This is a genomic window from Alkalilimnicola ehrlichii (assembly GCF_003399765.1).
GTDB lineage: Bacteria > Pseudomonadota > Gammaproteobacteria > Nitrococcales > AK92 > AK92.
The window spans coordinates 1-57,671 of sequence record NZ_NFZV01000022.1; the positions used below are offsets into that span (position 1 = coordinate 1).

Sequence of the window (57,671 nt, forward strand, 5' to 3'; positions counted from 1 at the left end):
GGCGCGAGAAAGGCGGATCAGGCCGCTATTTAGCAAAGCGTTTTGCGACGAAGGAAGCCGCTGCTAAAGCGTTGGGAACGGGTATCGCCGACGGTATCGAGCCAGCAAAGCGAGCAGCAAAGCGAGCAGCAAAGCGAGCAGCAAAGCGAGCAGCAAAGCGAGCAGCAAAGCGAGCAGCACGATAGCGACTCCGAAGGAGGCGAGTAGGACATGCGGCAAGCGATTGTTCCAAACCGACAGGGAAGCTCGCAGCGGGCGGGGAGGGGGCTTAGCCCGCTTTTCGGCATGGCCGTGCTGGCGGCGCTGCTGGCGGGCTGTGCCGTGAAACAGCCGGCGGAGACGACGGAGGCTTCGACAGCGGCCGAGACTTACCTCGTGCGCGAGGCGGTCACGCCCGGCGCGGAGCAGCAGCGCGATTTCGCGCGCGCGCTTACCCATCTGCAGGCCGAGGAATACGACAAGGGCATCGAGATCCTGACGGCGTTGGCCGAGCACCCGGAGGCCGGAAAGAGCACCGCGCCGCACATCAACTTGGCGATGGCCTATCGGAATCTGCAAGAGCTGGATAAAGCCGAATCGCATCTTAAAAAGGCGCTCGCGATTAACCCTAAGCATCCGGTGGCGAACAGCGAATACGCCATGGTTTTGCGCCAGGGTGGCCGTTTTCAGGAGGCCAGGGAAGCCTACGAGCGCGTTTTGGAGGCGTATCCGGAGTTTCTGCCGGCGCGGAGGAATCTAGGCATTTTGTGCGACTTATTTATCGGCGATCTCAACTGCGCGTTGGAGCACTACGACATCTACCACGCAGCCGTGCCGGATGACGACGATGTCGCCCTGTGGATAGCCGATCTAAGGATGAGATTGGGAGATTAGGAGGTGCGGATGAGTCTTGTGAGAGCCGTTGTGCTGGCGTCTGTCTTGCTGCCAATGCTTGCGTTGGCGGAGGCCGGGGACGAGGCGAAGACGATTTCCGGTATGTCGATTATCGGCAATAACGAAGCGCCGACGTCGCTGATTATCGTGCCCTGGAAGGCATCGAGCGTCGGTTACGAGCCGGAGTTCGCGTCGAGTCTATTAGACGATTCGCTCGTTCCGGTAGACAGGGAGGTGTTTATGCGCGAGCTGAGATTTTACGAACTGAGCAATCCTTGAAGGTTTGAGAGGGGTTTTTGGTCATGCAACTCATTGATTTATTGGTTGGCTTTATTCGCGACGGCGGTCCGTTCATGTATCCGATTTTGTTTGTCGGTGCGATCGCCTCGGCCGTTGGTGCGGAGCGGCTAATCAAGCTGATGCGGGTCAGGCGCGCCAACCAGAAGATGTGGGACAAGCTGCATCCGGTATTGGTGGATGCCGATTTCGACACCGCACGGGAGATGACGGCCTCCGATTCGTCCACCGTGAGCCAGTTGCTGAGCCTGGGGCTGGAGCGTGAGGGCACGGTGCGGCGCCGGGAAGACATCGAGATCGCGATGGAGGAAGGAATGATGGAGATCATTCCGCAGCTTGAGAAGCGCACCGCTTACATCGCGTTGTTCGCCAACGTCGCCACTCTGCTTGGTCTGCTCGGCACCATTCTCGGGTTGATCGCCGCCTTTAGCGCGGTGGCTAGCGCCAATCCCGCGGAAAAGGCGGATTTGCTCTCCGCGAGTATTTCGGTGGCCATGAATACGACCGCGTTCGGTTTGATGGTAGCTATCCCGTTGTTGATTTTGCACGCCTATTTGGTGGCCCGTACCGGCGAGATCGTCGACAGCCTGGAGATGGCCTCGGTGAAGACGCTGAACGTGATTTCCCGTCACGCGAAACGTCAGCACGAATCCCTTAAGCCGGCCGCCTGAGAGTTGTGATCTACCATGTCCAAGGCACGTCTACGCCGTCATAGGCGCTTGAAAGAAACGCCGGAGCTGGAGGTGACCACCTTTCTCAATTTGATGGTGGTGCTCATTCCGTTCCTGCTGGTCACGGCTATTTTCTCGCGGATAACCATTCAGGAATTGACCATTCCCGAAGGTGCTGCGGGCGGCAATCAGCCCGACCAGCCGGTGGTAACCATAGAAGTGATTATTCGCGACGCCGGCCTTGAGATCGGCGACGGTAGACGCGTCGTCACCTCCTTTCCGAAGCAGAATGGCTCGCACGATCTGGCACGCCTGTCGGAATACTTGCAGGGGATGAAAAGCAGGTACGCGGACAAGGAGGACGCCACCATTCTGGTCGAGCCGGATGTTCCCTACGAAGACCTTATCCACGTGATGGACACCGTGAAGGTGGCCGAAGTGGTGGGGGAAGATGGCGAGGAGCGGGAGATCATATCGCTGTTCCCGCAGCTTTCCTTGGGAGAAGCGCCATGAGCAACGAACGCCGCATGAGGAGAATGGGGCGGGCAAAAAAGTATAAGAGCCCCCTGAATCTGACCGCGCTGATGGACGTGTTCACGATCTTGGTGTTTTTCCTCCTGGTTAACCAGTCGACCACCGAGATTCTGGAGTCGCCCCGGGAAATCGTGCTGCCGGAGTCGATTGTGGAAACCAAGCCTCGGCAGACGGTGGTGATCCTGGTCAGCGGGGAGGAGGTCATGGTGCAGGGCGAGCGCGTGGCCTCGTTGGCAGACATTCTCGAATCCCCGGATAGCGATATCCCGTACATGCAGGAGCGCCTGCAAAGGCTGCAGGAGAGCGTCATCGGGGTTAACACGCAGACGGTCGCTGAGAGCAAGGAAGTCACGATCCTTGCCGACAGGGCGATTCCTTTCAAGGTTCTCAGGAAGCTGATGGAAACATGCACAAACGCCGGTTATACGAGGATATCCCTCGCAGTGACCCAGACGGCACATCAGGGTTGATGATGTCTGAGACGGGAATTCCTGACGATCAGCGGGAAGTCCAGGCGCACATCGCAGACGCTCGTCAGCGGATCGATGCCCTGGAGGCGAGCTGTCGTGAAGTCGACGACGCTCTGACCGAGCGCGAAGCGCGGCGCCGCGAATATTCGTTGCTGAGCGATGTTTGCGCGTCCCTGGATCGGCTCGAGGAGGCCGGCGCAGGCCATCTCTTCTGGGGCGCGCATCCGGATGCCGAGACGACCGCTCGCCTGAGCGCGTTGCGTCGGGACATAGCCGCTTTCGAGCAGGAAACGGCCACGTTGCAGGCAAAGCGGGATGAGCTGCGCACGCGGATCGAACGGGAGCTAGACGGAGTCGCCCTGCTTACCGACGAGCTGCTGGAGTTGCAGGCGGAGGAAGAAGAGCGCCTGGAAGAGTACGTGGTCGAGCGCGATTACGTGCCGCCGCCGTATCGGCCCGTGGTGATGCCTTGGACGAAACGGGGCGAGGACGAGAAACGGCTACGCAAAGCGCTGGCGATCGCCCTCCTGTTTACCTTCAGCCTGACCTCGTTGATGTCTCTATGGACCTTATCTACGCCATCCACTGAGGTGGTGGAGATCCCCGAACGGCTCGCGCGCTTGGTGCAGCAGGAGCCGCCCCCGCCTGTGGAGCGGCCGGAGCAACCTAAGCCCGAACCCACGCCCGAAACCGAGCCCGAGGACACCCCCGTGGCGGAGGAAGCACCGGTTCGGGAAGCGCCGACGGTGGCCGAGAGGCAGACCGCGCGCGAGACGGCGGAGACGGCCGGGCTGCTAGCGTTCCGGGAAACCTTCTCCGAGCTGAGAGAGTCCGCGCCGCAGGCCAATCTGGGAGCCAATGCCCGGGTTGACGACGCCGGGCAACGGGCCTCCGGGCAGCAAGCACAACGCGCCGTGGTGTCGGCCCAAACCCAAGGCGGTAGCCGCGGCATCGCCACCGACAGCATCAGCCGCAACGTGAGTACTGCCGGCGTGCAGGATGTGGACGTGGAGTTCGCGCGGGTCGAGAGTGCGATCGGCGCCAGTGCCGGGGAGACGGATCGCCCGCTTAGCGATGGGCCGCGCCCGTCGCGTACGGACGAGGAGATCCAGATCGTCTTCGACCGGTACAAGGCGGCGCTGTATCGCATCTACAACCGCGAGCTACGTCGCGATCCGACGCTGCGCGGCAAGATGATCCTGCGGATCACGATCGAGCCGGACGGATCGGTGTCGCTGTGTCAGGTCGAGTCCACCGACCTGGATTCGCCGGAGCTGGAAAGGGAGATCGTCGACCGGGTACGTCGGTTCAACTTCGGTCCCAAGGAGGGTGTGCCCAGTGTCACGATCCTCTATCCGATCGATTTCCTTCCGGCTAATTAACGAGCAATCAAGAAAAAAGCGGGCATGCATCGGCATGCCCGCGGATAAAACGAGGGCAAGGGCATGATTTCGAACTGCGGTAAGTGGTGTGGGGACACGCGGGGCGATGGGTTCACGCGGGTTGTTTCGATGTGAGGGGCTGGGCGCCGGGCAGCGTGCCCCCTCGTCGATAATCATAAGTGATTGAGAACAAATATAATTAGCTACGGTATCCGTTGATGCGCATTGCATGGAAGTTTATGGCCCGCGTTGCCAGGGCGGCATCGGCGGTTGGTGTCCTGTTCGTAATGGTCGGTGTGTTGTTGCCGGCCGGCGGTGCCAACGCAGCCGAGTGTCCGATAAGAGGTGGTCAGCAGAACACGCCGTTCATCGTGCATGACTTGAGCGAGAGTTACTGCGAGCTGTGCGGCTACGGCTATGTCACCATTCGGATCAACAATCCCTTCCGCTGGGCAACGATGACCAATATGCGGGTGACGGAACAGCTCTCGGGGTTGGTGTACGAGCCCACGGCGCCGAACCCGATTAGCTATCGCATCAACGGCGGCCCGTCGCAGACCGGCATCACCGTCAGCGGCTCCTCGACGCTGACCTTCGGCAATCTGCCGGAACTGGCGCCTGAGTCGGGCTTTCGCTCGGCGACGCTGGAGATTACCTTTGCCGTGCGCCGGGTCGAGACACCCGAGGCTCTGATTTCGCCGAACAATCGGCGCGCTCGGGCGACGCTTGAGTACGATACCCGCTATACCTCCGGCGGTAACCAATACAGTTGCGGCTCGGGTACGGAGACCACCGGGCTGGATACTATACCGCTGCGCGAACCTGTGCCGGATGTGACCAAAACCGGCTGGAACTATGACGCCGGGCAGCGCCAAGGCAGCGCTAGCAATCCGGTGTACGGCAACAGTAACGACAACGTCGTCTGGCGTGTCCGTATCAGCAACCACGGTTTGGCCGATCTGCAGGATCTTCGTTTCGACGACCTGATGCAGAGCGGCAATATGAACATCGGCTATGCTTGCCCCAGTGCTGCCGCCGCCAATGCGGTGGCGGCCAACAACGGCGTGCGGCCCGGCGGGTCGCCCTGCGTGTCCGCCAGCAACTCGATCAACAATTTCGTTGTCGAGAGCCCGTTCGGGCAGGGCGGCATCCGAACCTATCCTTGGGGCTCGATCTATGAAGTGGATGTAGCCGCCGGCACCTCCGCTTCGGTCTATCTGGTCGGCAAGCTCACCGCCAATGCCTCCTGCGTCACCAGCCGAACCAACACCGTCAGCAACGTGCAGTGGGGTTGCGACGCGCAGCCGCCGGCCGGCGGCATTTCCGCTACCTCCACCGGCATCGTGCCGGGCGATACGGCGCGGTTATTCACGCGTTATATGGACGATCACTCCGCCCTGCGGGTCGAGCGCCAGCTCACCGGCACCAACACCAGTCAGCCGGTGGGTACCAAGGGCACCATGACCGTGCGGATCACCAATGTCAGCGGCGGCAGCGTCCGTTTCAGCGACGCGTTTGCGTACCACCTGCGCGATGTGTTGCCGCCCGAGTACGTGGTGGACCCGACCTTCGAGCCCACTATCTCCATGGCGCCGCGGTTTGGCAGTTACCCCGGCATGGTGGACCGCATTACCTGGCTCAATCCGGTACCGGGCACATTCCCGCTCACCACCACCGACCCGACGGTGCCGCTGGGCAACACCGCCCCGGAGTTCAAGTTCTCCAGTAGCACGGTGCACCCGTTGTATCCCGACCAGCGGGATATGATGCGCCACGGCGACGAGTTGACCGTTACTTTCCGCGTGGTGTTGATCGAGTCCGATTTCTACGACCGCGTGGCCAACCTGGACATAACGCCCGAGGCGCACACCGCCGCCGCGCAGTACACCGATCCGCCGTACCAGGACCGGTTGAGCAACACCTTACACGTGCGCTTCGAAACCTTCTGCTCGGCGCAAGGGGCGCAGAGTTTCACCCTGACCGGCAACGGCAGGGGGAACCCCAACGGCGCGCCGATACCCGCGTTTCCGGAAGATCTGGATATCGCCATCGACGGCCAGACCTTCATCCTTACCAACGACCCGAATCAGCAACTGCGGCTGCCGGTGCGGGTGACTAATAACGGCGGCCACGACGCGCGCGACTTCCGTGTATTCGTGACCTTCGGCGCCACCATGGAGGTGGTAAGCGCACCGTCGGGATGCTCGCGGCGCTCGCTGTCCGGCTCGCCGCCGCAGCCGCTGCCGTGGCGGGTCTGGCTAACCGATGCCGACCCCGCCGCGGCCATCCCGATTCCCGATACGGCCACGGTCTACGAGTGTACGTCCCCCGATGTGATCGCGCCCGGGCAAACGGTGGACTACAACTTCCAGGTCATCAAGACCGACGACCCGGCGCGGCTGTTGCTGGACGACCTGACTTTCCGCGCGACGTGGTGGGCGAGATTACCCTCAGCGACGGCACGCCGTTATGGTTTCCCGCGCCCATCCAGCGCGCCGACGGCGAACTGGACCGCGCCAACAACTACACGTTGGATTCCGTCTGGGCGCGCGTGATCGGCTTTAACCTGGTGAAAAACCAGGAGGGCGTGTGCAGCGAGAACAATCCGCCCATTATCGATACGATCGACGGCCGGCCGGTAGAGCGGGTCGAGATCGGCGAAGAATGTAGCTACCAGATCGAAACCGGCGGCTGGTTCGGTTTCGAGACGCCGGGTTACGCCTACATCGCGGTACAGAACATCCGCGTGGTGGACGAGAACCCCGACGGCCAAGCCTACGTCTCCAGCACCGATCCTTACGTCGCCTCGACCGATCTGATCAGCGGCGTGAGCCTCAACCCTGCGGGCTTGCAGCCCATCGACGAGGGTTGGTTCGACTGGCGTTTCAACACCTCCGAGGCCGAGCGTATCGAACGTGCGGACGAATGGTTCCGCGTCGGCTTCACCACCCGTGTGCTCAACAAGGCGCTCAATGCTAGCGATGCGCCCAACGAGCACGGTGCGATCAGCCGCAATGTTCTTAACTCCACCTTCGACGCCACGTTCTTTAACCGCAACACCGGTCAGGCCGAGCAGTACACGTTGGGGCCGGATACCGTCGGCTATCCTCACGAGCCGATTCGCCGCGTCGACCTGACCATTACCGAACCGCACGTGGAGGTGGTTAAGGAAGTTTGTAACGAGTCCTTGTACGGCGTCGGCCCCGACTGCGCGAACTGGACCACGCACACCGCCGAGGGCGACGCCTACGATTCGTACATTTATCGCATCACGGCGCGCAATCGGGCCGAGGTCAACGGCTTGCAGAGCGCGCCGGCTTACGATCTGATCGTTACCAGCACCCTGGACTCCAGCGACCTCCTGTATGTCATACCGCTGGAGGAGGATGGCCTGGACAACGACGGCGACGGCCTGATCGACGGCGCCGACACCAGCGAGGGCACGATTAGCGACAACGTGGTGCTCAACGGTATTCCCGCCGTGATCACGTTCTCCTACACGCATAGCTCTGCCCTGCGGCGCTTGGATCCGGGCGAAGAGGTCAGACTCTACTACCGGGTCGACCCCGACGAGCGTGCCGCGCCCATGCAGCAGTTGACCAACACGGTTACCGTTAGCTACGACACCCTGGAAGGCGGCGACGAGCGGCCCAGCGGCAACCAGACGGTGGACCCGCGGCCCAACGGCGATATCGGCGGCGCTCGCGTTTACCAGAGCGAGCCGGCTGCCGCGGTGCTGGAAATCCTGCCGTTGCAGACGTTCCCCAAGATGATCACGCGGCTGTCCAACACGCCGTTAGAGGCTACGGAAACGCAGCCGGCGGTGATCGGCGAGGAGATCGAGTATCGCCTGGAGGCCGATTTGCCGGTTGCTCATCTGCGGGATTTCCGCATCGAGGACACACTGCCGGCAGGCTTGAGCTGTACCGAAGCGCCGGTGGTGGACTTAAGCCAGCCACCGTATAACGCGGCCGGTTTCCGGCGACCGGGCGGCGGCGCGGTGCCGCCGGTCACGCCCGAGTGTAACAGCGATGCCGTGCGCTGGGACTTCGGCGATGTGGTGTTAACCGAGCGGCCGGGCGGCGCTAATCTGTTCCGCTTCCCGGTGACGTTCATCGCCCGCGTGGATAACAGCGACGGCAATCGGGTCGGCCACATCCTCAGTAATGGCCACCCCGCTACCGACGCCACGCTGTTCTATATCGACGAGAACAATGTTGCGTACGCCTTAGACTATGGCCAGGTGGATGCTGTGGTGGCCGAGCCTGCGGTCGAGCTGACCAAGACGGTCGCGCCGGCGGGCCATGCCGATGCCGCCGACGTGCTGACGGTGACCGTCACGGCCACCAATACGGGCGACGCCAACGCCTACAACCTGCGCGTCCTGGACGATCTCCAGGACCGCAACATGACCTTCATCGCCGGCAGCGTCAGCGGCAACGCCCCCAACGAAGCGCCGGACATTGTCGATCTGAGTGGCGGTGACAAATACCCGCTGTTCGTCTGGAACAGCGACAACCCGCTACCGCCAGGGGCGACCTACACCTTCAGCTACCAGCTCGAAGTCGATCTCGCCGTGCAGCCCCTGGAGGTTCTGGACAGCGCGCTAGAAGCGGATTGGACCTCATTGCCGGATCAGGCAACCGCGCTTAACAGCGGCGGCCAGATCGGCGCCGACGGCAGCAGCACCGGCATGCGTATCGGCGCGCTGCCCAACGCCGGCGACCCGCTGAACAACTATGAAACCAGCGCCGCCGATGCTTCGGTTTCGGTACCGCCATTAGCACTGGCAAAGACGGACGGCACGCCGGACGTCGTTCCCACTATCGGTGCGCACAAGCGTTTCACGCTAGAAATCCGCCTGCCGGAAGGCACTAACCGCGAGGTGCGGGTGCAGGACGAGCTGAACAGCGGCAGCGTCAGCTACTTCCTTACCCGAAATGCCGATTTCGATGTGAGCTATAGCTTCGAGGGCATCGCGCACATCAACGGCCAAACGCCCTCCGAGGCGGCCTTCCTCGATACCACTGCCGTGCACGACGCCTCGGACACTATTGTCTGGGACATCGGCGAAGTGGTTACCGAGGCCGAGAACGACATACCGACGCCGGGTGCCATCGAGCCGAGGATAGTCATCACCTACTACGCCAGGGTCAATAACGATCTCGACACCGAGCGTGGGGAGAGCGTGCGCAACACGGCCACGCTGACTTACCGCAACGGCGAAACCGCCGAGCTGGAAACGCTCACGGCCGACACGGCGCCCGCAACCGTGGTCGAGCCGCTCTTGGCGGTGACCAAGGAAGCCAGCCTGGACGGCGAGCCGATCGGCGGACCGGTGCACGGCGGCGATGTCATCGAGTACCGCGTCACCATCCCCAATAACGGCGACTCCACCGCCTGGGACGTGAACATCGTCGATTCCCTGCCGCCCGAGCTGGAACTGCTGGGCGAGCCCAGCGCCGTCATCGACGGCGCACCGGTGGCCGACTTCAACCCGACGCCGGCCACCAACGCCGACGGCTACAAAGTGTGGGGGCGCGACAACGGCGACGAGTCGTTGGCGATTCCGGCCGGTGCCACCTTGGTGCTCAGTTATAGCGCGCGGGTCAACGAAGCCAGCGGCAATCTGAGCAACACCGTCTGGGTGGACTGGACTTCGCTGCAGGGCGAGAGCGTTTACGAGCGCCACGGCGAAGGTTGCCCCAACGTCAGCGCGCCGAACGAATACTGCGTTAGCGACTCCGTTGCCCTCAACGTGGTCGATACCACCGGGCTTGAGAAATTCTTCGTCGAGGACAGCTACGCCACCGATGGTAGCAGCGCCGACGACGCCATCCTGCGGGTTGGCGATACAGTGGTTTATCGACTGGCGTTAAACCTGCCGGGCGTGGCCACGCGCGATGTGCGCGTCGAGGACGTGCTGCCGCCAGGCATGGCGTTCGAAGCGGTTGTCAGCATCAACGGCGACACCTCGCCCGATTACACGCCGCCACCGGGTTCGCCGTTCTCGCATGCGCCGATCACCGCCGCGCAAGTGCCCGCCGAGGGCGAGACGGGCACCCTGGTCTGGGATCTCGGCACCATCGCCAGCGACTCCGAGGCGACCTTCGAGATTCTCTACCGCGCCCGGGTGATGGAAGATGCCGGCATTGCTCATGAGCCGTCGCTGGCGCTGGATAACACCGCGTCGCTCCATTACACCCAAGCCGACGGCGAGCCGGCGCCCCCCGAGGAGCGCCTGCGCGATAGCGCCCAAATCACGCTGCTGCAACCGTTGCTCAGTGCCATCAGCAAAACCGAGCGCAGCGGCCTGACCAGTCCCGCCACCGTTAACATCGGCGGCGACCCCATGCTGTTCCGGTTGGAGGCCTGTAACGCCGACGGGCTGGCGCCGGCCTACAGCGTCGCCGTCACCGATGAGTTGCCGCCGGAGCTGGATATCGCGACCCTTAGTGCGCCGGTAGTGGCGTTGGACGGCGTTGCACTGGACGCCGCCGACTACGTCTACACAGCGCCGACAGAGCGGGGCGGCAGCATGGCGTTCCTGCTTGAGGTGCCGGTGCTCCCCGGTCAGTGCCTGACCATCGATTACGACATCGGGTTCCACCTGGACATCCCGGCCAACAGCAGTTGGGCCAATAGCGCGACCCTGGACGAGTACTGGTCGTTGCCGGCCGCTAGCGGCCAGCGTTATGGACCACTGGGCCCGGCGAGCTTCGTCATGCAGAACATGGTCGACGACCCGGGCGCCCCGGCCAAAGCCCGCTTATCGGCCGAGGATGCGACTATAGGCGAGCTGGTCGAGTATGAGATCAGCGTGCCCGGAGCGCCGGTCAACGCCATTCTCCACGACCTGGTCATCAGCGATGTGCTTGACCCGCGCCTGGAACTGGTGTCGGTGACCGAGGTCAGCGGCAACGACATCGACCTGATCGAGCTCGACCCCACCGAGCCGGGCGAGGTTCGACTGGGCGTCGCCCAGCTGCCGGCCCACCAACAAGCGGTGGTGCGCCTTGTCGCCCGTGTCGTCAACGACGAGCAGGTTAACGGCGGCGATTTCATTAACAATACCGCCCACTACCATTTCCGCTACACGGCGGGCGGCGATCAGCTATTCGGCGGCGAAGCCAGCGCCGAGCCGGTCCGCATCGTCGAGCCGGAGCTGAGTGTGGCCAAGGACGTGGCCAACCTTAGCCAGCCGGGCGATGCGCCGGTGGCCGGCGACATCCTGCGCTACACGGTCAGCTTGACGGCGGCCGGCGGGGCGGCGGGCGACGACTACTCGGATGCCTTCGATGTCAGCCTGTTCGACAGCCTCAGCCTCGGCCTGGCCTACGTGCCCGGCAGTGCCACCGTGGACGGCGGCAACACCATCGGCGACCCCACTATCGACGGCGACGGGCTGACCGCCGAACAAAGTCTTACCTGGACCCTGGCCGACGGCACCGCGGCCATTAACGTGGCCGAAGGCAGCACGGTAGAGGTCGTCTACGACGTACGGGTGCTGGACAATGTGCAGCCCAACCAGACGCTGGCTAATAGCGTCAGCGTCCAGTGGACGGGCCTGGACGGCCCCAGCGAACATCAGCGCGATGGTAGCGGCGTGCCGGAATGGAACGACTACTACGCCGGCCCGGTCACCGCGACGGTGGTCGTTGAGGATCTCACCACCCTACGCAAGACGCGGTTGGACGATACCTTCGGTAGCGCCGATGCCGACGTGCGGGTCGGCGACTTCGTCGATTACGAGCTGCGCCTGGGCTTGCAGGAAGGCACGCACGAGGCGGTGCAGATCACCGACACCTTGCCGCGTGGGCTGATTTTCGATGCCGTCGTCAGCGTCGATCGTTTTGGCGAGCCGGCGACCGTAAGCCCCGAGATCAGCGGCGATCCGGCGGCGGGGCCGACCACGGTCAGCTTCGATCTGGGTACCGTCGTCAACCCCGGCGGCGGTAGCGCCGACGATAACTACCTGGTCATCGTCTACCGCGCGCGGGTGCTGAACGAGGTCCATCCTTGGGAGGACAGCCTGCCGCTGACCAACAGCGCCGATCTGCAATACAGCACGGCTACCGGCCCTGTCGAACTGCGCGACGAGGCAACGGTTAACCTCGTGCAGCCGCGACTGGCGGTGAGCAAGAGCGCGTTGCCGGCGGGCGGCGGTACGGTGGTCGAGGCCGGCGAGGTGGTTACCTACACCGTCGACATCCGCAACACCGGCGCCGCCCCGGCTTACGACACCGTGCTGGAAGATGTGCTGCCGGCGGGCCTGCGGCAAGGCGGCGTGACCACCACCGGCATCAGCCTGGTGGATAGCACCGACGGGACGACCGTCGCGACCCTCCCGCTCCTTGAGCCGGCCTACGATGCCGACTCCGGCACCGCGATCTGGGACTTCGACAGCGGCGTGGCCGACGCTTACACCATCCCGGTGGGGCAGGCGCTGCGGGTGGTTTATCAGGTCACGGCCGATGCCGGGCTGGGCGCAGGGCAGACCCTGACCAACAGCGCCAGGGTGGTGCACTACTACTCGTTCGACAGCAACGCGGTGCCGCCCGGCGGCGCGGTGGAGCAGCGCGAGCGCTACGGCCCGAGCGATACCGCGAGTGCCACCTTGAACACCTTAACGCCGTCGGCGCTGCAAAAAGCCAACACGCAGCCGACCGCCGCCATCGGCGAGCCGTTCCGCTACCGCATCACGGTGCCGGCGGAGCCGGTTAATACCGCGTTGTACGATGTGCGCATTCAGGACGATCTCACCGCCTCGGCGGCGGATCTGAGTTTTGTCGCTGTGACCAAAGTATCCGGCTCGGCGGACTGGACGCCGGAGAACACCGGCGATGCCACCGGCGTGATCATCGCCGATCCGGCCAACGGCATCGACATCCCGGCCGGCGAGCAGGTGGTGATCGAGCTGGAAGTGGTGCTGGACGACAGCGCCACCAACGTGAGCGGGTTACGCTTCCGCAACACCGCCGACTATAGCTACAACGCAGTCAAGGGCGACGAGAGCAGCCGGGTCGAAAACCCCGCGCACGAGGGCACCACGGCGGAGATGACAATCGTCGGCCCCGACACCCTGCGCCTTCTGAAAACCGGGCCGGACATCATGCGGGTGGGCACAGCGGACGGCTTCACCATCGCTGTCGAGAATACCGGCAGCGGCCCGGCCTGGGGCGTGACGGTCACCGGCCTGTTGCCGGAAGGCATGTGCGAAGCCGCGCCTGCCGATTTCGTTGCGCACATCGAGGCGGCGGACGGCACCACAGTGGCCGCGCTGGAGCCGGATACCGACTACCGCGTCGACTACGCCGGCGAGCCGGACTGTCTGCTGCGCCTGACGCTGGAGTCGGCCACGGCCGTTATTCAGCCCGAGCAGCGTTTGATCGTTACCTACCAGGCGGAGCTGGACCCGACGGTTGCCGACGGTAACCTGCTGACCAGCGTTGCCGGTGCCACCGAGTGGTTCGGTGCCGATCCGACCGGCCCTGCCCGCGCCTACATCGGCAACCTCACCGACGGCACCCCGGACGACATGACCGACGAGCAGGACGCACACACCGTGCTGGCCCGCGCCCCGGTGGTGGCGGTGGAGAAATCGGTGGTCAATGCCACCACCGGCCAAGATCCGGGCAGCGATGCCGAACCCGGCGACACGCTGCGTTACACCCTGGTGATCCGCAACGACAGCGACTTCGAGGTGCCGGATGCGCAGGTGGTCGATCACCTCAGCACCTACTTCGCGCCCGACAGCCTGGTGCTGATCGACGTGCCCTCCGGTGCCGATAGTAGCCACAGCGACCCTGCCGGCGGCGAGAACGGCACCGGCCTGCTGGACATCCGCGACCTCGCGCTGAGCCCGCAGGGCGAGGCCGGCGACACCCTGACCTTGGTGTTCGAGGCAACGCTTGCGCCGGTGATCCAGAGCGGCACCCTCGTCCTCAATCAGGCGCGGCTATCGGCGCCCAATATGGGCGCGGTGGACAGCAACGAGACGAGCACCCTGATCGAATCGGCCCCCGCCTTCGAGGTTGAGAAGGTGTCTCAAATCATGAGCGGGGACCCGAACGTGCTGATGGCCGGCGAAGTGTTGCGCTACACCTTAACCGTGCGCAACATCGGCTCGGAGCACGCCCGCCAGGTGGTCCTACGCGACCCGATTCCCGAGTTCACCCGCTATGTCCCCGACAGCACCCGGCTCAACGGCGAGCGGGTGGCCGATCCGGCGCAAGGGGTCTCGGCGCTGGAAAACGGCTTGTTGATCAACGCACCGGAAGACACTACGCCGGGCGTGCTGCGCGCCGACCCCGAGGCCGGCGCCGATAATGTAGCGACAGTGACCTTCGAGGTGCGGGTCGACGACGACGTGCTCGACGGCACGATCATCTCCAACCAGGGCTTCGTCGTCGGCGAGGGCACGGACGGCGCGACGCCCGAGCAACCGTCCAACGATCCGCGGACGCCGACGCCGGACGATCCTACCCGCGATATCGTCGGCAATCTGCCGCTGATCGGCGCGCACAAGACGGTCGCCATCGAAGTCGATCTGGGCTCGCCCGGTATTGTCGATCCGGGCGACACGCTGCGCTACACCATCCGCATCGACAACTTCGGCGCCATTCCCGCCACCGAGGTGCGGCTCATCGACGATGTGCCGGAGCACACGACCTACGTGGCCGATTCGCTGCGGCTCAACGGCCAAGCGGTGGGGCAGCCGGACGGCGGCGTCTCGCCCTTGATCGGCGGCATTCCGGTGCATTCGCGCGATCAGGCGGCCGGCAGCGGCATTCTCTCGCCCGGCGATTACGCGCTGGTGACCTTCGACGTACGAGTCGATGACGGCGTACCGGCCGGCACCCTCATCAGCAACCAGGGTTCGGTCGTCAGCAACGAGCTGCCCACCGAGCCCACCGACGCCGACGGCGACCCCTCCAACGGCCATCAGCCCACGGTGGTGGTGGTCGGCGAGAGCCAACAACTGACCATCGACAAGCAGGTGCTAGTGGTCGGCGGCGGCGAGGCCGAAGCCGGCAAGACCCTGGAGTACCTGATCACGGTCACCAACATCGGCAGCCTGCCGGCCGTCGACGTGCAAATCAGCGACGACCTGCGGCCCCCGCTGGGCGAGCTGATCGAGTATGTGGCCGACAGCGCAACGCTGGACGGCGCGACCGCCGGCGTAACCTACGATGGCGGCATTCTGCGTGCCGATTACGCCGCCGTTTATGGCGATTTGCCGCCCGGTGTCAGTACCGAGCTGCGCTTCCGCGCGTTAATCGATGCCGAGCTGCCCATCGGCACCCGCATCGCCAACACCGCCGAGGCGAGCTGGAACAATCCGCAGCAGACCGTTACCGACACCGTCTACATCGATGTCGGCGGCCTTCCGGGCACGGCGATGCTGAACGGCCTGGTTTGGCACGATGTCAACTTCAACCGGGAGATCGACGACGCCGAGCGCCTGTTCGCCGACTGGACGGTGGAGCTGCATAGAAACGGCCAGCGCATCGGCGCGACCCAGACCGACGAGGTCGGGGCCTACCTGTTCCGCGGCCTAACGCCGAACGAGGGCACCGACGACCGCTACGAGCTGCACTTCGTCGCCCCCGGCGCCGGCCCGGACACCGCGCGGCTCGGGTATGGCCATTCGCCGTTCGACAACGGCCCGCAGCGGATCGGCGAGATTGTCGCCGGCTCCGGCGCCAACCTACAGAACCTGAGCCTGCCCATCGAGCCCAACGGCGTGGTGTACGACGCGGTGCGTCGCACGCCTATTGCCGGTGCGGTGCTGACGCTGGTTCGGGCTTCGTCCGGCACGGCACTGCCCGAGCGCTGCTTCGACGATCCGGCGCAGCAGGATCAGGTAACCGGCATTTTCGGTCACTATAAGTTCGACTTGAACTTTAGCGACCCATCCTGCCCGGTGGGCGGCGAATACCTGATCAAGGTGACGGCACCGGCAAGCGGCTACGACGCGGCCCCCTCGCGTATCATTGCGCCGCAGAGCCACGCCGACACGGACGCCTTCGAGGTCATCTCCTGCGCCGGCGGCGCGGAGGATGCGGTGCCCGCCACCCCCAACCACTGCGAGGCCGAGGCATCGGCGTATGCGCCGTCGACGGCTATCGCGCCGGGCGCGATCGGCACCCGCTATCACCTGCACCTGCGGCTTGGCGATGGCCACATACCGGGCCAAAGCCAGCTCTTTAATAACCACATCCCGCTCGATCCCGAGCTGGACGAAGCCATCGCCATCACCAAGACGGCGGCGCTGGTCAATGTCTCGCGCGGCGATCTGGTGCCCTACGTCATCACCGTGCGGAACACGCTGGACGCGGAGCTCTACCAAATGAGCATCGTCGACACGTTACCGCCGGGCTTCAAGTACGTGGAGGGTTCGGCTCGCATGGACGGACACGAGGCCGAGCCGAGCGTGGAGGGCCGGCAGTTGACCTGGGATCGACTGGATGTGGCGATAGACGGCGAGCACCGGCTGGAGTTGTTGGCCATCGTCGGCGCCGGCGTGTCCGAGGGGACCTACGTTAACCGGGCGCAGGCCTTCAACGCGCAAACCGGCGAGCCCTTATCCAACGAGGCGACCGCCTCCGTGCGGGTGGTGCCCGATCCGACCTTCGACTGCACCGACATCATCGGCAAGGTGTTCGACGATGCCAACATGAACGGCCGCCAGGACCCCGATGAGCCGGGCATCGCCGGCGTCAGGATCATTAGCGCGCGCGGACTGATCGCCACCACCGATCAGCACGGCCGCTTCCACATCACCTGTGCCGCCGTGCCCGACGAAGACCGAGGCAGCAACTTCATCCTCAAACTCGACGACCGCAGCCTGCCCAGCGGCTACCGCGTCACCACCGAGAATCCGCTGGTGCTGAGGGCAACCCGAGGCAAGATGATCCGCTTTAACTTCGGCGCGACGCTCCACCGCGTGATCGGCCTGAGCGTTGCCGAAGAGGTCTTCGAGCCCGGCTCCACCGAAATACGCCAGCAGTGGGAGTCGCGCCTCGACTTGTTGCTGGAGGAGCTGGGCAAGTCGCCGTCGATCCTGCGCATTAACTACCTCGCCGAGATCGAAGACCCCGCGCTGGTGCGCAGGCGGATCAATGCGATTCGGCGCGAAGTGACCCGGCGCTGGGAAGAGCAAGAGTGCTGCCTGGAGCTGACGATCGAGACGGAGGTCTTCTGGCGCCGCGGCGAGCCTCCGCAAAGGCGGGGGAGAAGATGATGCACCGTTATCGCAGGGAAGTGCCGGCGACCGGCATAACGCTCGGAAAAAAGACAACAAGAATGGCTAAATACACACGTTTCATACTGGCCTCGGCATTGCTTCTACTGCCCGTCGCAGCGGTGGCCGGCGAGCCGGCTTTCGAGCCGGCCCCGGCCAACGCCGGGACGGTTCGGGAGGCAAGGCAACTGGGGGAGGCGGTTGAGCGTCAGCTTCCGCACGACGGCGCCTACCGTCAGTGGGTCCAGGACGAGGCCGTTTATGAGGAAGACTGGAGCGATCGTATCGAGCAGCGGGAGGTGGTGGAGATACTGGCCCGCACCGTGAAACTGCGGAACGTGGTGCCGCCGATCCCGTTCGGCTCCGGCGACGTAGAGATTCCGCCGGCCTATGTCGAACAGCTGCGCGATGTGCTTGCCGAAATAAAGGACCGCGACAACGTTCGTCTGCACTTCGTCGGGCACTCCGACGTCGTACCCCTATCCGCCTCGCTGGAGGCGGTGCACCGCGACAACCTGGGCCTGTCGCGCGAGCGGGCCGGGGCGGCGGCGGAGTTTTTCCTCGCGGCGCTGGATCTGCCGCCGGAGGCCGTCTCCTTCGAAGGGCGGGGCGAGCTAGAACCGCTCGCCAGTAACGCCACCGAAGCCGGCCGGTCGATGAACCGCCGGGTCGAGGTCGAGGTGTGGTACGACGAGATGGAGGAGCAGCTGGCGGCGGAGCCGGTGGTGGTGCCTCGGGAGTTGCACCGGGTCCAGGTATGTCGGGCGGAGACCGTGTGCTTGCTGCGCTACAAGGAAGAACATTCCCAGCGTGCCCGCGTCAAGAACCTGGTTCCGCCGCTCCACTACGGCGAGGATGCCGTCTCGGTCCCGGAGAGTTTTCGGCAGCAGATTCTGCAGACCCTGGACGACTTGCAGGTAAGGCAGGGCAGGCGAAACGTTGTCGTCCGCTTTGTCGGCTACGCCGATAACAGTCCGCTGGAAGGCCGCGATCTGCGCATCTACGGCGATCACCTGGCGCTATCCCGCGCGCAGGCACGGCGCGTTGCCCTGACCGTGCAGGAAGCCCTGCTGTTGCCCAGCCACAGCGTCGAGAGCGACGGCTTAGGCAGTGCCCGGCCCGTGGCCTCGAACGAAACGGCGTCGGGGCGCGCGATGAACCGCCGCATCGAAGTGGAGTTTTGGTACGACGATCCGCTGCAGGAGCTGCCGGACGGCCCGCAACTGTGCCCGCAACCGGGGAACGAGGAAACCGTAACGCGGGTTTACGATCCACCCTCGGGGCCGCTGGAGGCCATCCCCTTCCAAGGCGGCCGGCCGGTGGTCACGCCGGCGTATTTGCAACGTCTGGGCGAGGTCATGGCGGAGATCGGCGACCGAGAGAACGTGCGGGTGCGGCTTATCGGTTACACCGCCAACAGGCCCCTGGACCGGCGTACCGCCATGGCGTACGGGGACGACATCGGCCTGTCCACCGCGCGGGCGCTGCGGGTCTCCGAGCTGGTGAAAGAAGGGCTGGCGCTGAGCGATCGCGAGGTCGAGCACGAAGGGCGCGGTTACGTGCAGTCGCCCGACGTGGTCAACGCCGGTTTCATCGAGTCCGACACGTCGCGCGTCGAGGTGCAGGTTGTCTACGATGAGGCGGTGCCCCTAAACGACCTCGATGCGCTCGACATTACCCCCGTCCGGCGCGAAGTGACGCCGGTCGACCCGTTCGCGCTGAACCTCATGCGCATCACCGTCGACGGCCAGCCCCTCGACGACCCGAACAAAAGCATGCAGGACGTGCAGCGTTGCACCGACGTAGCCTTCGACCAGGCCGATATCCGTTTCAAGTTCGATAGCCTTGCGCTCAAGCCGCGCCTGAACGTTACCGCCTGGCCCAACACCCTGCGGTACCAAGACGACCCGGAAACCGAATTTCCGGACAATTTGGTCCGCTTCGAGGCGTACAGCAACTACCCGGCCTTTATCGCACGCTCGGAGGTGCGGATATTCGACGCCGAGCGCTCGACCCGCGACGAGCCGCTTGCCGTCGTACCCCTCGGCGATGCCGGCCGCGGCGAATGGCTGCCGCATTTCGAGGCCAGCCCGGCCCCCCGGCGCGAGCTCAAGTACGTGCTGCGAGTGTATGACGAAGCAGGGCGCTTCGACGAAACCGCGCCGCAGGCCCTGTGGGTGATCGACAGCCTCTCCGAGGAAACGCGGGCGCGGGATGCTCAGCGCGAGTTGCGGGTCGGCTACGGCGAGAACCGCTTAGCGTTACAGAATATCCCCCTTACCGGCGGCACGATCACAGTGCACGGCTCGGATATCCCGCCGGATCACACCGTCTGGGTCGCCGGCGAGCCGGTGCCGGTAGGCGCGGAGCACGACTTCATCGCCGAAAAGATTCTGCCTGCCGGCCTACATACCGTGGAGGTCGCCGTTCTCGATGCCTATGGCAGCGGCGAGCTCTTCCTGCGCGATCTGGAACTCAAACGCAGCGATTGGTTCTATGTCGGCATCGCCGACCTGACCGTGTCCCATTCCGACACCAGCGGGCCGGCTGGGTTAGTCTCTCAGAAGGACATCTACGACAGCGGCCTGTCCACCCATGGCCGGCTCGCCGGATACGTACGCGGCAAATTCGGCAACGACTGGCAGCTTACCGCCAGCGCCGACACCCTTGAGGGGCCCGTCGAGGATTTGTTCAGCAACTTCATGGACAAGTCGCCGGACGCCTTGTTTCGGCGCATCGATCCGGATTACCACTACCCCAGCTACGGCGACGACAGCACGGTAGAAGAGGGCGCGCCGACGCTGGGCAAGTTCTACCTAAAGTTGCAGCAAGGGGATAACTACGGCCTATGGGGTAACTTCAAGGTCGCCTACGTGGACAACAGCCTGGCCCACGTCGACCGCGGCCTCTACGGCGCCAACGTTCACCTACGCTCCGCCGACACCACCAGCTTCGGCGAACAGCGCTTCATGGTCGACGGCTTCGCGGCGCAGCCGGGCACCGCTGCCAGCCGCGACGAATTCCGCGGCACCGGTGGCTCCCTATACTACCTGCGGCATCAAGACATCCTCATGGGCTCGGAGCGTGTCCGGGTAGAAGTTCGCGACAGGGATTCCGGCCTGGTCGTCGCGGTTAAAAACCTAGTACCGGGGCTGGACTACAGCATCGACTACCTGCAAGGCCGGATCGTGCTCGCCCGGCCGCTGTCCGGCACCGCCGAGGACGACCTGCTGATCGACACCGGGGCCGGGGCGGGCAACGAGGCTTACCTCGTCGCTCGCTACGAGTACACGCCGGGCTTCGAAGAGTTGGACACCCTGTCCAGCGGGGGGCGCGTGCATTACTGGTTCGGCGATCACCTGCGGCTGGGCATGACCGCCAACCGCGACAGCGACAGCGACGAAACCAGCCAACTCGGCGGGGTCGACGTCATCGTGCGCAGAAATGCGCAGACCTGGCTGAAACTGGAAGGCTCGCGCAGCGAAGGCGCGGGTATCGATACCCTGCACTCGGTAGACGGCGGCTTCAGTTTCGGCGGCAGTCAGGGCTTAGTGGAGCCGGGCGAGCGCGCCAACGCCTACCGTGTCGACGCAAGCCTGGCCTTGTCCGATCTGCATCCCGGCACCCAGGGCCGGGCGACCTTGTACCACCAGCACGTGGGCGCAGGCTACTCGGCGCCGGGGCTGATTACCGACAAGGACACCGACAAATACGGCGGCAGCCTCGTCATGCCGCTCACGGACAACCTGAGCACCACGGTCAAGACGGACCACACCGTGCAGCGCGGCGGCCTCGATACCGCCGCCGCCGAAGTCAATCTCGACTACGCGCTCGACGCCCACTGGACCCTAGGCACCGGCATGCGGTACGACTCCCGCAAAGACAAATCGCCGGAGGTGCCCTTAACCCAGCGGGAAGGCAACCGTACCGACGCGGTGGTTCGCGCCACCTACGATACGCGCGCGCGTTGGATGAGCTTCGGTTATGTGCAAGAGACGGTAAACACCACCGGCAACCGCGAGAGCAACGCCCGCGTGGGCGGGGGCGGCGCCTACCGGCTCACGGACCGCTTTACCCTAAACGCCGAAGCCTCCACGGGCGATCTGGGCGAGGCCGGCCGGCTCGGGGCGGAGTTCCTTTACTCCGACCGCACGACGTTCTACGCCAACTACGGGCTGGAAAACGAGCGCACCGACAACGGTCTGCGCGCGCGCCGGGGCAACCTAGCCTCAGGCTTCCGCACGCACTACTCCGATACCGCGAGCGTGTATGTAGAGGAGCGCTACACGCACGGCGACGTACCCACCGGGCTTACCCACTCCGCCGGCGTGGATCTCGCCCCCGCCGACCGCTGGACCTTCGGCATCAGCGGCGACTACGGAACGCTGCGAGACAACAACACCAGTGCCGAGATCCAGCGGCGCGCGGTGGGCGTGCGCGTCGGCTACGGCTTCGAGACAGTCAAGCTCTCCAGCGCGGTCGAGTACCGCGAAGACAAACTCGAGTCCGAAGACCTCAGCGTGTCCGAGCGTAGCAGTTGGCTCCTAAAAAACCGGCTAAGGTATCAGCTCAACCCCGACTGGCGCTTCCTCGGCAAGTTCGATTACGCCTACAGCGAGAGCTCCCAAGGCGCGTTTTACGACGGCCGCTACACCGAAGCCGTGGCCGGTTACGCCTACCGCCCCGTGCACCACGACCGCTTGAACGCTCTGTTCAAGTACACGTACTTCTACAACCTGCCCTCATCGGGCCAGGTAACCGGCGGAGGAACGACCGCCTCGTTCGTGCAGAAGAGCCACATCGTGGCGCTGGACGCTCTCTACGACCTGACGCCGCGCTGGTCGGTGGGCGGCAAATACGCCTATCGCCACGGCCAGCTCGCCATGGATAGAGACGACCCGGAATTCTTCTCCAGCCGGGCGCACCTTTACATCGCCCGCGCCGACTGGCGCTTCGTCCGCCACTGGAGCGGCCTGATGGAAGCGCGCCTGCTCGATCTACCGGACGCGGGGGACAGCCGCAGCGGCGCCTTGGTAGCCGTGTACCGACACTTCGGCGACAACTTCCGGCTCGGCGCCGGCTACAACTTCGCCGAGTTCTCGGACGATCTAACCAATCTCGATTACGATCACCAAGGATTCTTCATCAACATGGTCGGGGCGTTCTAAGCCCCGGTCGGGGGGCGGGGTGTCCTTCTGCCCCCGGCAATTAGCCGATAACGCTAGTGGCGAATGATGATGCGTTTCTTTACTACTGTATTTGGCTTTCTCTCGTTAGCCCTGGCTCTTTCTTCTGCGGGAGCGTCGTCGAATCCTTGCCATTTGCTGGCCGGTGCTGTGCCGGAGAAAGTGCATGGAATGCTGGAAGTGTCTGATGGGACAGATGCTTATGAAGGGAAGAGCATCATTTATTACGCTGCGGTGTTGGGAAGGGTCGGCGCGGTTGATGCCTGGGTGTCGGAGGAAAATTGGCGGAGCTTAGACCCTGACATCTTTAGTGGAGCGGTTATCGCAGGCCAGGTAGAGGTTGTTAACGTTCTGTTAAATTCAGGCGTTGACCCGGATTGGCGAGATAGCAATGGTGCGACAGCTCTTTTAGCGGCGGCAGCGTGTGAAAGACTCGACATGGTGGAGCTCTTGATTGAGGCTGGCGCCGATGTGAATGCCCATAATAACGATGGGCTGGACCCACTAATACAGGCCATTGTTTTGGGTGATATCGATATCGTCCTTGCGTTGCTAAACGCCGGCTTTGACTTAAGCCAATCACGGCTTGTTAATGGGCTGGGGCCTCGAGATGTCGCCGAGCGCGTGGGGAACGATGAGATCCTTAAGCTTCTCTATGCGCAGTAAGTATTTTCAGCGTCGGACTGCCTGCTTCGGTTCGTGTCGTACGGGCGCTGAGAGCGAGAGCTGCTTGCCGAAATCGGCCTGAGCGGCGCGCAGAGGCACCCATAAGGTTTGTGCGTTTACGGGAGTTTCCAGCCGCATTTGCCAACTGAAAAGAACGGAAGGATAAGTGAGTGCAAGGGAAACGTCGTATTACAGCGGGGGCGTTGGCCCTAGTTTTAGGTTTATCGCTTGGTGTTCAAGCCACCGCTAAAGAGCCTGCCTCATTGTCGGCGAGTATCGCGAATCACCTCACGGCTTCTCAACCTACCGAGCGTTATACGGCGTGTGTCGTTCTTGCCGAGCTAGACGCCTCTGACGATGCTTTGGCTTCGCTTACAGGCTATGCGGAAAATTCGGCCGATCCTATCGATCGGCTTTGCGCCACGTATGCGTTAGCGCGTTTAACGCAAGAAACGGGCGCTACCGAGCGCTTTTTGGCCATTTACACAGCAGATGACGATCTAGCCGGGACTTTGCGGCGTCGGCACGAGCAGGCGGGGTATCCGCTGGGGCTTCAAGCGCCGCCTGAGCGTTATCTCGCAGAGTTAGCAATTGGCGATGATGTCGCTCTAGACGCCTTACTCTCTCAGCTGCGGGATGTTGATGGCGTACAGGGGCAGGCGTTAATCGATTCTGTTACAGCACTGTTTCGGCGGAAACCTGAACGCGTCCAGCGGGTTGCGGAGGAGGCGGGGGTTTATCTGAGCGACGTTAATGTAGACCGGCATGGAGGCTGTAACGATGACTGAGTTGCTCTTTGTTAGCATTTCCAATCGTTCGCAGCCCGGTCGGGTAGCCCCACCTCGTTGACCCGGTTGCGAAGCCGATGCTCCCGACCAATTCGACCATTTTGTTGTCTAACGTTACCGGGCGAGTGGATCGTAACCGTCAGCCAGATTCATGGTGTTAACAATGTGACACCCAGCTAGCCGCCCTCGGCTCACTGAGTGGCAAAGGCGGTTCACTTAGCGCATTGGGTGTCCCGCGAAGCTCGACTGCCGATTGGAGGTAACCTATCGATTTGCAAGGGTTTTTGATGGTCCTCGATAAAGTTAAGCTAGCCTACGAAGGCGGCCAACTTGTCGTACACTTCATTGACGGCAAGCTGGAACTAACTCTAGAGAAGATCGGCGACCAAGAACTTGAAGTAGCTCGGAATGTGCTTCGGCGCGCCAAGAACAGTAAGAACCCTGTTGCTGACCGTCGCTCGGCCTGTACGCTCATTGAACTCGCCATGAAGCGGTTCGAGACGGCTGGCAACAACGAGATGGCCCGCTTTTTCGGGTCGCTTAGCAATCAAGTTTCTTACTATCAGAAGGCTGTTCAAACAGCCTGTTTGCTCGCGTTCACCTGGAACGAACTCGGCGAGTATGAGCACGCACTGGAGTTCAGGAAGAAGGCTTACCTGCTCTTTCAAGATCTTACTTACGCCACGTTGATGGAAGCGGCCGGCGACCAGATGCATTTTGACAAAGTCACCTCTCGGCTCTGTAAAGAAGAACGGGCACTCGATAAGGTGTTGTCGAAGCTGACGTGCCAAGACTGCGGCCATACCGATCCGATGCACACCAGGAAATGCCAATGTGGCATTACTGAATGCGTATGTCATGCGATGGGACGAGTGTATCGAGAGCGGATGGGAAGTGAGCGCTCATGTGTCCCGCGTTTTGTTCTTGAGAGTAGGTAGCTGGTCACGCCGAACCAGGCGCTGCACCTGACCGGCTGGGCACAACGGCTTTCCAGATTCGTAGCCCACCGAGCCCCGCCGGCAGGTGAGCTGTGTCCTTGGGCGGAGAAAGGATGACTGCTATGAATGATGATCTGTCGAACCTGAAGAGGCAGACTCAGCCAATGCCAGATTTTGTCAGCGCAGCTCTCGAAGAGCGTGGCCTGTGGGAGGAATACCAGCAGCGCCCTGCGTACCAACGCAACGACTATCTCGGCTGGATCAACCGAGCCAAACGCCAGGAGACAAAAGACAAGCGCCTCAAACAGATGCTGGACGAGCTCGAGCAAGGCGGCGTCTACATGAGCATGAAGCATGCGGCGTCACGGAAGTCGTGAGGTGTTTGTTATGGGGGAAAAGGGGACAGATTTATTATTCTCATTCTCCCGTCATCGCTTGGTATGAGGTCGGCGGCTTGACGGGCGAGTAAATAAATCTGTCCCCTTTTGCGGTCCCTTTTGCGAGTACCATGACCGCCTCCAGCGCGGCACCTCAGCGGCCGCGGGTAACGACGAAGCGTTCGAAATCCGCTCCCTCCAGAGGGCGGCTCAAGTAGTAGCCCTGCACGCTGTCGCAGTCATTCTCGGCGAGAAATTCCAGGGCCTCCTGACTCTCGACGCCCTCGGCTACGATGGACAGGTGCAGGGTGTGCCCCATCCGAATGATCGCCTGAACGATAGCGGCGTCATTCGGATCGCTGCTTATATCCCGTACAAAGGCTTGATCTATCTTGAGATCATCCACCGGCAGCTGCTTGAGATAACTCAGGGACGAATACCCCGTACCGAAGTCGTCGATCGACAGGCGTATCCCCAACGCCCTGAGCTCGTTCAGCCGCGTCAGCGCCGCGGCTTCGGTCATTACCATGCTCTCGGTCAGCTCCAGCTCCAGCAGACGCGGCGGCAAGCCGCTGGCTTCCAAGGCCTTGCGGATGCTGCGGATGATAGTCGGGCGCCGAAACTGGGCCGCCGAGACGTTTACCGCAATGCGCAGTTCTGGCAGCCCCGCCAAGCGCCAGGCCTGCGTCTGCCGGCAAGCCTCGGCGAGAACCCAGTCGCCGATCTCGAGGATCAGTCCGCTGTCCTCCGCAACCGGGATAAATCGGTCTGGCGGAATCATTCCCTGCGCGCCGTGGCGCCAACGCAGCAGCGCCTCGGCGCCGACCACCAATCTCGACTTCAGACTGACCTGGGGCTGGAACTGCAGCATCAGCTCTTGCCGCTCCAGGGCCCGGCGAAGATCGTGCTCCAGGTGCAGCCGCTCCATCGCCCGCTGGTTCATCTCCGGGATGAAGAACTGAAAGTTGTCGCGGCCGGCCTGCTTGGCGTGGTACATCGCAATGTCCGCGTGGCGGACAAGCTCTTCCGGATCGCGTCCGTCCTCCGGGAAGACGCTGATACCCATGCTGGTGGAGATATGCAGCTCGTGCGCAACCACCCGATAAGGTGCCGCGATCCGCTGCACGATCTGCGCAGCGAGGTTCGCGACCGCCTCCAGTGATTCTTCCTCCGTCAACAGGATGGCGAACTCGTCGCCACCTTGCCGGCTGACCGTATCGGTGGGGCGGACACAGCCGAGCAGCCGCCGGGCAACTTGCGCCAGCAGCTTGTCTCCCACCGGATGTCCCAGCGTGTCGTTAATGTGCTTGAACCTGTCCAGGTCCAGATACAGGAGTGCCAGCCGGTGGCCATGGCGCTCTGCAGTAGTCACGGCCTGCAGGATACGATCGTGCAGGAGCGCCCGGTTGGGTAGACCGGTGAGCGGATCGTGCACGGCCTGATAACTGAGTTGCTTGGCGAGGGCACGAGTTGTAGTGACGTCGTGCAGCACCAACACGGAGCCGATCAGCCTGCCCGCAGCCGAGCGCAGGGCCGTGGCCCGCAGCTCCACAGAGCGCGCTTCGGCGCTTGGCTGTAGCAGCACAACTTCCAGGGGCTGCGTACCCCCTCCGCCGCCACGGCGTAGCTGATGCACGGGGTTCTCCAGCCGCTGTTGGCTCACTTCGTCGCGCAGAGGCACCACTTCGTCCACCGGCCGGCCGGCAGCCTCCATACGCTGCCACCCGCACAGCGCCTCCGCAGCCGGATTCAGGTAGGTAACGCAGCCACGCATGTCGGTGGTGACAACTCCGTCGGCTATGGACTCAAGGGTCACCTGGGCACGCTCGCGCTCGCGATCCAACTCCCCCAGTGTCTGCTTATAGGCCGTGATGTCGGTATTGATGCCCATCGCGCCGATCAGCCTGCCGCGGGCGTCGTAGAGCGGGCCACCGCTGCTACTGACGGTCACGAGACTGCGTCCTTGCGACGCTGCACCAGCTCGAGGTGGAAGGATCTCCACTCCTTATGCGGGCGCTGTATGCCGCTCTGGAAGCGCCCGCGCTCCTCCGGTAGTTGCAGAAACGTGAAGTCGCGCCCGATCATTTCTTCCGGCGTATAGCCATACACCGACTGGACCGCTTGGTTGACGAAGGTAATCCGCCCGGCGGTGTCGATCGACCAGATAACGGCGCCGGAGGTTTCTACCAGCTGGCGATACCGAGCCTCGCGCTCCGCCGGAGTCCCACCCCCTTGATCCCGTGCGGCTCGGCGAAACCGAAGCTCCATACCTGACCGCAACCACCGGAGCAGCGCGTCCGCGGGCCGACTCAGCAGGTCTGGAGCGAAACCCGTCACCACGATCCACGCACTCTTCAGGCGACGGTGCACCCTCCTCAAAAGGCGCTCTGGGCCTGCGGCCGACTGTTTTCGGGAAACCATGACCAAGCTCCTGAGAGAGAACGCGCAGTGGGGGCGATCACGTCCGACGCGTGAGCGTGATACCCCTATGATGAAATTCACTTTGGGCTGGCCTGGCGGCAGACAAGCAAGCGTATGCGAAATAGCAATGGGACACCCAGCCAGCTGCCCTCGGCTCACGGAGTGACAAAGGCGATTCACTTAGTGCATTGGGTGCCCGCGAAACTCTGAAATCAAAACCTTACAACTTGCCACGTTTGCCTTGGGCTCTGTGCCTTCCCCCTCGCCTATGGCACTATTACCAGATACTTCCCCCATACCACGAAAAACGCTGAGGGCGAGGGTATGCCGCCGCTGGAATATAACCGCTTGGACCATAAGGACATGCGCACGTCGCTAAGCCACTTGCCGGCTGAGAAACAGCAGGAACTAGAGCAGATCACCGGCCTGATTGACGAGGCGGTCAAGCCGGAACTAGTGATTCTCTACGGCAGCTATGCGCGGGGCGATTACAAAGAAGAGAAAGACCTGGCGCCGCAGCGCTGGTCCGGGCATGCCTCGGATTACGATATTTTGGTGGCGGTATCGGATAACACCACCGAATCGGACGGGGAGCTGGAACAGCAGCTTTATGAGCTGTGCAATGCGCAGCACTTCTCGGCGTCTGTCCGGCCCATCGTCCACCGCCTCAGCCACGTCAATCAAAGCCTGCGGGAAGGTCGGTATTTTTTCCTCGACATCAAGCGTGAGGGGCGCGTGTTGTTGGGCAGCAACATCGGCCCGCTGACCGAGCCGGAAGACCTACCGGCGAAAGATCGCCAGCGGATTGCACAGGAATACTTTCAGCTGTGGTTTGAAGCCGCCTCTGAATTTTTTGTTGATTACGAAAACGCTGCTAACCGCAACAGCTTAAGAAAAGCAGCCTTCTATCTTAACCAGGCTACCGAGTCTGCTTATAAGTGCATTCTCCTGGTCCATACCCTGTACTGTCCGCACGAGCATCTGCTGCGCTATCTCGCCCTCGACGCGGCCGAACACGGCCCCGTGTTTAAAGAGATCTTCCCGCACGCAACGAAGCAGGAGCGGGATATGTTCAAGCTGCTCGACAACGCTTACATCGCCGCCCGTTACCATCTCGACTTCAATGTCACTCAAGCAGACCTTGATTACTTAGCGCCCAAAGTGCAGCGTCTGCTGGACGTGACCCAAGCGCTGTGCGAGCAGGAATTGGAGCGCTTGCGGGAGGAAACTAAGAAATAAGCGTGGGCTGCATTGCTTGAGGCATGATGTCGAATGCAGAAGTTCGCTAAGGTACTGGTAATCATCAATATAGGCAGGGCGTTGTGGCAGCCAAAGCGCGGAATCATGAAGCGCGGTTTTTGCCATCATAGCGCGCGCTGTCTACTCACTGTTAGCCGTCCTGAGTGAGCGCAATGCCGAGATCGAAATACGCAGAGGCCGTCGACGAGATCCAGAGCGCCCTGCGTCCGGTGTTGAAGGCCGAAGGCTTCAAGGTCCGTGCGCGAACATTCAACCGTGTTACGGAGGACGGCCTCACCCAGGTCGTCAGCATTCAGATGGGAGCGTCGGATCCTCCGGGAACTACTTACATCCCAGGCCTCCGGGAAAACCTGCATGGACTCTTCACCGTCAATCTCGGAGTCTACGTTCCCGAAGTTGCCAGGCATCATGGTGGCGGCGAAGCGAAGTCCTGGGTTCAGGAGTACCACTGCTGCATACGTGCGCGTCTCGATGAAGCCTCCGGCGAAAAGCAGGACATCTGGTGGCACGCGCGGGCTGAAGATGCAGTGATCGCGGACGTCCGGCGTCGCCTCGACCAGGTGGGACTCCCGTTCCTCAATCGCTACTCAAGCCGGGAGAAGATCCTGGCTGAATGGCAAGACCGATCTGAGAACATGGGGGCAGGCGGTCCGCCACGGATCGTGATGGCGATCATTCTGGCCGAACATGGTCGAAAGGACGAAGCACGGGCACTGCTTGCCCTGCAGGTTCTTGAGACACGTAACCCTGGACATCCGGACTATGTGCGGAGACTCGCGAATCGTCTCAGCGTGGGAAGTCTGGACGGCTAACAACCGGTTGCAACGGACGGTCCGCTGCGCGGCCCGCCGCTGAACCGCAGCGTTATGCAATACGAGGTAAGAAATGAATAAAGGAGTATTGACATTTTCTGTGGAAAAATGGGGGCAGGTAAAACTACAAAGTCTCTTGAAGTTTCCCATGAGCGAAACGCCGTACTGCTTTCTGAAGACGAGTGGCTTACGTCAGTTTATCCAGATAGCATTAAGACACTGGAAGATTACGTAAAATATGCTGGTCGACTCAAGCCTCAAATGAAGAAGCTGGCTCAGTCGATCTTGGCAGCAGGAACTAATGTGGTAATGAACTTTCCTGCAAATACAATTCCGCAAAGAGAGTGGTTTAAAAGCATTTTTTCTTAGATCCAGGCTCCTCACGAGCTAATTTACATCGACCAGCCAAATGAGATTTGCTTGGGGCAAATCGCAAAAAGGCGGATAGAGCAGCCGCAGAGAGCGGCAACAGATACGGAAGAGATGTTTGAGCTTGTTACAAAGTACTTTGTTGCCCCCACATCTGATGAAGGGTTCAACACAACCGTAATTGCGGCAAATGCATAACAATCGCAGGCACGGCGACGCCTTTTCCATTGCGGCTTCGCCTTCATTCCAAAGCCGCGCATACTGCGGGCGTTAAGAGGCAAAGACTGTGGAAATCGTTCCTCTGGCTAATAAGAAGGAGTTCATTACTGAGTTGGCGGAACTTCACCATGCAGAATGTACGGAAAAGAGGACAGATTTATTATTCTCATTCTCCCGTCATCGCTTGGTATGAGGTCGACGGCTTGACGGGCGAGTAAATAAATCTGTCCCCTTTTGCGCGTTAGCTCTTTTGCGAACGCGGGCATTAGCTGTAGTATTATGAATATCGAAACCCTTTCAGAAAAAGTATATGAAGACCTTAATGGTCGTATCACTTCTGTCGAGGACTCAGAGGGTATCGTTATCTATTTTCTGTGTGACGACTGGAACGGATTTTCCTCGTCTAGAGTATTCCAAATCCAATGCTTCGACGTTAAAGAAAGTGATATTCAACCTACATTCTCTGGTGGGGTATTGTTTACTGCCCAGCACCCGTTGCTGTGGAACCATAACGAGACTCATGGCTATCTCTATTATTCGTCAGAGCCTGCTAACCGTTATGAAATTCTAGGTAGAGTCTGGGAGGCACACGAAAAAGTCTTCGGTGGCTGGCGTCCATTAACTGACTACGCAAACACTTATCATGCAGGCCAGTTTATCGAGTTTTGCAAAGGTACCCATGGGCAATTGGCTCAGGGGCCGCGATCTGTTTTAGACGCTTACCAGTCAGCAGTTGCGGGGTTGCTTGAGACGAAATTTGTGGCATCTTTCACACCAGAAGGCGGCTACAAGGCGTTGGTCTTTGACACTTGTTTTGTAATCTGTAAATCAGTTGCAGTAACGGAACTTACCAGCTAACCAGAGGCCTCAGTCGACCGGCTTTCCGCTGCCGCTCCAAACCAGCGGGGGGGAGGGGTCGACCTACGTAGGCTGCTGAACAAAAAAGAGAATAACCCCGAAGATGCGCGCTTTTCAGCGCTTAGCGGCTCCCTTTTGGGGGATCAATTGTTTCTCAAGGGCGAGCGCAGTCCGCGCTTAGCCGCCTGATTTCTGCCCCATAAACGGGGCGCTAAGCACGAAAAAGGTCCCGGCAAACCGGTGATTGATCCGAAGAATCAAAGGGTTCTGCAGGTCCGACCCCGGAGAGCCCCCGAAGAGCCAATGACAGTGGGACTTCTTTATGTAGAACCTCTTCGTCTCAGAGTACGAGAAAATTTTACTTCCGGCTGCTGATATTCGGGGGAGTAGTGGGGCGGCTCGCTCGTTCTGGAGGCATCTGACGAGCGAAAAAAAGCCCGACGTCGCATCGCGACTGCCGGGCTTTTTGGTATCTGGGCGAAACGCGTCGTTAGCGCAAAGCGCCCAGGTCTACCTCGTGCTTACCAGCGCGAGGCGGACGGCTTGCGCTCTTCCGCTTCGTTGACGCGGAGATCGCGGCCGCCGAGGTTCTTGCCGTTGAGGCTGCGAATGGCCGCCTGCGCAGCGTCAGCAGCCATTTTCACAAAACCGAAGCCCCGTGCACGGCCCGTTTCGCGATCCGTCATCAGACGAACTTCGTCGACTTGGCCATGAACCGCGAACATGTCGCGAACTTCTTCTTCGGTGGCAGTGAAAGGAAGGTTGCCGACGTAAATAGAGGTCATATAGATAATCAAACTCGTAAAAGTAAGGCGGCATTTCGTTGAATCGATGCGCCGCTGAGCAATCAGGGCGTACTCGGCTGGCCTGGAAACCCCATGCATGGGCAGGCGGCCGGATAGACCCGCATGATCGAGACCAGTTGTTCTTGGGAAATCCGAGAAAGGCGAGGCGGGAAGCCTCGAAACCGAGAAGGGATCGCGAAAGAATCGGTAGCGAACGGAAGTTAACATACCCGCATTCGCTAGCAGTTGCAATGCTCGATTTGAAAACGATGATGCCATTCCGCGCTCAAGGCGACGCGTTGGGCGCTCGAAGGAACCCTGATGGCGATGACGACAGCAGCAGGACACCCAGCCAACCGCCCACGGCTCGCTGAGTGACAAAGGCGGTTCGCTTAGCGCATTGGGTGTCCCGCGAAGCTCGAGGAGGCGGCCTTAGGACAACGCGCCTTGAGGTTCTCCGGGGGGCACGTCCGCCTTATCCAAAACGGCATTATTGATTATCCACTGCACCACAGCAGCCCCAACTGGAAACAGCAGGATCGCCAAGGCGCACATGACTCCCGTTTTTATTGCCGGTGGTTGCCCCTGCGCTTGCCGGGTTTCGCGTAGCGTTTCGAACAGTTTGACTAGCAATACTGCCGCAGCGAAGGGAACGAACAGCGCTGCCAGGGTTGCCGCCCAAGGGGCGGGGATTTTGGCCGGCGCGGCGACGCTGGTCGCTTCTCCGTGAACCCGGTACAGCCAATAGAAAGCATAGAACGGTACTAGGCACAGCAAGGCAACGGCGATCGGATGACGGTGCTGGGGAATTAAGGCCGTATGGCGTTGCGGTGGTGCTTCATCGAATAAGGTCCGTTTGACGGGAATGAGAAAGAGCAAGCCCAGGGCGGCTACTGTTGCTGTCCAATAGGCGAGGAGGGCGTCGTCAGGGGCGGATATCGAGTCGATGCTATCCAATAGCGCCCGGCTGATGCTGGGGGTTGGGACTTGTTGAATAAACAAGGCAATCCCGAAAAGTATGGCGAATGCCTCGGTGCCGGCGCGCCCACCGGCTAGGATAGCCGGTACGGCGAGAAGTATCGCTGTGCCGGCAAGGCCTAGGCAGAAGAAGCTTACCCCTAGCAACAGCACCGATTCGTGGCTGACTACTCCTAGAGTGGACGCGGAAATCACTTGTACACCTCCGAGGGTGGCCAAGCCCCATAATGGTTGCGACCGGGTCGCGAGCCACCCGGCTAACAGGCCGATGCCGCTGCCGAAATAAAGTAAGGAGTAAGCGCTTTGCAGTGACAACAACGCCGACGAGGAGTTGCGTAGGCCTACGTCCACGGGAAGAAGGTACTGCATCCTCATCGCAATCAGCGCGAAGAGGAGAAAGCCCAGCAGGCCCCAGAATTGGTAAACGCTAATCTGATCCGCCCAATTCCATTCTGGTTTGTTGGCTCCTATGCTCATTCTTATTTCTGTTCCTTCTAAATAACGTGAGCGTTTAACGGGCTGCGCAGCAAAGGCGGTGGCGGCCGTCAGCGGTGCTGCGCTCGCGCTCCTTGTCATCGACTGTTCTCGATCTTCTCGGCAGCTGCTGCCACGCCCGGCGTGCGGACTCGTCGGGGTGCGAACTTTTGTTAAGGGACACTAGCAGAATGGAGGAGGCAACTGAAGGAGCAGCGGGAGCAAAATAACAGGCAAGGAGATCGGCTTGGCCGCTTTACGCCAGTCGACGCCTATTACTCTCACCGAGCGAGTCATGGCACCATAAGCGGGTGCTGCGACAAGAATAAAGATGCTAGAGAAGCATGACGATGATGGGGCCGATAATGCACAGTCTCGATGCCGATTCGCCGATGCGTACCGATTAAGCCATCAGATAGCAGCAGGACACCCAGCCAGCCGTCCGGAATCATGAAGCGCGCGGTTTTTGGCATCATAGGGCGCGCTGTCTAATCACTGTTATAACCCAAGGAGATCCTGTGCTGGTCTGGGATGAGACAGATGTATTAACCGTGCTTGAGGTAATTCCGGAAGTGGAGGGCGACGGCATTTGGCATAGGTACGTAGTTCAAAGGCATGGAATTGAGCTTACTGTCACTATCTACCAATATGACGCTGATGTCTGGTTTGAAATGCGATCATTAGGCATTGAAAAGCCAATTTTCTCCATGCGGATTATCGATTGCCCTGGTATAGCTCGCAAGCTCGACTCTACTGGCGAGTATTTGGAGTTTGCTGCGTCAAAGTGTTTCGGGTCGCGCTATGACGGGGAGCAAACAATACCTTATGGTGCCCGTGTATACGCTAGGCCTACGATCAACGTGGCACTGTTCGGGTAGTTTATAATAAGTCGATTAAGTTCGTTCCGGCCTGGCGGCCTACACCGGACGCCCCTGCCGGGCCGCCGCTTATCATTGGCGTTAGGCCCTTGGAGAAGAGATGCTGCATCACCTGAAAGCATGGGCTGACCAAGCGACTCCTCGCTTACGGGAGCAGCATCTGAGCTGTCAGTTCTCAGGCGTACTCGGTGATGAGAAGTCAGAAGAAAACGTGACTTCAACTTAGAAGTGCAACAAGACCAGTTGGGCGGAAGGTGAGCAATGGTAGGTAACGAAGAAAAATACCGCCGCATGGCACTTCGCCGCGCCGAAGGGTACCGCGAGCCGTCGCCGCCGAAGCGTCCGGTGGCGGCTGCGGAGAGCTACCTCGTAGCCCATGCGTGCTTTACGTGCCGCAAGAGTTTCAAGGTTCATCCGCGCGAGGAAGGCAAGGCAAAGTGCCCATCGTGTGCAGGTGAGCTTCACGTTATGGGGCGCTCGTTTAAAGCTCCGCCGATGAAGGACAAAGAGCAATGGATGAAGGTTCAGGCGCTCTTTGCGCATGGGCTCAGGTTCTTCAGTTACCGTAGCTATCCCGGGGCGCCGAAGTTGCCAGCTCGGTTCAAAGAGGTTGAGCGCTTTGTAGCTGAGCATCCGAACCATCCGTTTCGGGTGGCTGAGCCCAACATCCGCTTGCAGCCGACGGGCTAACGCCCGCGGCTGAAGCGGAGCGTGTGTGCCACTCATAAGGTGTTGCTTATGACTGCGCCCCGTGAGCTTGCTGAGCAAGTTCTGGCTACGGCCAAACCGAGAACCTTATACAGCGCTCTTTTCAATATGGCGAATGCGTACAACCAAGCAGCTGAATCCGCCTGGAGGTCAATAGAGAGTACCGGCAATGCGGACTTTGCCGGACCAGCAATAATGTGTAGGAGCTTTGCCATTGAGCTTCTCTTGAAGTTCTTCATTGCGGCTCAGTCCCCTGACAAGAGATTCAAAGAGCTCAAGGCCGCAGGCGTCAATCTACGGGGCCATACGTATTCCTCGCTCTTCGACCGCATAGATCCCACTGTGCAGCAGGCCATTGCGGACGCCTATTCACAACAATCAGGAAAGTCAGTAGACGTGGCGGGCTTGCGAGGCCTTCTTGTCTCGTTAGGTGATGAGCCATTTGTGACTTGGCGATATGTTTATGAAGCTGAAGCCACTAGCCATATCGATCCTCGTCTTCTGGCTTCAGTGACCCAAGCTCTCGGTGTTGCCGCGCAAAGTATTGTCCGCTCCTTGCGTTCAAGACCGGCATGACCACTAAGGTATCTAACAACAGATTGCAGTGGGACGTCCTCGCCTTCGGCGAGACTGCCACTGAACCAGGGCGTTAAATATCCATGAGTAACCAGATTATGAATCAGCTTCAGATCTCGATCGAAAACCACCTCAGAGAACTGGAAGCGAGAGGCGACATTGTCATTACAACGCCGACGATATCTCCCATAGTGGATGGGCTAGTCTCGTCCTTGCGACACACTTACGAAGGTATGTACGGGGAAGGCGCGTTTACAACATCGGAATTAGAGGCAATATATAGCCTCATTTTTGAGGCGGTTCATGACGAAAGGTTCTTTGATTGGGAGAAGCCAACGCTAACTGGAATGACAAAGGATCAATTCGAGGCACTGGGGCGCAAGATTCGTGATCTTACGTAAATATTTAACAAGTTGCTGCACGCGGGTAAGTTACTCGCTGCGCTCGCAATTTACCGGTGAGCAAAGCGTTATGAGCAAGTGAGAGTCTTAGATGTTTAAGAACCTATTCAAGAAAAAGGGCAGCGAGAAAGAGCAGGATGAGCCACTGGTGCCAACACCAATACCAGCTCTTGTCGCTGTGTTGCTCAACAAAGAACGAGAGAAAGGCTCACCCCTTACCAAGAGCGAGGTTCTTGAAATCCGAGACAATGCGGTTTGCATGATGCTCCCATTGTCGGCGAAGCAGAAAATGGAAGAGTCCAGAGGCTATCCCGATATAGATCCAGAGTTTGCTTGGGAGCACTGGCAAGAGGCAAGAGTGCAGCTCGGCCAAGGCTCATAACCATGCGCTCAAACTCGTTCCGGCCCCTGCAGGGCCTGCACTGAAACAATGGGACACCCAGCCAGCCGCCCTCGGCTCACGGAGTAGCAAAAGGCGGTTCACTTGGCGCATTGGGTGCCCGCGAAGCTCCGCACCCCAAAGCCGGGCATTAGGCATTCACAACCATGAGCAAACGCATTCTTGTAGTCCTTGGCCACCCCAATAACGACAGCTTCTGCGGTGCCATCGCTAACTCCTACATTGAGGGAGCCAAGGCAGCCGGTAATGAAGTTCAACTGATTTCCGTTGGTGACCTGTCTTTTGACCCGGTGCTCCACAAGGGCTACATCTCTATTCAGGAACTTGAGCCCGATTTGGTGGCTGGACAAACTGCAATCACTTGGGCGCAGCATATCGTTTTCGTATATCCCATTTGGTGGGGTGCTATGCCTGCTTTGCTCAAAGGCTTCATTGATCGAATTTTTTGCCAGGCTTTGCCTTCAAGTACCGGAAAGATTCACAGTTCTGGGATCGCCTGCTTTCAGGCCGCTCAGCTCACCTGCTCGTTACAATGGACATGCCGCCTTGGTATTTCCGCTGGGTATATCGCATGCCGGGGCATAATCAAATGAAACGCACCATTCTCGAATTCAGCGGCATCAAACCTGTGGCCGTTTCGAGCTTTGGCCCCATCAGGGGCTCAAGCCAACAAAAACGGGAGAAATGGCTTGCCCAGGCAAATGTATATGGCCGCCGGGCCTAACCACTCGTTCCAGCGGGCGCCCGTACCGGGCGCCGCTGGCCGATCTCATTTGGCTGCGGCGGCGGCCTCTTTGATAAGCGCGGTGACCTCGTCAGGATGTGATATCTGAAGCAAGTGCCCGGCGTCGATCTCGATCAACTTGGCGCCAGAACGTTTGGACATCTGCCGCTGAAGCTCCGGTGTGATGATGCGGTCAGCCGTCGCAATGGCCGCCCAGGCTGGGAGTGTCTGCCATGCGGCGGTCTCGGCCTCGTAGCCGAAGATGGACGCGTTTGCCGGTGTCTGAAACTCCGCGGTGTATCGTGCGTCGGCCTCGGGCAAACCATTCGCCACGTAGGTGATCCAGGCGTCAGGCTTCACCACGTAGTAGCCGTCGTCGAACACTTGAATTGCGTCCTGAGGCAAATCGCCCGGTACCGAGGCGTTGAGATAGGCAAGGCTTTCGCCAACTTCGGGTTGGAAGGCGGCGACGTATACCTGTGCTTTAACGTTCGGGTCGACGCCCGCCTGGCTGATCACCGTCCCGCCATAGGAGTGGCCGACAAGCACAACAGGGCCATCCTGTGCGGTGATCGCGCGGCGTGTGGCAGCAATATCGTGCTCTATCGACGTCATAGGAAGTTGAACCGCCGTGACGTGATAGCCGTCGCTTGTCAGCCGGTCGTAGACCGCGCGCCAAGCGCCGCCGTCCATGTTCATGCCATGGACGAGGACGATGTTGCCGGTCGCCGCCGCCGCGCCAGGCAGGCCTATTACGGCGGCGACCACGGGGCCGAGTAAAGTCAGAAGGATTCGTCTCATTTCAGATCTCCGGCTGTGGTTGAGTTCCACCACAGGATGGGACAGCTCTCAGCTATCTGCGAGAGTGATTTATATGAATAGGTCTATCGCGAAAACTGATTAATGGATCGCCGGGATATCGCCGATCTTCTCGTCTTCCAAGCTATTGTCGAGGCGGGTAGCTTCACTCGGGCGGCGGCGCGGATGGGGCGTGCGCAGTCCGGTCTAAGTCAGGCTGTCAGCGCGCTGGAGGCGCGGCTGGGGGTGCCGTTGCTGGCACGGTCGACGCGCAGCGTCCGGCCAACGGAGGCCGGGCAGCGCCTGCTCGAACAGGTCGCGCCTGCCCTGCGCCAGATCGAGAGCGGACTGTTGGATGTTCGACAGGAGCGCGACCGGCCGTCGGGTACTCTGCGACTGACAGCGATGGAGTATCCCGCCCGTGCGATCCTGGTGCCGGCTCTGACCGAATTCCTGGCGAGCTATCCCGGCGTGCGGGTGGATATCCACGTCAGCGACCGGTTCACCGATATCGTTAAGGGAGGGTTCGACGCGGGGATCCGCTTCGGTACTCATCTCGAGAAGGATATGGTTGCCGTGCCTGTCGGCCCTGACATCAGCGCAGCCATAGTCGCCGCACCGGCCTACTACGCCCGCCGAGGCCGTCCTGAACGGCTCGAGGATCTTGAAGCGCACGATTGCCTCAACTACCGCACTGCCAGCCACGGCGACCTCTTCCGCTGGATGTTCCGGCAGGGCGCGCGAACGGTCGAGATCCCGGTTAAGGGATCGGCCACCTTCAACGACGCGCCGGTGATGATCGAGGCTGCGCTGGCTGGCCTGGGTTTGGCCTATGCGTTCGAGCCGCACGTTGCCGAGCATCTGGCGTCTGGGCGACTGGAGACGTGCCTCGATCAGTTTTGCCCGGTGTGGTCTGGCTACCACCTTTATTACCCGAGCAGACACCAGAAATCGGCCGCCCTTTCGGCGCTGGTGCAGCTGTTGCGGTGTCGGCACCTGCGGTGATGCCTCAGATGACACATGAACTAGCGCATAAGCTAGCGGATACCTATCGACTCGCAGGCTGCCCCGTTCTATTAGCAGCAGCCAGCCGCTTTCGGCCAACTGGGTGACAAAAGAAACGGTCCTTGGGTGTCTTGCAGAAGCTGGGGATCTATAGCTACTCCAGAGATGGAAAACCAGCCCTTATGAGCTGGTTTCCGCTTCAAACGGGATTCTGGAAAGTGTTGATGGCTTCCTTGCCGCATCGAAGGAACCGGAAACCCGTTAGTTGAGTGCTTCCCTGGGCGCTTCTTTATGTAGTCGAACGAAAAAGAATGCAGCCAGCAATGCGCACACTGAGATACTGGCGCCGGCAAGGCTAAGCACCTCTATCGACGCGTAGGACAAAACTAGGCTGCCTGTCGCCGAACCCAGCGCTGCGCCCAGGTAAAGGGCAGAGCCATTAAGTGAAAGGCCCACTGCTGTCGCTTCTGGTGCGAAGCCTGCAATGCGGCTGGACAATGCGGGTACCGTAGCCCAGCCAGCAAGGCTCCAAATGAAGACGAGTCCGTGAAATACCACTGTTGTCCCAGGCCCGGAAGCCATTAGCTTGGCGGTAAGTGCCAGTAGAAGCAACGTGACTATGGTTCCTGCGATAGCGCAGCTTATCGTGACGACAGCGCCAAACCGATCTGCGGCGATTCCGCCAATGATGTTGCCAAATGCCGCACCAATCCCGAACGTTAACATGACCCAGGGGATGCCGGCCTGCGTGATGCCGATCGCGGCCGTTGCGAAAGGAGCTATATAGGTGATCAGCGTAAAACCGGCCATCATTACCAGCATGGTAACGAGCAGCGTGCCGACGATTCGGGGTTGGGTTGCTACGCTCAAGCGCTCGGTCATGGTGATCTTTGGAGCGTGCAAGCCTCCTGGTAGGTTCTTCCACAACGCGATCGTCGCAATCGTGCCGACCGCAGCGATGACGGCGAATGTCGAACGCCAGCCGCCGTAGTTGGCAATCAGCGTTCCGATCGGTACACCGGCAGCCGTGGCGATGGTTACGCCGCCCATCACAATAGCGATGGCGCGGCCGCGACGTTCCGGTTCGACAAGCGACACCGCTACCGAGTTTGCTACGGCCATATACAGAGCACAGCAGACGGCAAGTAATATGCGTGCCGCCATGAGGCTGTAGAAACCCGGACTGGCGGCAGCAAGAATGTTCGCTGCCACGAACACGATCAGCACCGCGAGCAGCAGCCGACGGCGTTCCATATCTCCGGTCAATGTGGCCACCACGGGCCCGAGCAGGGCATAGGTCAAGGCGAATACGGTAATCAAATAGCCTGCCTGTGCAATGTTGACCAAAAGGTCATCCGCTACGTGGGGCAGGAGGCCCGAGAGTACGAAAGCCTCCGTGCCGACGGCGAACGCGCCAATAGCAAGCCAGACCAGTCTTGAGTCCATGATCTTCTCCGTTTTGCAGCTGTGTCTGGCATACATACTGCCCAGCTCTCGCTAGTGCTGGAATTGGCGGAAAAGACAATATCTGGTAGATTTCCGCCAATGCGTACATCATCGGACACCCAATCGCCCTTAGTGGCAATCGTTGCCTATAACCGTTTGTGCATGTTCGAGTTTGGCATTGCGCTGGAGGCGTTTGCCCTGCCAAGGCCTGAACTCAAGCAGTGGTATGACTGCGTCGTGGTAGCAGGAGAGCCCGGTCCTTGGCAGGTGCTGGGAGGCATGACGGCGGTGGCTGATGCTGGTCTTGAGCGGCTGCATGACGCGGACACGGTCGTCATACCGGGCTGGCGAAATCCACAGGAGGCGCCGCCGCAGGATTTGTTGCTGGCGCTGCAAGAGGCCAGCCGGCGAGGAGCACGGTTTCTCTCAATTTGTACGGGAGCATTCGTGCTCGCGGAAGCAGGGCTGCTGGATAACCGTAGGGCCACCACGCATTGGGCTTACGCGCCAGCCTTTCGGGAACGCTTTCCACGCATCACGCTTGAGCCGGATGTCCTGTATGTGGATGACGGGAACGTGATCACTTCCGCCGGTAGCACGGCCGGAATCGACACCTGTCTGCATGTTATTCGTCAAGACCATGGTGCGGCCGTGGCCAACCATGTGGCGCGCACGTTAGTTATGCCCCCTCATCGGGAAGGAGGGCAGGCGCAGTTTACCGGGGCGCCGGTGGCTGTTCGTCCGGAACGAGCCCTAAGCGACGTTCTGGAGTGGGCACGGGAGAGGCTGGATTCCCCGATCACGGTCTCGGATCTTGCCGGTAGGGCAGCGATGAGTGAGCGCACCTTGTTGCGCCGGTTCGTGGAAGTTACTGGCCTGACGCCCAAGGCTTGGTTGACAAAGGAACGGACCTATAGGGCTAGGCTCTTGTTGGAATCTACCGATATGACGCTGGACGCCGTTGCCGAAGCATGCGGTTTCCGTTCCCAGGAAAGCTTCAGGAGCGCCTTTCGCCGGACCCTGAAAATCGCGCCGATGACTTATCGCAGACAGTTTCAGGCTCAGCACCGTCAAGTATAGTCAATGGCCGGAACTAGGGTAACTCGGGGACATATATGGACGCCTCCCCGTGGTCAAGGGTGTTCGTCGATCAAGCAGTGGGTTTGCGGACAACTATCCGGCGTCTGGATGGGGCGGCATTGGCTGGCCCCGCGCCGTGATGAGAGCGGGTCCCTGACCGCCTAGACACCCACACGTGCTCGGTGGGCGACGTGTCCTCGCTTTCAGGTTCTTATCACGGATGACCGGTTGCTTCATCGGTAACCGCAAAACCCAGGGTAAAGTGGTTCTGTTGGTGCTCCTGCTAGTGGTCGTTCTTGCCGCTTAGGCGGCGAAGGCCTTATTCATGTCGAACGCGGCTTCCCGCGCCAGGAAGGCCCAGGCGATGCGGACGCATTGGTTGGCCAGTTGCCACCACGGCTTTGTTGTGCCCGTGCCGTGAATGAGCAACGTACGTATTCTTTGACTTTGGTTTCTACTCAAAAAGTCTGGCGCATCATGACGCCGTGTGAAGGGGAGGCGTCCATCTCATCAGCCATCCAATCAGTGTCACACTTTATGGGTGGCGCAATCACAGGCTAATGCCTAAGTTAAGCCCCGCCACGGCGGTTGACCTCAACATCACCGTACGCTAGGCGGTTAACCCGCTTTGCCGTGGCAAAATGCGGAAGTTTTGTACCCTGTCTTCCGCTAATGTGGTGGGTGTCGTTCGAAACCGCTCCCTTGAGGCGAATGGCTGGCCATTAGCTCACGGCGACGTCGTCGTGAAGTTAGGCGCTTCGCTTCAGCAGTGACCGCCATCGCCACTGCCGGTAACGGTAGAAGACGTTGGCGTAGAGCCAGACAAGAAGTGTGAGCGGGCCCGCCTGAATCTCCACATCATCCGTGTAGCGACACGCTTGCCCTTCCAACTCCTCAACTTTGATTAGGTGGTTCCATATCGGAACTAGGCCGCCCCCCTCGCAGGTGGCAAGCTCTCGCTTCGCGTCGCTAATCTCCTGGAATGTGAGTCGGTGCCTCCAGCCAGGAACCACTCCGAAGAACAAGAGCCTTGTTTCCTCTGTCGCCCCCTCGCGCCACTCGCGTGGAAAGCGGTCGGAGCCCGAGAACCCGAGAAAACCCTTCGTGACGTACAGAAGCGTGTTGCTTTGCTTCACTAGGCTCCACGCTTTTTCGGCCGGAGCCGGCAGTGTACTTGTTATTATCGCTCGCACTTCGCTTCCTTTATTGAGCCTAACAGTGATGAGATAGCGCGCGCTATGAGGGCAAAAAACGCGTGCGTCATAATTCCGCGCTTTGCTACCGGGGGCAGGATATCCACCCAACTTCTGGTCGCCTCACCACTGCCATTTAGCCAATACTTCTACACGTTGACAAGCCATGTCGCGGCATTTATTCGGTAGGCCGGTTGTTTATTCCACCGGGGGCAGATGGATGTCCACCATGTGCCCCTCCACATGCCCTCCGTGCAGGTGCCGGTTTCCGTTCTCGTCTGGGTCTAAACGTGGAAACTCCGCCACTTGAGGGGCCCAGCGCCCGGGTTAACCTGCGGCCGCCGCCAGAGGCGGGGCTGTCGGGTTAAACTGCTGGTTGGGCTTTGCGTGTCCGCCACTTATTGAGATACGGGAGCACGAACAAGTACAGACCGCTGAGTAGGAGCAACGCGAGCGGCAGTAGTGGCGCATAGGTGAGCCAGGCGGTAGGTTCCCCTTGCGCCCTTGCGATAAAGTTGGCGATGACGCTCAACGTAAAGGCGATAGACAGCCAGCGGTGAGCTTGCCGAATCCCGTTGTTCAATGAAGTGTTCATTCGTATCCCCACCGCCTCAGCGGCGTGCCTCAATCATCTTCCACCCGTTTCCCGATGGATCGCGAAAGCCGGCGTCTACAGTGCCATAGCGATCCACAGGCTCCTGCGTGAACTCCACGCCCAGCGCGTGCATCCGGTCATAGGCCGCGCGGCAGTCGTCCACGGTCAGTACGAGCGGCGGCATTACGCCTTTAGCCACGACTGCGTGCAGCGTCTGCGCCGTCGCGGGATCGTGCAGCGGCGGCCCCGGTGTGAACAAACCGAGCTGGAACGACGGTTGGTCAGGATATTGTACCGTCAACCACCGATAATCGCCGTTGCGTACGTCCGTGTGGACGCGGAACCCGAGTTTGTCTACATAGAACGCGAGCGCTTCATCCTGATCTCGCACATACACGCCGACTACCTGGACACCCTGATTCATTGGACCCCCGTTTTGGTTAGCACTCTGTTAGGGTTCTTTTTTACCGCTAGTCGGGCGGCGCCGCTTCTCCAAAACTGAGGTTCTCAGATCGGGGCGCTGCGCTGCGCTGAGAATGCAGGCGGGTACGCTGCCGAGGTCGCGCGCCGCAGCCCGTGCGTGTACCCGGATTGTGCTCGGCTTCTCGCCGGTGATATCGCGAAAAACGCGCCCGAATGTGCCCAGGCTTCGCCAGCCTGTTTGGAAGGCGATCTCGGTGATGGGTAGGTCGCTGTCGCGCAGCATCGTTACGGCCCGCTCAATGCGCCGCGTGAGTAGATACCGATGCGGCGGAACGCCGAAGGCCTCTTTGAATGATCGCGCGAAGTGCGCCTCGGAAACACAGCTCACAGAGGCTAACTGCCGCACGGTCCAATCTTCGTGCGGGGCGGCATCCATCCGGTCCTTCGCGCGCAGCAAGCGCCGTAATAGCTCGGGATTCTGGCTTGTAGGGGAGCCATTCATGCCGCTTTCGGATCTCTGGTCGGCAGCTTCCCCGGCCCAGTCGGCGTGTGTTGGTGTGTTGGGGTCAGCTTGCTTCAGCACTGGGTTTTGCGATCATTGGCATTTAATGCCGGAATTAGGTGGCGCTTCGGGTTAGTACCCATAGCTTGTCGTTTTCCACAAAGCCCAAGCGGCGCGCCAAATTCGCTGACGCTCGATTGCTTTCCAGCGCTCCCCACACGGCAGATTTGCCCCGCTTTTCCATACGGTGCATGAGATGAAGCACGGCGGCCGCCGCGTACCCTTGGCGACGATAGCTCTGAACCGTGTCAATGGAAATGTCCCACAGCGATTCCGTTTCTGCCGCAACGTAGGCGAAGGCCACTGGGCGTTCGCCGTCAAAGGCCGCCACAACTGACACCCCATCTTCCGCAACACGGGAGAGCTCGGCCATTAGGTCAGCCGGCAAATGATCCTGTGCAGCAATCTCGCTCAGGCTGATCTCCCGGCATTGCTTGAGCGGAGCCGGGGGGAGGTGTTCGGGTGTGCTAAAGACCGTAGCAGGCTCCGCTACAAACTCCGGCAGGAGCGATCGCACGCGGTCAATGTTGTTCGCGAAGGCAAGCAGGTCCGTGACCTCGCCGGCGGCCGCCGCGAGGGCCTGAGGTTCCGGCTCGCCTACCACTGCCCCAAACCGTCCGCACTCCAGACTACAAAGCCGCTCCGACTCGGATTCTCAAGCAGCTTGGAATCCGCCCGTTGTAGCAAGGTGCGCGTCTCCACCCATAGCGGCAAGTCTGGCAGACTTGAGAGATAACGCTGCTTTACCTCATCCACCTTCTGCGTCTCCGATTATTAGGCCTATGAGCGTTACGTAACGCTCGAATTAAACCGCGCTGCAAAGCGGTGGCGGCTTGAATGAATTGTTGGCCGTCTACGGCTGTGTATCGAAGACTGTCGCTCCTTCTGGAATCTGATACCAGTCCTGTTTCTCTTGCACCCAAACATGGATAGTCGGATGAACAATGCTTGTATCGTCGAGTGTAGATGGCTTGAGCATGATCTTGTCTGGGTGGTTGGGGCTGAAGTGGTAGATGTGGTTGCTGCATACAGGGCAAAGTTTTGCAACAGTTTTATTTCCGCTGTCCGCAAGTCTACTCCACTCCTTCAACTCGCCTTCGATCTCGATGGCTTTTGAGTCAACCATCGCGGTGATGCTGAAAGCGCTTGTCGATAGCTTTTGGCACTGCTTGCAGTGGCAGGCGGCAATAGCAATGGGCGGCTCATGTAACTTGTAGCTAACTTGGCCACATTGACATGAACCACCTATGGGATAATTCATTTCCGAAACTCCTTCATGACGGCTAACGCCGCGCACACCAGCGCGAGCTTGCGAGCGTCCGGCCGCCGAAGGCTGCGTAGAGCTGCGCTTGGTTAGCCCTAATTCTCGGGGGGCATACTTTGTGGTTATAGGCCGCCAATATATGCCTGAATATTTTAGTTCGGAATAACAATATTCTGTTACTGTCCCATCGCGATACCGCGCGATACCGGACACCCATTCGACCGTGCGCTCGCGGTGGATTAGCCGCTTGATCTGCATCTAAGAAATGGGGTGCCAAGCATGGGAAGACTCTGTAAAATCTGTGTTTTGTCTCTATAATCAAAGAGTTGAATGGTACTGATCCTGGGGAATGTCACGGGGTGTGGAATGGAAAAGCTCGATGACACTCTTAGAGCCATGGTCGAGGAGGCTGAGCGCACGGAGCCCGACCGGGAGATTGCGGTTATCGTAACCGTGACTAAGGGTACGCGCCCTTCTGTTCTCACGGACCTCGGCTTTCACATCGAGCGAGATTATGCATCCATCTCGGCGGTATCCGGACGTGCCACGGCGGCCGTGCTCCGTAAGCTGGTCGCCCTTGAAGAAGTCCGGTGTATCGAACGCGACGGCGAGGTCCGCGCCTCGTAGGGCGCGGCTGTGCACCGGCGCGCGCTCTTGTCAGGGGATGCCGTCAATCTGCGGCGGCACTACGAACTCGCAGGCCGCTCGTTCCGCGTCGATCCTGCCAAAGCCGAATTGATCGTCACGCCCCGGGACACCCAGGTTGTCGGCGGTCCAGGCAAGTAAACGTCGGAGGGTGACGTTGTCCGTATAGCGATGGGCTCCCAAGGCGACGGCCGCCGCGCCGGCCACGTGAGGACAAGCCATACTAGTCCCGCTCAAGGTTCCATACTGGCCCTCGGGCAGAGTGGAGAGCACGTTTACCCCTGGGGCGCACAACTCCACCTCCGGGCCGCGACAACTGAAGCTTGCGAGCGTGTTGGCGCTGTCGATGGCGGACACCGCGATCACCGAGTCGAAACGCGCCGGAGACTCCACAGGGCCGGCGCTATTACCCGCGGCCCCGACCAGCAGGACACCTCGCTGCCAAGCGAGATCGCACATCGCCCGCAGCGCCATCGGAGCGGAGCTTCCCCCCAGGCTCATATTGGCGATGTGAATATCGTTGTTGATGCACCACTCGAGCCCAGCGATCAGGTAGCTCCAGTTCCCGCTGCCCGAGCGGGATAGTACCTTGACCGCATAAAGGTAGGCTGCGGGTGCAACGCCCACCACCCCGGCGCCATTCAGCGCCGCTGCGATCGTGCCTGCGCAATGGGTGCCGTGGCCGTTATAGTCCATCGACTGGCTTTCGTCCGTCACCAGGCTGACGCCGCCGCGGTAGTTGGCGGCTAGGTCCGGGTGATCGCCGTCGATCCCGGTATCCAGTACCGCCACCTTAACCGCTTTGCCCCGGCTGCACTCCCAGGCCCGCGGCGCCTTGACCCTGGAAATGCCCCAAGGGACGGTTTCCGTTTCCTGGGCGGATTGCTCCTCATAGTGCAGCGCCTCCTCTAACCTCGTCGGCATCGCGTAGCAGAGCCCGTCCTCTTCCACCGCGGCTACGTTCTGGTTGGCCTTGAGGGCGTTGATCTCGTCGTCGGTAAGCGTCGCTGCTACGATGGGCGCGGCATACTCGTTGATATCTAGCGCGAGCCGGTCTGGCGGGACCGCCGTCGGTAGCTGGTCGCGACGCTGAAGCGCCCCGACATCGACGAATTCCAGCCTCGCCTTGACGTCATCCTGAACGATCTCTCGCTTGTCCTTCGATTGCTCGGAACGTTGGTCCTTCGGCTTGAAAGTGATCAGAACCTTCTTCCGCTCGGCCATGTGCTCGCTCCTTAAGAGGTCATAGTGGCAAAGTCGGCACCGTTTGTTTCCCGCTTGCCTTCACACGTGTCGACAGCCCTAACAGGCTGCTGGCAGTGTCCATTCATGGACTTTTCCGGCTCGCGGCCCCCGCTGCATGACCGTGTGCCTACCATGGATAAAGCATTTCCGCGTCGGTCCATCCGCACGCCTATTGCGCCGACTCCCGAAACACGTTCTGCCGTAATGCTGAAAATACAATTGTGCTTCCAGTCGGTAAGGACAACCGGCAGAATTAAGCGATAAGCGCAAGGTGAATGAGTCAGCAAGCCTGGAATGGGTTGAGGCGTAGCCGGAATTCAGGGGACAGTTATTCAATTCAGCAGGAGCTTGAGGTGACGTGTCAGGAGTTTATTCAACCGTGGGCATGAGCCCGCCAGCGTTAGGGCTCGGTATATTGGGGGTAATTTTATGGGCGAAGCGATCTACTGGTACGCAGTAGCTTCCGTGTTGTTGTTCTTTAAGATGTTCGCGGTTTCTGCGTACCAGGGGTTTTACCGAATAGGAAAAATGACGTTCAAAACCCCGGAGGACGCCGCATTCGTTGGCCGCGCTGCGGCCGGTGAAGAGTTGCCCCAGGTTCAACGGGCTGCGCGGGCGTGGCTGAATGATCTGGAGAATATTCCCATCTTCCTCGCGCTTGGTGTCGCCTATGTATGGGTGGGGGCTTCGCCGGGCGCTGCAGCATGGCTCTTTCTCACGTTCACGGGCGCGCGGTACCTCCACACGGTGTTTTACCTGAGTGGTCTCCAGCCCTGGCGTACCGTTGCGTATGCTGTTGGTGTAGTGTGTCTGTTCGGCATGTCCGTCCAGATCATCTTGGCGCTGCCCTAACTTCAAGTTGCAGCCGGCGGCTGCGTCGCAGCCGCGGCTCATGGCCAGCGTGAGCGAGCGAACTGCCCTTACGGGAAATTGGCGGGTTCAGCCTCGTAGGCTTTATGGAGCAAGTTGATGAATGCTTCCGCTTCCGTGATAACTTTTGAAGCAAAGGCAGTGACTGGAATACCGGGTGTCCATGAATTCATAACTGCGGCGCCAGACAGCTCCCCAAGACGTTCGAAGGTGATGGCTTCATGGCGCTGCGGGATATCAAGGCGTTTCAATTGTCGCTGAATTATACCCATCATGGTGCCTTTCAGCATGGTAGCTTTTGGCCAGATAACCGTTCCATTATCCCAAAAGACAAGGTTCCATATTGTGGCCTCGCTTAAGCATCCATGGCTATCCACGAAGGCTGCGTCGTCGAATCCTTGCCGTATGGCTTGATGAAGATAGTAGGTCTTGCCGGCTTCACCGACATGTTTAATGGCAGCCAGAGGTCTCTCATGATTCACAGTGTTCAGCCTCAGCGGACCTTTGGGCCCGTCGGATGGGGCTCCTGTACGGACAAGTACGGCAGGTTCTACATTCATGCTATTTGCAGTGAATTCTCCAGCGGGTGAGAATACGGTGACGGTCAATGACTGATCTTCCTTTCCTTCTTCAATGGCCGTTTTGATGTAGAACCGTAACTTTTCGTCGGATGGTGCCCTACCAAAAAATTCTAGGGATGCCTTGCGCAGGCGGTCAAGATGGAGATCCAGCCCTTTGATCTTACTGTGCCTTACCTGCATTGCTGTGAAGTGTGCAAACCCAGCAAAAGCCAGGGCGCTCAGTTCGGAAAGGGTGGCCGGGTGTCCATTGATGCGTGCTTGGTAAGCGTTCGGTTGTGTCGCCATGGCATTAGCTCCTGATTGAAAAATAAATATAGAGGAGCTACTACTCTAAACTCTTACAGCGCTGTTAGAGTCAAGGGGGGATGAGATGAAAATAGGTGAACTGTCCAAACGCACGGGCGTGAGTATTCGAATGCTCCGCTACTATGAAACTGAAGGACTGCTGAAGCCGAAGTACACCACAAGTGGGTATCGTGATTATGCTCCTGATGAAGTGCAAACGGTCGAACGTATCAAGCTTCTTGGCGCAGCAGGTATGACTCTCGCAACAATTCGGCAGTTCTTACCTTGTGTGAGAGGGGAGGGGCTTGCTTTCGAGCCCTGCGATGAGCTACGTAATGTCTTGCACGAGCAAATCCGCCTTGCCGACCAGAAAATGACGAAAATAGCTCAGAGCCGGAAGGTTCTAGAGAGTTTTCTGTACGAAATTGAGCAAGCTTGAAAGGCTACCTCTACCGTCTGGTTGATCAAGTTTTAATTTATAAGTGCAGCGGTATTTTTCAGTTTAGCCTCCTGTTCGGTTTAACTGTAGTCAGCTAACACTTTATTGCACCAGAGAAACGATTCGCTAGCGCTCGCCATTTTCCGGTGAGCAACGCGTTAGGTTTATAAAATATGGAACCACAGCGTTATTTTGCAGAAGGGATGGATGAGGTGCGGCGTTCTGTGCCGGACCAGGTCTTCTCCATAATCTTCGACGTCCGTCCGTTTGATGAGAGCGCTGATTGTGTTGGCGCGTTCGCGCTTTGCTGGATCAGTGCCGACACGCTTCTTGAGGCAGAGCGGATCGCGGTTGCACGCTTGTTTGACGACGGATGGAGACCCGTTCGGTTCGAGGAGTATAGGCTTGTATCTGCGGATTCTGACAAGTATGGCGAGGAAGGCTACACGGCAGAAGAAATTGACTCCGTGCTAGCGAATGTGGCCATGGCCCAAAAGGATGGCTATTACTCTGTGCTGTATAAGTACTCGTCAGAGGACGAAGAGCATTGAGCTCATGCATCTCGATGGTGTTGCCGAAAACATGGACAGCTGCCGAGAGCGAATCACGAGGACACCCATCCCACGGAAGGAGCCGCCTTACGGGGGCTGCTCCCGTACGTACCCAAGGCCAGCGGCTTGACTAAACTCTTGGAAGTGGGACCATGGTCTTAGCACGGCGGCTCAACAACAGACCTAATAATAAGCTGGGATGGAAAACGTCGCGCGAAGTCATGGGCAAATCAAAAGAGGGGCTGCACTTCGGGATTAAATCCGGGTGCTATAACTATACCGTTTGAACAGCGATTGGGGGGATGGACATGAAAATTGACGGAGGGGCAAGCTACCTGCTCGCCAACCAGCAAGTGAACCGCGCGGCGCACACGGAGACTAAGGCACCGGCCTTCGACGCTCTGCTAACCGAGGAGGTTGCGCGCAGTGCGCCGGCATCCTCGAGCCTGCGCGAAACGGTCGAGATCGAACGCCGCGATTTCACGAGCATGAACCGGCAGGAGCTGCGCGACTGGATGAACGACCAGCTTCGCAGTGGGGAAATGACGGTCGAGGAATCGCAGGCGTTCCTTGGCTGGACTGTCGATGTTCGGATCGACACCAACGGCCGGGCTATCAGCCATGACGGCGACTACACCACGCGCTTCAACTTCCTTGAGCTGGCGAGCGGCAACAGGGACTTTTACCTGCAACGCGGCGATTTGGACATGGCCCAAAGGATTCAGGATGCTTTGGACCGCATGGAGCGGTTCTCTAGGTCGACATAATGCGGTTCGACGCCCGCATATGAAAAAGCCGGGTTCCCGGTCCCGCTTTTTTCATATGCCCGTCAGGTCAGGGTAAGATGTTGATGGACGTCGACATGGTGTTCCACGGGCTGTTCGTCGACGTGTTCTGGTACTGGAACTGGCCTGGAACGGAGCGGCCGTCGAGGTTGTAGTAGCGCACGAAGGCAACAACGGTCTGGCCCGGCGAGCAGGGAGCGAGGCCGCCGCCGAATTGTTCGCACCAAAGCTCCACATCGTAGGCGCTGCCCAACTGCCCGCTTTGATACCGCGCGATAGGGTTGCTGCCATAGCCGACCTCGATAACGGCTACGCGGAAGGTCGGCCCGCCGTGGCCGCAACTTGTTGCGAACGTGCCCGGCGAGGGGAACACTTCCCAACTGCCGCCGCCGCAATTCGTTGAGTAGACGCCGAGCACCCACATGTCCGTCAGCGGTGGTGCCGGTTGGCGCGGTGCCAGTTCTTCCTTGCGCGCCTCGAAGTCGGCCGCGGTTTCAAGCGGAGGGATTGCGATGAGTGCTTCGACCGGCGTAACTGTGTCCTGGCCGGCTGGTGCTGGCGGTGGCTCGTCTTGCGCCGAAACGTTGAACGCAAATGCAAAGGTCAGCAACAGCCCGAATAATGATTGCTTGATCTTTATGGCACTTCCCCCAGAACAGAAAAATAGGTACTTGGAAAAAATCCGCTATAACATTGCGGTAAAAGGGGTGGGGTTGTCTTGTGTATTGATTAATTAAATAAACTGAAAATAAATGCTCTTGTCTTCATGGCATTTCCCCTGCAACGATGTATAGCTCGCAGGGAAAAAATCATCCCTGCCTTGAAAGTATAGCCAAGATTTCAGCTTCCAGAAGATGGCCGATTCGAGGTGGGTTTAAAATGGAAAGGTTTAATTTTATAATTTTCTACATTTACTGTTATCCCCTGTCTTAGGGGAAATATTTATGTGCGCTAGGGAAAGCCTGGTCTTTTGGGAGCAGCAGCGAGACGCTGGTGTGAAATGACGTAAGGGATCTGGTGGGTAGGTAATCCTACCCGGCAAAGGCTATCCACCAGCTTACCAAGCTAACATTAGCGTGAAGCCAACGGCGCTAAGGGCGCTGCGGCTCACGCTGGGTATTATGAGTCTAAGGAATGAGCAGAGTCTGGAGAGAAATTGCTGACCCCAAAAAGCACCGCGACTTCATGAGCTCGTTTACCGAGGGCGGTATACCAGTTGAGAAAAGTAGAGATAATCTGGTAAGCAAATGGGTCTATTTAGCTCACGTCTGCAATTTCACGTTCCAGTTTGTTAGTCTGGATCAGGTGCGTGAATGCAAAGCTTATTTTGAGCAAAAGACGCACCCTAGCACCCGAGGCCCACATCCACCCTGGGAACACTATTGGCACCCCTGGTACTGCAAGCTGCCAAAAGGAATAAACAAAGGGGTCAAACGCCAAAAGGTTGTCAAAGTCCTCAATGAGATTCTCGCCAAGTGGGGTTAGCCACCCATCACAAATCAAGCAAACCGTGTGTGTTAGGCATGGCGCCCGACTTGTCGGGTGAAAGTTCCGATATCAGGTATTCGCAGAGCCGAAGGTTAGCGAAAGGGCAAGGACAAACCTGTGAGGGGGTGTCTGGAGGGTGCCCAACACCAGATTGCGGGTGTCGAACAGGAGCTGGGTATGAAGTGTGGCGTCTTGGGGCCTTCCAGTCGACGGGTGCTAGGAATACGCTTATGCGTACATGCAAAGGTACCGGAGGAGGTCCGTATGCGCCGCGTGAGTAGATGCCGATGCGGCGGAGCGGCGAAGGCTGCGTAGTGCTGTGCTTGGTTAGCCCTAATTCTCGGGGGCATACTTTGTGGTCATAGGCCGCCAATATATGCCTGAGTCTTTTAGTTCGGAATAACAATATTTTGTTACTGCCCGACCTTCTTCTATCTCTGAAAAGCGCGAAGAATATACCTTTCCGTAAACCCGAGGACATATATAGGCGGCTCTTGGCTTTTGGGGCGTGCGGTTACCCATTACCGCATGGTGTCGATGTGCCTGCGTGGACAGGATCCCGTCTCGCCCCGATCGGCTCAGCGATTTAATCCGGTCTGGATGCGCAGCTCTACGCGCCGGAAATCCCGCAAACAGTGCCGCAGGTCATCGTCTGGACAATGGGCGGTGTCTGCCTGCCGGGCATGGCTATCGCCATGGGCATGCAGGGTCACCGCCTGGGTCGGCACGCCCTGGGTGAGCAGCCAGTCGCGCACGGCTTCGGCGCGGCGGCGGGAAAGCTGTTGGTTGTAGCCGGGATTGCCGAGGTGGTCGGCATGGCCGTCGAGTTCCACAGACAGGGTGTTCAGTGCGTTCTCGGGAACGGTGGCGAAGGCCTGTGTCAGCGCCGCCTGTGCCTCGGTGTCCAGCGTGTCAGCATCGAAGCCGAAGTACAGCGTCACGGTTAGCGGTGCCCAGTCGATCGCCGGCTCCGTCTCGGCAACAGCCGGTTTGGGGGGAGTGCCGGTTCGAGTACTTCCGGCGGCACGCCAGCAATGGCCACGTCGCATTCAGGTACGGCATGGGCTGGGCGCCAATCATTGGTGCGCCAGCAGCGGCCCTGGCGGTCACGCAGCAGTTCGCCGTCGGCGCCGGTGCGATAGCCGGGCCAGGGGGCATCGGCCAGCGGCGTCTGTGCACAGGCGCTGAGTGCGAGTAAGGCACAGCCGGTGAGAAGGATACGTCGCATACCGGGGTCTCCGTTACCAGTGCGCGCTCAGGCCAAGCGTCGCCTGGTGCGCGGTGTCGTTGTCGCTGAAACGCCCCGACCAGGCGCCGTGCAGGGCGAAGGTGTCATTGAGGTGCACCTCCGCGCCTAGCGTGGCGGCCAGTTGCGGGGCGTCGTGGTTGGCGCCCTGGACGGTGAACGTGTCGCCGCCTTCCAGGAAGCGGGCGTCCTGCTCGGGGCGGGTGTCGCCAAAGCCCTGGATCACGGCAGCGCCGCCCTGCAGGCGTGTCCAGCGCCCGCCGAGCAGGACGGCCTGCCCCAGATCCAGCCCGGCGCTGACGTCGCCACGGGTCAATGTGGTTCGTGCCACCCGCAGCCCGGCGTCATCCGCACCGGATTCGCGGAAGCTGCCACGTTGCAGATGCTGGCCGGCCACTTGAGCGTAGGGGCGCACATCCAAATCCCCCAGCCGGGCATTCAGCCCGGTCTCCAGTGAGAGCCGCACGGCGTGGGTGCGGGCGGTGGATGTTGCTGTGTCGCCGAGCACGCGCCGCTCGGTGTCCGCTTCGGTCAACCCCAGGCTGAGATCGCCCCGCAGGTAGGTTGCGCCGGCGCCCCGGTAGCGGGCGTACGTACCGAGAAAGCCGCCGGTGAGATCGCCGCGGCCGCGGCGGTCGTCCAGGCGGAGGTCTCCCTGGTTCACGCCTAGCGCCGCGCCGAACAGCAGCGAGGGGCCGCGCGCGCCTTCCAGCCCGACGGTGAGGCCCTCGCCTTGGTAGCGGAACTCGGGGTTGCCGGTGTGCCCGTCGCGGTCTTCCGCGTACGTCCGGTGGTGCAGTTGCATCCAGACGCCGTTGTCACTGGTGTTGGTATCGGCGACGGACGATGGGTGAAAGCCGCCCGCGGCCCGCGCGCCGAGCGGGCTGGTGCGCCGCCGCAGTTCGGCGCTGAAGGCGCCGAGCAGGTGGTCGGTAGTGGTCAGCCCCGCCAGCAGGCTGTCGCCGGAGAGCGCCTCGAAGGCCTCCGGAGCCTCGTCCTCGCTTAGCACCACTACGGCATCGTGCACTGCATCGCCACCCGCGAGCGAGGCCACGGCAGTGGCGGCAGCGTGCTGGTTGTGGGTGCGGGTGAGGAGGGTGAAATCGATGTCGTTGCGCTCCAGCTTCATGGTCAGGTCGGTATCGCCATAGCGCAGCGTCGCATCGAGAAAAGCAAACTCAGAAGACACCGCATCGAACTCGCCGTTGATGCCGCCGTCGGCCACCAGAATGGTGTACTCGGTCGAAGGCGCGAAGTCGCCGCCAGGGCCGATGTGCAGCACCGAGCCGCCGTTCAGGAATGCCTCGCCGGTAACTTGAAGCAGATCGTTGTTGCCGTCCGAGTCAGCCTCGACCTCGTAGATCGAGCCCACCTCGAAGGTGATATCGCCATCGACGGTCAGGGTGCCGATGGAGTTGCCGGGGGCGATGATGCCGCCGCTTTCCACCCTGGTATTGCCTACCGTGCCAGTGCCGCTCAGGGTGGCGTTGTCTCGGACCTCGATCGTTCCGCCAAGGGTGCCCGTGTCGTCCACGGTCAGGAACACGTTTTGAAGAGTCGTCGTGCCTTGGAATTGCGCGCTGTCACCCCTGAGCACGATCGCGTGGAAGTTGCCCTCGATATTAAAACGGCCTTCTCCGGAGATGACACCGTCATAGGTCGCATCTGCCGTCTGATCGAAGACCAGGGTCCCATCCGCCTCGATGTCCGCGTCGCCGGAGAAGCGGTCCGCGGCGCTGACCAGCGTGCCATCCTCGATCATCCAGTCGACATCCGACGTCCCCGATCCGGTCAACGTCCATGTGCTGGATCCGGTCTTCCGGAAATGGCTGAACCCGTTGAGCTGATCGAGATCCAGGAGATCGTCCTGGTTCCCTCCTAGGAGGAGCGTGGCGTCAGCGCCGTTCGCACGCACGGCACCCAAGAAACGGTAGCCGGCAATGAGCTCAAGCGTCGCGTCGGCGCCGTTCAGGTGCATGGCGTCAGCGCGCGACCCGGCCCCGTAGCCGCCGGCAATCTCTCCTGAGTTCGTCACCCAGGCGGAGTTGCCTTCGACCACCACGCCAACGCCGCCCTCGTTATCAGTGCCCGTAAAAGTCGTTTCTCCCCCGTCGCCCCCCGAGATCGATCCCGCGTTATCGACGTGCGCTCCGTCATTGGTCACGACGAGGCCGGATCCACCGCTGCCGGCGAGCGCCCGTGTGCTATCGCCGCCGTCCCCCCGACAATGTTTCCCTCGTTGGTGAGCGCATTGCCGGAGAAGATCACCGCGGTGCCACCGTCTCCACCGTCCCCACGCGAGTTCTCCCCCCGTCGCCCCCGAGATCGACCCCGCGTTATCGACGTGCGCCCCGTCATTGGTCACGACGAGGCCGGATCCACCGCTGCCAGCGGGTCCACGTGAGTTGTCACCGCCGCCCCCTCCGGCAATGTCTCCCTCGTTGGCGAGCGCATTGCCGGAGAAGATCACCGCGGTGCCACCGTCTCCAGCGTCCCCACGCAAGTTCTCCCCCCGTCGCCCCCGAGATCGACCCTGCGTTATCGACGTGCGCTCCGTCATTGGTCACGATGAGGCCCGATCCACCGTTACCAGCGGCGGTGAGTTCCCGTGTGCTGTCACCGCCGTCCCCACCGGCAATGTCTCCCTCATTGGTGAGCGCATTGCCGGAGAAGATCACCGCGGTGCCGCCGTCTCCACCGTCCGCCTGCGGGCTCTCTTTGCCGTCGCCGCCTGCGACCGTCCCGTGGTTGACGAAAACATCACCCGTGAAGTACACACCGTCGCCGCCGCGCCCACCATCTTGCCTGCCGCTGTCTCCACCCCCTCCGCCGAAAATCGTCCCGTGGTTGACGAAATCGTTACCCGTGAAGTCCACACCGTCGCCGCCGCGCCCACCATATCCCCAACCGCCGTTTCCGCCATTTCCGCCGAAAATCGTCCCGTGGTTAACGAAATCGTTACCCGCGAAGTCCACACCGTCACCGCCGCGCCCACCGTCTCCCCAATTGCTGTCTCCCCCCTTGCCGCCGAAAATCGTCCCGTCGTTGACGAGGGCGTCTCCCGAAAACTCATATGCCGTACCACCATCGTCGGCATGGTCCAAAGAGTTTTCTTCCCCGTCCTCACCAAAAATCTCCTGGTCTTCAGGGATGACGGTCGGATCGGCCAGCACGACAGGGGCGGAGATTAAGAAGGTCAGCGCCAGAACCGAGCTCGCCACCAACAGACGCCGGCGCAGCGGATGCCCCACCGACGGCCGACGCGCCCGTCGCGTTGCGCACCGCTGGCCCTTGCTCCGGGTGCGCGCCGTCTCCGGCACGGCCTGCCATGCGCCGAGGTTGTGGTTGAAAATGCTTTTGTAAGTGCGGTTCATCCCTATGAGCTCCTTGCTCATCCTAGACGCCCCGTACTCGGGGGCGTGGCGCAAACGGCTAACGTAACGGGGTGGAGCGGCGGGGTCTTCCACTCAGCGCCACAACGGGAACAAGTTTGTCAGCCTGGCGGCACACTATCCCGGATGACCGGCAAGCTCGTCGCGCGCATCGCCCGACGTCATGCCAAAGCGCTGTTTGAAGGCGCGGTGGAACTAGAAAAAATGATTGAAGTCGACGACATAGGCAATCTCGGCAATCGAACGCTCGCTTTGCCCAGGCCTAGAAAGTTGCCTAATGACCCGTTGCAGGCGCAGTTCGGGCGAGTAGTCGGTGGGGAAGGTATCCTGACGCGCAAGCAGGTACTTCTGGCCACGTTACCGGGCCGGGGTGACGTTTATCTCTCGCGGACATCCCCTGGGGTCAGGCCATAGCGGCGCTTGAAGGCGCGATAAAACCAGGAGAGATTATTGAAGCCGGCATCGTAGACGATGGTGCTGATGGAGT

52 protein-coding genes and 1 pseudogene (1 of these 53 running past the window's edge) are annotated in these 57,671 nt (G+C 60.4%); 31 read left to right on the forward strand and 22 right to left on the reverse strand.

Annotation, left to right across the window (positions count from 1 at the left end; all coding sequences use genetic code 11):
• Window positions 1-42 precede the first annotated feature (42 nt).
• The 14 genes from CAI21_RS17310 to CAI21_RS17370 all read left to right on the forward strand — a co-directional run bounded on the left by CAI21_RS17310 (window position 43) and on the right by CAI21_RS17370 (window position 25,428).
• Window positions 43-207 (forward strand): hypothetical protein, encoded by a 165-nt coding sequence (locus CAI21_RS17310; RefSeq protein ID WP_309544967.1) that lies wholly within the window; start codon window positions 43-45, stop codon window positions 205-207.
• A gap of 3 nt (window positions 208-210) precedes the next feature.
• A complete protein-coding gene (locus CAI21_RS17315; RefSeq protein WP_116303443.1) occupies window positions 211-873 on the forward strand; it encodes a tetratricopeptide repeat protein in 663 nt (220 codons plus the stop codon).
• 9 nt (window positions 874-882) lie between these two features.
• Entirely contained in the window at window positions 883-1,152 is a 270-nt protein-coding gene (locus CAI21_RS17320) for a hypothetical protein (protein ID WP_116303444.1), read from the forward strand.
• 23 nt (window positions 1,153-1,175) lie between these two features.
• Entirely contained in the window at window positions 1,176-1,841 is a 666-nt protein-coding gene (locus CAI21_RS17325) for a MotA/TolQ/ExbB proton channel family protein (RefSeq protein WP_181919495.1), read from the forward strand.
• A 15-nt stretch (window positions 1,842-1,856) separates the two neighbouring features.
• Window positions 1,857-2,354 carry an ExbD/TolR family protein gene (locus CAI21_RS17330; protein ID WP_116303445.1) on the forward strand — a complete coding sequence of 166 codons (498 nt, stop codon included), beginning with the start codon at window positions 1,857-1,859 and terminating at the stop codon, window positions 2,352-2,354.
• Entirely contained in the window at window positions 2,351-2,845 is a 495-nt protein-coding gene (locus tag CAI21_RS17335) for an ExbD/TolR family protein (RefSeq protein WP_220348666.1), read from the forward strand. Before CAI21_RS17330 ends, CAI21_RS17335 begins: the two co-directional genes overlap by 4 nt.
• A gap of 2 nt (window positions 2,846-2,847) precedes the next feature.
• The gene (locus CAI21_RS17340; RefSeq protein ID WP_181919496.1) at window positions 2,848-4,227 is read left to right on the forward strand and encodes an AgmX/PglI C-terminal domain-containing protein; all 1,380 of its coding nucleotides are present in this window, start codon (window positions 2,848-2,850) and stop codon (window positions 4,225-4,227) included.
• A gap of 218 nt (window positions 4,228-4,445) precedes the next feature.
• Window positions 4,446-6,782, forward strand: coding sequence for a hypothetical protein (locus CAI21_RS25185; protein WP_258868198.1), 2,337 nt, complete (start codon window positions 4,446-4,448; stop codon window positions 6,780-6,782).
• Window positions 6,671-17,473 carry an isopeptide-forming domain-containing fimbrial protein gene (locus CAI21_RS17345; protein WP_258868987.1) on the forward strand — a complete coding sequence of 3,601 codons (10,803 nt, stop codon included), beginning with the start codon at window positions 6,671-6,673 and terminating at the stop codon, window positions 17,471-17,473. The genes CAI21_RS25185 and CAI21_RS17345 overlap by 112 nt, the downstream gene beginning before the upstream one ends.
• A gap of 62 nt (window positions 17,474-17,535) precedes the next feature.
• Window positions 17,536-22,641, forward strand: a complete 5,106-nt coding sequence (locus CAI21_RS17350) for an OmpA family protein (RefSeq protein WP_116303501.1) — start codon at window positions 17,536-17,538, stop codon at window positions 22,639-22,641.
• Window positions 22,642-22,704: 63 nt separating this feature from the next.
• The gene (locus CAI21_RS17355; protein WP_116303448.1) at window positions 22,705-23,325 is read left to right on the forward strand and encodes an ankyrin repeat domain-containing protein; all 621 of its coding nucleotides are present in this window, start codon (window positions 22,705-22,707) and stop codon (window positions 23,323-23,325) included.
• A 170-nt stretch (window positions 23,326-23,495) separates the two neighbouring features.
• Window positions 23,496-24,113, forward strand: coding sequence for a hypothetical protein (locus CAI21_RS17360; protein ID WP_116303449.1), 618 nt, complete (start codon window positions 23,496-23,498; stop codon window positions 24,111-24,113).
• A 287-nt stretch (window positions 24,114-24,400) separates the two neighbouring features.
• The gene (locus CAI21_RS17365) at window positions 24,401-25,051 is read left to right on the forward strand and encodes a hypothetical protein (protein ID WP_116303450.1); all 651 of its coding nucleotides are present in this window, start codon (window positions 24,401-24,403) and stop codon (window positions 25,049-25,051) included.
• 122 nt (window positions 25,052-25,173) lie between these two features.
• Entirely contained in the window at window positions 25,174-25,428 is a 255-nt protein-coding gene (locus CAI21_RS17370; RefSeq protein WP_116303451.1) for a YdeI/OmpD-associated family protein, read from the forward strand.
• A gap of 154 nt (window positions 25,429-25,582) precedes the next feature.
• Here CAI21_RS17370 and CAI21_RS17375 read toward each other — a convergent pair whose 3' ends face one another.
• A complete protein-coding gene (locus CAI21_RS17375) occupies window positions 25,583-27,244 on the reverse strand; it encodes a putative bifunctional diguanylate cyclase/phosphodiesterase (RefSeq protein ID WP_181919498.1) in 1,662 nt (553 codons plus the stop codon).
• A 131-nt stretch (window positions 27,245-27,375) separates the two neighbouring features.
• Window positions 27,376-27,849 (reverse strand): PAS domain-containing protein, encoded by a 474-nt coding sequence (locus CAI21_RS17380; RefSeq protein ID WP_116303453.1) that lies wholly within the window; start codon window positions 27,847-27,849, stop codon window positions 27,376-27,378.
• Between the two features lie 324 nt (window positions 27,850-28,173).
• Here CAI21_RS17380 and CAI21_RS17385 point away from each other — a divergent pair, with 324 nt between their 5' ends.
• From CAI21_RS17385 to CAI21_RS17400, 4 genes are all read left to right on the forward strand, one after another.
• Window positions 28,174-29,088: a HEPN domain-containing protein gene (locus CAI21_RS17385; RefSeq protein ID WP_116303454.1), complete on the forward strand. Its 915-nt coding sequence runs from the start codon at window positions 28,174-28,176 to the stop codon at window positions 29,086-29,088.
• 173 nt (window positions 29,089-29,261) lie between these two features.
• On the forward strand, window positions 29,262-29,921 hold the full coding sequence (locus tag CAI21_RS17390; RefSeq protein WP_116303455.1) for a DUF4304 domain-containing protein: 660 nt from the start codon (window positions 29,262-29,264) through the stop codon (window positions 29,919-29,921).
• A 93-nt stretch (window positions 29,922-30,014) separates the two neighbouring features.
• The gene (locus tag CAI21_RS26115) at window positions 30,015-30,290 is read left to right on the forward strand and encodes a P-loop nucleotide/nucleoside kinase family protein (RefSeq protein WP_258868206.1); all 276 of its coding nucleotides are present in this window, start codon (window positions 30,015-30,017) and stop codon (window positions 30,288-30,290) included.
• A 498-nt stretch (window positions 30,291-30,788) separates the two neighbouring features.
• Window positions 30,789-31,367, forward strand: a complete 579-nt coding sequence (locus CAI21_RS17400; RefSeq protein WP_116303456.1) for a hypothetical protein — start codon at window positions 30,789-30,791, stop codon at window positions 31,365-31,367.
• A 521-nt stretch (window positions 31,368-31,888) separates the two neighbouring features.
• On the opposite strand, the gene CAI21_RS25190 is transcribed toward CAI21_RS17400, so the two are convergent.
• A complete protein-coding gene (locus CAI21_RS25190) occupies window positions 31,889-32,431 on the reverse strand; it encodes an RNA recognition motif domain-containing protein (protein ID WP_258868986.1) in 543 nt (180 codons plus the stop codon).
• Window positions 32,432-32,584: 153 nt separating this feature from the next.
• Complete coding sequence (locus tag CAI21_RS17410) at window positions 32,585-33,607, reverse strand: hypothetical protein (RefSeq protein ID WP_116303457.1); 1,023 nt, start codon at window positions 33,605-33,607, stop codon at window positions 32,585-32,587.
• A 515-nt stretch (window positions 33,608-34,122) separates the two neighbouring features.
• On the opposite strand from CAI21_RS17410, the gene CAI21_RS17420 reads away from it, so the two are divergent.
• The 6 genes and pseudogenes from CAI21_RS17420 (at window position 34,123) to CAI21_RS17445 (ending at window position 37,291) form a co-directional block, all read left to right on the forward strand.
• On the forward strand, window positions 34,123-34,482 hold the full coding sequence (locus tag CAI21_RS17420; RefSeq protein ID WP_116303459.1) for a Ypar14, super integron cassette: 360 nt from the start codon (window positions 34,123-34,125) through the stop codon (window positions 34,480-34,482).
• A 261-nt stretch (window positions 34,483-34,743) separates the two neighbouring features.
• Entirely contained in the window at window positions 34,744-35,172 is a 429-nt protein-coding gene (locus CAI21_RS23310) for a hypothetical protein (protein WP_181919499.1), read from the forward strand.
• A 48-nt stretch (window positions 35,173-35,220) separates the two neighbouring features.
• Window positions 35,221-35,766: a hypothetical protein gene (locus CAI21_RS17430; RefSeq protein WP_116303460.1), complete on the forward strand. Its 546-nt coding sequence runs from the start codon at window positions 35,221-35,223 to the stop codon at window positions 35,764-35,766.
• A gap of 83 nt (window positions 35,767-35,849) precedes the next feature.
• Entirely contained in the window at window positions 35,850-36,167 is a 318-nt protein-coding gene (locus tag CAI21_RS17435) for a hypothetical protein (RefSeq protein WP_116303461.1), read from the forward strand.
• A gap of 91 nt (window positions 36,168-36,258) precedes the next feature.
• Window positions 36,259-36,549 carry a hypothetical protein gene (locus tag CAI21_RS17440; protein ID WP_220348671.1) on the forward strand — a complete coding sequence of 97 codons (291 nt, stop codon included), beginning with the start codon at window positions 36,259-36,261 and terminating at the stop codon, window positions 36,547-36,549.
• A gap of 164 nt (window positions 36,550-36,713) precedes the next feature.
• Window positions 36,714-37,291: pseudogene (locus tag CAI21_RS17445) on the forward strand (NAD(P)H-dependent oxidoreductase).
• A gap of 45 nt (window positions 37,292-37,336) precedes the next feature.
• On the opposite strand, the gene CAI21_RS17450 reads toward CAI21_RS17445, so the two are convergent.
• Entirely contained in the window at window positions 37,337-38,092 is a 756-nt protein-coding gene (locus tag CAI21_RS17450) for an alpha/beta fold hydrolase (protein WP_116303462.1), read from the reverse strand.
• Window positions 38,093-38,194: 102 nt separating this feature from the next.
• Here CAI21_RS17450 and CAI21_RS17455 point away from each other — a divergent pair, with 102 nt between their 5' ends.
• Entirely contained in the window at window positions 38,195-39,094 is a 900-nt protein-coding gene (locus tag CAI21_RS17455; protein WP_116303463.1) for a LysR family transcriptional regulator, read from the forward strand.
• A gap of 261 nt (window positions 39,095-39,355) precedes the next feature.
• Here the strand turns inward: CAI21_RS17455 and CAI21_RS17460 are convergent, their stop codons facing one another.
• Entirely contained in the window at window positions 39,356-40,576 is a 1,221-nt protein-coding gene (locus tag CAI21_RS17460) for an MFS transporter (RefSeq protein ID WP_116303464.1), read from the reverse strand.
• Window positions 40,577-40,639: 63 nt separating this feature from the next.
• Between CAI21_RS17460 and ftrA the strand changes: the two genes are divergently transcribed.
• Window positions 40,640-41,620, forward strand: coding sequence for a transcriptional regulator FtrA (ftrA, locus tag CAI21_RS17465; protein ID WP_116303465.1), 981 nt, complete (start codon window positions 40,640-40,642; stop codon window positions 41,618-41,620).
• 303 nt (window positions 41,621-41,923) lie between these two features.
• Here ftrA and CAI21_RS25195 read toward each other — a convergent pair whose 3' ends face one another.
• The 8 genes from CAI21_RS25195 to CAI21_RS17495 all read right to left on the reverse strand — a co-directional run bounded on the left by CAI21_RS25195 (window position 41,924) and on the right by CAI21_RS17495 (window position 45,654).
• Window positions 41,924-42,049, reverse strand: a complete 126-nt coding sequence (locus tag CAI21_RS25195; RefSeq protein WP_258868201.1) for a hypothetical protein — start codon at window positions 42,047-42,049, stop codon at window positions 41,924-41,926.
• 320 nt (window positions 42,050-42,369) lie between these two features.
• Window positions 42,370-42,756, reverse strand: a complete 387-nt coding sequence (locus CAI21_RS17470; protein WP_220348675.1) for a hypothetical protein — start codon at window positions 42,754-42,756, stop codon at window positions 42,370-42,372.
• 421 nt (window positions 42,757-43,177) lie between these two features.
• The gene (locus tag CAI21_RS17475) at window positions 43,178-43,408 is read right to left on the reverse strand and encodes a hypothetical protein (protein WP_116303467.1); all 231 of its coding nucleotides are present in this window, start codon (window positions 43,406-43,408) and stop codon (window positions 43,178-43,180) included.
• Window positions 43,409-43,424: 16 nt separating this feature from the next.
• On the reverse strand, window positions 43,425-43,832 hold the full coding sequence (locus CAI21_RS17480) for a VOC family protein (RefSeq protein WP_116303468.1): 408 nt from the start codon (window positions 43,830-43,832) through the stop codon (window positions 43,425-43,427).
• A gap of 27 nt (window positions 43,833-43,859) precedes the next feature.
• Window positions 43,860-44,414 (reverse strand): helix-turn-helix domain-containing protein, encoded by a 555-nt coding sequence (locus CAI21_RS17485; protein WP_220348677.1) that lies wholly within the window; start codon window positions 44,412-44,414, stop codon window positions 43,860-43,862.
• A 34-nt stretch (window positions 44,415-44,448) separates the two neighbouring features.
• The gene (locus CAI21_RS17490) at window positions 44,449-44,997 is read right to left on the reverse strand and encodes a GNAT family N-acetyltransferase (protein ID WP_116303470.1); all 549 of its coding nucleotides are present in this window, start codon (window positions 44,995-44,997) and stop codon (window positions 44,449-44,451) included.
• Window positions 44,991-45,149: a hypothetical protein gene (locus CAI21_RS23315; RefSeq protein WP_181919501.1), complete on the reverse strand. Its 159-nt coding sequence runs from the start codon at window positions 45,147-45,149 to the stop codon at window positions 44,991-44,993. The genes CAI21_RS17490 and CAI21_RS23315 overlap by 7 nt, the downstream gene beginning before the upstream one ends.
• Before the next feature lie 97 nt (window positions 45,150-45,246).
• Window positions 45,247-45,654, reverse strand: coding sequence for a GFA family protein (locus CAI21_RS17495; RefSeq protein WP_116303471.1), 408 nt, complete (start codon window positions 45,652-45,654; stop codon window positions 45,247-45,249).
• 369 nt (window positions 45,655-46,023) lie between these two features.
• On the opposite strand from CAI21_RS17495, the gene CAI21_RS17500 reads away from it, so the two are divergent.
• A complete protein-coding gene (locus tag CAI21_RS17500) occupies window positions 46,024-46,284 on the forward strand; it encodes a hypothetical protein (RefSeq protein WP_147305160.1) in 261 nt (86 codons plus the stop codon).
• 30 nt (window positions 46,285-46,314) lie between these two features.
• On the opposite strand, the gene CAI21_RS17505 is transcribed toward CAI21_RS17500, so the two are convergent.
• Complete coding sequence (locus CAI21_RS17505) at window positions 46,315-47,526, reverse strand: S8 family peptidase (RefSeq protein WP_116303473.1); 1,212 nt, start codon at window positions 47,524-47,526, stop codon at window positions 46,315-46,317.
• 450 nt (window positions 47,527-47,976) lie between these two features.
• On the opposite strand from CAI21_RS17505, the gene CAI21_RS17510 reads away from it, so the two are divergent.
• Complete coding sequence (locus CAI21_RS17510; protein ID WP_116303474.1) at window positions 47,977-48,399, forward strand: MAPEG family protein; 423 nt, start codon at window positions 47,977-47,979, stop codon at window positions 48,397-48,399.
• Window positions 48,400-48,467: 68 nt separating this feature from the next.
• Here CAI21_RS17510 and CAI21_RS17515 read toward each other — a convergent pair whose 3' ends face one another.
• The gene (locus tag CAI21_RS17515; protein WP_116303475.1) at window positions 48,468-49,283 is read right to left on the reverse strand and encodes an aminotransferase class IV family protein; all 816 of its coding nucleotides are present in this window, start codon (window positions 49,281-49,283) and stop codon (window positions 48,468-48,470) included.
• Between the two features lie 85 nt (window positions 49,284-49,368).
• Between CAI21_RS17515 and CAI21_RS17520 the strand changes: the two genes are divergently transcribed.
• The 3 genes from CAI21_RS17520 (at window position 49,369) to CAI21_RS17530 (ending at window position 51,040) form a co-directional block, all read left to right on the forward strand.
• Window positions 49,369-49,722, forward strand: a complete 354-nt coding sequence (locus tag CAI21_RS17520) for a MerR family transcriptional regulator (RefSeq protein ID WP_116303476.1) — start codon at window positions 49,369-49,371, stop codon at window positions 49,720-49,722.
• A 173-nt stretch (window positions 49,723-49,895) separates the two neighbouring features.
• On the forward strand, window positions 49,896-50,273 hold the full coding sequence (locus tag CAI21_RS17525) for a hypothetical protein (RefSeq protein WP_147305161.1): 378 nt from the start codon (window positions 49,896-49,898) through the stop codon (window positions 50,271-50,273).
• Window positions 50,274-50,581: 308 nt separating this feature from the next.
• The gene (locus CAI21_RS17530) at window positions 50,582-51,040 is read left to right on the forward strand and encodes a hypothetical protein (RefSeq protein ID WP_147305162.1); all 459 of its coding nucleotides are present in this window, start codon (window positions 50,582-50,584) and stop codon (window positions 51,038-51,040) included.
• 67 nt (window positions 51,041-51,107) lie between these two features.
• Here the strand turns inward: CAI21_RS17530 and CAI21_RS17535 are convergent, their stop codons facing one another.
• From CAI21_RS17535 to CAI21_RS17570, 6 genes are all read right to left on the reverse strand, one after another.
• Complete coding sequence (locus CAI21_RS17535) at window positions 51,108-51,668, reverse strand: DUF4879 domain-containing protein (RefSeq protein WP_116303479.1); 561 nt, start codon at window positions 51,666-51,668, stop codon at window positions 51,108-51,110.
• A 1,456-nt stretch (window positions 51,669-53,124) separates the two neighbouring features.
• The gene (locus tag CAI21_RS17550) at window positions 53,125-53,487 is read right to left on the reverse strand and encodes an OmpA family protein (RefSeq protein WP_181919502.1); all 363 of its coding nucleotides are present in this window, start codon (window positions 53,485-53,487) and stop codon (window positions 53,125-53,127) included.
• A gap of 2 nt (window positions 53,488-53,489) precedes the next feature.
• Window positions 53,490-53,774 (reverse strand): hypothetical protein, encoded by a 285-nt coding sequence (locus CAI21_RS23320; RefSeq protein ID WP_181919503.1) that lies wholly within the window; start codon window positions 53,772-53,774, stop codon window positions 53,490-53,492.
• A 13-nt stretch (window positions 53,775-53,787) separates the two neighbouring features.
• On the reverse strand, window positions 53,788-55,956 hold the full coding sequence (locus CAI21_RS17555; protein WP_181919504.1) for an autotransporter family protein: 2,169 nt from the start codon (window positions 55,954-55,956) through the stop codon (window positions 53,788-53,790).
• 244 nt (window positions 55,957-56,200) lie between these two features.
• Entirely contained in the window at window positions 56,201-57,166 is a 966-nt protein-coding gene (locus tag CAI21_RS17560) for an ESPR domain-containing protein (RefSeq protein WP_220348679.1), read from the reverse strand.
• A 395-nt stretch (window positions 57,167-57,561) separates the two neighbouring features.
• On the reverse strand, window positions 57,562-57,671 hold the 3' end of the coding sequence (locus CAI21_RS17570) for a helix-turn-helix transcriptional regulator (protein ID WP_116303486.1). 841 nt of this gene lie beyond the right edge of the window; only the last 110 of its 951 coding nucleotides appear in the window; the start codon falls outside the window, past its right edge; it ends in the stop codon at window positions 57,562-57,564.

What these genes read in the sequence shown, in the direction of transcription:
- CAI21_RS17400 (WP_116303456.1), top strand. Translation starts at nt 30,789, where the DNA reads ATGAATATCGAAACCCTTTCAGAAAAAGTATATGAAGACCTTAATGGT.
- CAI21_RS17560 (WP_220348679.1), bottom strand. Translation starts at nt 57,166, where the DNA reads ATGAACCGCACTTACAAAAGCATTTTCAACCACAACCTCGGCGCATGG.
- CAI21_RS17505 (WP_116303473.1), bottom strand. Translation starts at nt 47,526, where the DNA reads ATGGCCGAGCGGAAGAAGGTTCTGATCACTTTCAAGCCGAAGGACCAA.
- CAI21_RS17495 (WP_116303471.1), bottom strand. Translation starts at nt 45,654, where the DNA reads ATGAATTATCCCATAGGTGGTTCATGTCAATGTGGCCAAGTTAGCTAC.
- CAI21_RS17440 (WP_220348671.1), top strand. Translation starts at nt 36,259, where the DNA reads ATGTTTAAGAACCTATTCAAGAAAAAGGGCAGCGAGAAAGAGCAGGAT.
- CAI21_RS17370 (WP_116303451.1), top strand. Translation starts at nt 25,174, where the DNA reads ATGAATGATGATCTGTCGAACCTGAAGAGGCAGACTCAGCCAATGCCA.
- CAI21_RS17460 (WP_116303464.1), bottom strand. Translation starts at nt 40,576, where the DNA reads ATGTATGCCAGACACAGCTGCAAAACGGAGAAGATCATGGACTCAAGA.
- CAI21_RS17330 (WP_116303445.1), top strand. Translation starts at nt 1,857, where the DNA reads ATGTCCAAGGCACGTCTACGCCGTCATAGGCGCTTGAAAGAAACGCCG.
- CAI21_RS23320 (WP_181919503.1), bottom strand. Translation starts at nt 53,774, where the DNA reads ATGCGACGTATCCTTCTCACCGGCTGTGCCTTACTCGCACTCAGCGCC.
- CAI21_RS23310 (WP_181919499.1), top strand. Translation starts at nt 34,744, where the DNA reads ATGGTAGGTAACGAAGAAAAATACCGCCGCATGGCACTTCGCCGCGCC.
- CAI21_RS17520 (WP_116303476.1), top strand. Translation starts at nt 49,369, where the DNA reads ATGAAAATAGGTGAACTGTCCAAACGCACGGGCGTGAGTATTCGAATG.
- CAI21_RS17380 (WP_116303453.1), bottom strand. Translation starts at nt 27,849, where the DNA reads ATGGTTTCCCGAAAACAGTCGGCCGCAGGCCCAGAGCGCCTTTTGAGG.
- CAI21_RS17455 (WP_116303463.1), top strand. Translation starts at nt 38,195, where the DNA reads ATGGATCGCCGGGATATCGCCGATCTTCTCGTCTTCCAAGCTATTGTC.
- CAI21_RS17450 (WP_116303462.1), bottom strand. Translation starts at nt 38,092, where the DNA reads ATGAGACGAATCCTTCTGACTTTACTCGGCCCCGTGGTCGCCGCCGTA.
- CAI21_RS17515 (WP_116303475.1), bottom strand. Translation starts at nt 49,283, where the DNA reads ATGGCGACACAACCGAACGCTTACCAAGCACGCATCAATGGACACCCG.
- CAI21_RS17365 (WP_116303450.1), top strand. Translation starts at nt 24,401, where the DNA reads ATGGTCCTCGATAAAGTTAAGCTAGCCTACGAAGGCGGCCAACTTGTC.
- CAI21_RS17530 (WP_147305162.1), top strand. Translation starts at nt 50,582, where the DNA reads ATGAAAATTGACGGAGGGGCAAGCTACCTGCTCGCCAACCAGCAAGTG.
- CAI21_RS17430 (WP_116303460.1), top strand. Translation starts at nt 35,221, where the DNA reads ATGACTGCGCCCCGTGAGCTTGCTGAGCAAGTTCTGGCTACGGCCAAA.
- CAI21_RS17525 (WP_147305161.1), top strand. Translation starts at nt 49,896, where the DNA reads ATGGAACCACAGCGTTATTTTGCAGAAGGGATGGATGAGGTGCGGCGT.
- CAI21_RS17390 (WP_116303455.1), top strand. Translation starts at nt 29,262, where the DNA reads ATGCCGAGATCGAAATACGCAGAGGCCGTCGACGAGATCCAGAGCGCC.
- CAI21_RS25190 (WP_258868986.1), bottom strand. Translation starts at nt 32,431, where the DNA reads ATGGCATCATCGTTTTCAAATCGAGCATTGCAACTGCTAGCGAATGCG.
- CAI21_RS17435 (WP_116303461.1), top strand. Translation starts at nt 35,850, where the DNA reads ATGAGTAACCAGATTATGAATCAGCTTCAGATCTCGATCGAAAACCAC.
- ftrA (WP_116303465.1), top strand. Translation starts at nt 40,640, where the DNA reads ATGCGTACATCATCGGACACCCAATCGCCCTTAGTGGCAATCGTTGCC.
- CAI21_RS17350 (WP_116303501.1), top strand. Translation starts at nt 17,536, where the DNA reads ATGGCTAAATACACACGTTTCATACTGGCCTCGGCATTGCTTCTACTG.
- CAI21_RS17335 (WP_220348666.1), top strand. Translation starts at nt 2,351, where the DNA reads ATGAGCAACGAACGCCGCATGAGGAGAATGGGGCGGGCAAAAAAGTAT.
- CAI21_RS17475 (WP_116303467.1), bottom strand. Translation starts at nt 43,408, where the DNA reads ATGAACACTTCATTGAACAACGGGATTCGGCAAGCTCACCGCTGGCTG.
- CAI21_RS17320 (WP_116303444.1), top strand. Translation starts at nt 883, where the DNA reads ATGAGTCTTGTGAGAGCCGTTGTGCTGGCGTCTGTCTTGCTGCCAATG.
- CAI21_RS17325 (WP_181919495.1), top strand. Translation starts at nt 1,176, where the DNA reads ATGCAACTCATTGATTTATTGGTTGGCTTTATTCGCGACGGCGGTCCG.
- CAI21_RS25185 (WP_258868198.1), top strand. Translation starts at nt 4,446, where the DNA reads ATGCGCATTGCATGGAAGTTTATGGCCCGCGTTGCCAGGGCGGCATCG.
- CAI21_RS17480 (WP_116303468.1), bottom strand. Translation starts at nt 43,832, where the DNA reads ATGAATCAGGGTGTCCAGGTAGTCGGCGTGTATGTGCGAGATCAGGAT.
- CAI21_RS17500 (WP_147305160.1), top strand. Translation starts at nt 46,024, where the DNA reads ATGGAAAAGCTCGATGACACTCTTAGAGCCATGGTCGAGGAGGCTGAG.
- CAI21_RS17510 (WP_116303474.1), top strand. Translation starts at nt 47,977, where the DNA reads ATGGGCGAAGCGATCTACTGGTACGCAGTAGCTTCCGTGTTGTTGTTC.
- CAI21_RS17315 (WP_116303443.1), top strand. Translation starts at nt 211, where the DNA reads ATGCGGCAAGCGATTGTTCCAAACCGACAGGGAAGCTCGCAGCGGGCG.
- CAI21_RS17410 (WP_116303457.1), bottom strand. Translation starts at nt 33,607, where the DNA reads ATGAGCATAGGAGCCAACAAACCAGAATGGAATTGGGCGGATCAGATT.
- CAI21_RS17355 (WP_116303448.1), top strand. Translation starts at nt 22,705, where the DNA reads ATGATGATGCGTTTCTTTACTACTGTATTTGGCTTTCTCTCGTTAGCC.
- CAI21_RS17385 (WP_116303454.1), top strand. Translation starts at nt 28,174, where the DNA reads ATGCCGCCGCTGGAATATAACCGCTTGGACCATAAGGACATGCGCACG.
- CAI21_RS17340 (WP_181919496.1), top strand. Translation starts at nt 2,848, where the DNA reads ATGTCTGAGACGGGAATTCCTGACGATCAGCGGGAAGTCCAGGCGCAC.